Origin of the sequence: Paenibacillus wuxiensis (assembly GCF_040195695.1) — a bacterium.
GTDB lineage: Bacteria > Bacillota > Bacilli > Paenibacillales > Paenibacillaceae > Paenibacillus_B > Paenibacillus_B suaedae.
On the sequence record NZ_JBEFZI010000006.1, the window covers coordinates 57,672 to 115,342 of the forward strand.

At 46.3% G+C, this 57,671-nt stretch carries 56 protein-coding genes and 2 riboswitches (1 of these 58 only partly in view); of the genes, 18 read left to right on the forward strand and 38 right to left on the reverse strand.

Going from position 1 to position 57,671, the window contains the following annotated elements:
- Positions 1–77: the beginning of a class 1b ribonucleoside-diphosphate reductase subunit alpha gene (gene nrdE / locus ABN764_RS14385; protein ID WP_036590950.1), read on the reverse strand. The gene continues 2,020 nt to the left of window position 1, outside the view; 77 of the gene's 2,097 nt are visible here — the first part of the coding sequence; its start codon is at positions 75–77; the stop codon falls past the left edge of the window.
- On the reverse strand, positions 46–417 hold the full coding sequence (gene nrdI / locus ABN764_RS14390; protein WP_021253639.1) for a class Ib ribonucleoside-diphosphate reductase assembly flavoprotein NrdI: 372 nt from the start codon (positions 415–417) through the stop codon (positions 46–48). The genes nrdE and nrdI overlap by 32 nt, the downstream gene beginning before the upstream one ends.
- A gap of 617 nt (positions 418–1,034) precedes the next feature.
- Between nrdI and ABN764_RS14395 the strand changes: the two genes are divergently transcribed.
- Positions 1,035–1,316 (forward strand): hypothetical protein, encoded by a 282-nt coding sequence (locus ABN764_RS14395; RefSeq protein WP_021253640.1) that lies wholly within the window; start codon positions 1,035–1,037, stop codon positions 1,314–1,316.
- Positions 1,317–1,425: 109 nt separating this feature from the next.
- On the opposite strand, the gene ABN764_RS14400 is transcribed toward ABN764_RS14395, so the two are convergent.
- From ABN764_RS14400 to ABN764_RS14435, 8 genes are all read right to left on the reverse strand, one after another.
- Positions 1,426–2,190: an alpha/beta fold hydrolase gene (locus ABN764_RS14400; RefSeq protein WP_446672296.1), complete on the reverse strand. Its 765-nt coding sequence runs from the start codon at positions 2,188–2,190 to the stop codon at positions 1,426–1,428.
- A 528-nt stretch (positions 2,191–2,718) separates the two neighbouring features.
- Positions 2,719–3,453: an ABC transporter permease gene (locus ABN764_RS14405; protein WP_028531475.1), complete on the reverse strand. Its 735-nt coding sequence runs from the start codon at positions 3,451–3,453 to the stop codon at positions 2,719–2,721.
- On the reverse strand, positions 3,446–4,366 hold the full coding sequence (locus ABN764_RS14410; protein ID WP_065291139.1) for an ABC transporter ATP-binding protein: 921 nt from the start codon (positions 4,364–4,366) through the stop codon (positions 3,446–3,448). The genes ABN764_RS14405 and ABN764_RS14410 overlap by 8 nt, the downstream gene beginning before the upstream one ends.
- A gap of 76 nt (positions 4,367–4,442) precedes the next feature.
- On the reverse strand, positions 4,443–5,483 hold the full coding sequence (locus ABN764_RS14415; protein ID WP_446672297.1) for a sensor histidine kinase: 1,041 nt from the start codon (positions 5,481–5,483) through the stop codon (positions 4,443–4,445).
- Positions 5,473–6,195 carry a response regulator transcription factor gene (locus tag ABN764_RS14420; protein ID WP_090513732.1) on the reverse strand — a complete coding sequence of 241 codons (723 nt, stop codon included), beginning with the start codon at positions 6,193–6,195 and terminating at the stop codon, positions 5,473–5,475. The genes ABN764_RS14415 and ABN764_RS14420 overlap by 11 nt, the downstream gene beginning before the upstream one ends.
- Before the next feature lie 197 nt (positions 6,196–6,392).
- Positions 6,393–7,268, reverse strand: coding sequence for a metallophosphoesterase (locus ABN764_RS14425; RefSeq protein ID WP_174810409.1), 876 nt, complete (start codon positions 7,266–7,268; stop codon positions 6,393–6,395).
- A 182-nt stretch (positions 7,269–7,450) separates the two neighbouring features.
- Positions 7,451–8,851, reverse strand: a complete 1,401-nt coding sequence (locus ABN764_RS14430) for a sensor histidine kinase (RefSeq protein ID WP_446672298.1) — start codon at positions 8,849–8,851, stop codon at positions 7,451–7,453.
- Entirely contained in the window at positions 8,844–9,497 is a 654-nt protein-coding gene (locus ABN764_RS14435) for a response regulator transcription factor (RefSeq protein WP_446672299.1), read from the reverse strand. Before ABN764_RS14435 ends, ABN764_RS14430 begins: the two co-directional genes overlap by 8 nt.
- Positions 9,498–9,742: 245 nt before the next feature.
- Between ABN764_RS14435 and ABN764_RS14440 the strand changes: the two genes are divergently transcribed.
- The 4 genes from ABN764_RS14440 (at position 9,743) to ABN764_RS14455 (ending at position 14,616) form a co-directional block, all read left to right on the forward strand.
- Positions 9,743–11,164 carry an MFS transporter gene (locus ABN764_RS14440; protein WP_446672548.1) on the forward strand — a complete coding sequence of 474 codons (1,422 nt, stop codon included), beginning with the start codon at positions 9,743–9,745 and terminating at the stop codon, positions 11,162–11,164.
- 218 nt (positions 11,165–11,382) lie between these two features.
- Positions 11,383–11,496, forward strand: a riboswitch (TPP riboswitch).
- Between the two features lie 90 nt (positions 11,497–11,586).
- Entirely contained in the window at positions 11,587–12,183 is a 597-nt protein-coding gene (locus ABN764_RS14445) for an ECF transporter S component (RefSeq protein WP_174809482.1), read from the forward strand.
- Positions 12,184–12,247: 64 nt separating this feature from the next.
- A complete protein-coding gene (locus tag ABN764_RS14450) occupies positions 12,248–13,831 on the forward strand; it encodes an ABC transporter ATP-binding protein (protein ID WP_446672300.1) in 1,584 nt (527 codons plus the stop codon).
- Entirely contained in the window at positions 13,828–14,616 is a 789-nt protein-coding gene (locus ABN764_RS14455) for an energy-coupling factor transporter transmembrane component T family protein (protein WP_446672301.1), read from the forward strand. Before ABN764_RS14450 ends, ABN764_RS14455 begins: the two co-directional genes overlap by 4 nt.
- Before the next feature lie 266 nt (positions 14,617–14,882).
- Here ABN764_RS14455 and ABN764_RS14460 read toward each other — a convergent pair whose 3' ends face one another.
- Positions 14,883–15,818, reverse strand: a complete 936-nt coding sequence (locus ABN764_RS14460; RefSeq protein WP_446672302.1) for a DMT family transporter — start codon at positions 15,816–15,818, stop codon at positions 14,883–14,885.
- 180 nt (positions 15,819–15,998) lie between these two features.
- Here ABN764_RS14460 and ABN764_RS14465 point away from each other — a divergent pair, with 180 nt between their 5' ends.
- Positions 15,999–16,373 carry a VOC family protein gene (locus ABN764_RS14465; protein ID WP_142544600.1) on the forward strand — a complete coding sequence of 125 codons (375 nt, stop codon included), beginning with the start codon at positions 15,999–16,001 and terminating at the stop codon, positions 16,371–16,373.
- 43 nt (positions 16,374–16,416) lie between these two features.
- On the opposite strand, the gene ABN764_RS14470 is transcribed toward ABN764_RS14465, so the two are convergent.
- The 3 genes from ABN764_RS14470 to ABN764_RS14480 all read right to left on the reverse strand — a co-directional run bounded on the left by ABN764_RS14470 (position 16,417) and on the right by ABN764_RS14480 (position 18,576).
- Entirely contained in the window at positions 16,417–16,761 is a 345-nt protein-coding gene (locus ABN764_RS14470) for an ArsR/SmtB family transcription factor (protein WP_065291150.1), read from the reverse strand.
- 92 nt (positions 16,762–16,853) lie between these two features.
- Complete coding sequence (locus ABN764_RS14475) at positions 16,854–17,429, reverse strand: DUF1697 domain-containing protein (RefSeq protein ID WP_174809478.1); 576 nt, start codon at positions 17,427–17,429, stop codon at positions 16,854–16,856.
- Between the two features lie 76 nt (positions 17,430–17,505).
- Complete coding sequence (locus tag ABN764_RS14480; RefSeq protein WP_174809477.1) at positions 17,506–18,576, reverse strand: hypothetical protein; 1,071 nt, start codon at positions 18,574–18,576, stop codon at positions 17,506–17,508.
- A gap of 174 nt (positions 18,577–18,750) precedes the next feature.
- Here ABN764_RS14480 and ABN764_RS14485 point away from each other — a divergent pair, with 174 nt between their 5' ends.
- Entirely contained in the window at positions 18,751–19,440 is a 690-nt protein-coding gene (locus ABN764_RS14485) for a DUF421 domain-containing protein (protein WP_268624856.1), read from the forward strand.
- Positions 19,441–19,447: 7 nt separating this feature from the next.
- Here ABN764_RS14485 and ABN764_RS14490 read toward each other — a convergent pair whose 3' ends face one another.
- The 6 genes from ABN764_RS14490 to ABN764_RS14515 form a co-directional block, all read right to left on the reverse strand.
- A complete protein-coding gene (locus ABN764_RS14490) occupies positions 19,448–19,843 on the reverse strand; it encodes an antibiotic biosynthesis monooxygenase family protein (protein ID WP_446672303.1) in 396 nt (131 codons plus the stop codon).
- Entirely contained in the window at positions 19,786–20,295 is a 510-nt protein-coding gene (locus ABN764_RS14495; RefSeq protein ID WP_446672304.1) for a 6-phosphogluconate dehydrogenase, read from the reverse strand. Before ABN764_RS14495 ends, ABN764_RS14490 begins: the two co-directional genes overlap by 58 nt.
- Positions 20,296–20,511: 216 nt before the next feature.
- Positions 20,512–21,042: a GNAT family N-acetyltransferase gene (locus tag ABN764_RS14500; RefSeq protein ID WP_142544598.1), complete on the reverse strand. Its 531-nt coding sequence runs from the start codon at positions 21,040–21,042 to the stop codon at positions 20,512–20,514.
- A 166-nt stretch (positions 21,043–21,208) separates the two neighbouring features.
- A complete protein-coding gene (gene brnQ, locus ABN764_RS14505) occupies positions 21,209–22,561 on the reverse strand; it encodes a branched-chain amino acid transport system II carrier protein (protein WP_446672305.1) in 1,353 nt (450 codons plus the stop codon).
- Positions 22,562–22,666: 105 nt separating this feature from the next.
- Entirely contained in the window at positions 22,667–24,016 is a 1,350-nt protein-coding gene (locus tag ABN764_RS14510) for a TldD/PmbA family protein (protein WP_446672306.1), read from the reverse strand.
- Positions 24,017–24,019: 3 nt separating this feature from the next.
- Positions 24,020–25,408 carry a TldD/PmbA family protein gene (locus ABN764_RS14515; RefSeq protein WP_446672307.1) on the reverse strand — a complete coding sequence of 463 codons (1,389 nt, stop codon included), beginning with the start codon at positions 25,406–25,408 and terminating at the stop codon, positions 24,020–24,022.
- Positions 25,409–25,816: 408 nt separating this feature from the next.
- Here ABN764_RS14515 and ABN764_RS14520 point away from each other — a divergent pair, with 408 nt between their 5' ends.
- The 3 genes from ABN764_RS14520 to ABN764_RS14530 all read left to right on the forward strand — a co-directional run bounded on the left by ABN764_RS14520 (position 25,817) and on the right by ABN764_RS14530 (position 30,143).
- Positions 25,817–27,907, forward strand: coding sequence for a serine hydrolase domain-containing protein (locus ABN764_RS14520; protein ID WP_446672308.1), 2,091 nt, complete (start codon positions 25,817–25,819; stop codon positions 27,905–27,907).
- Between the two features lie 126 nt (positions 27,908–28,033).
- Positions 28,034–28,723 (forward strand): response regulator transcription factor, encoded by a 690-nt coding sequence (locus ABN764_RS14525; RefSeq protein WP_174810334.1) that lies wholly within the window; start codon positions 28,034–28,036, stop codon positions 28,721–28,723.
- 16 nt (positions 28,724–28,739) lie between these two features.
- A complete protein-coding gene (locus ABN764_RS14530; protein ID WP_268624848.1) occupies positions 28,740–30,143 on the forward strand; it encodes a sensor histidine kinase in 1,404 nt (467 codons plus the stop codon).
- Positions 30,144–30,204: 61 nt separating this feature from the next.
- On the opposite strand, the gene ABN764_RS14535 is transcribed toward ABN764_RS14530, so the two are convergent.
- The 7 genes from ABN764_RS14535 to aspA form a co-directional block, all read right to left on the reverse strand.
- Positions 30,205–30,696: a C40 family peptidase gene (locus tag ABN764_RS14535; RefSeq protein WP_036590961.1), complete on the reverse strand. Its 492-nt coding sequence runs from the start codon at positions 30,694–30,696 to the stop codon at positions 30,205–30,207.
- A 377-nt stretch (positions 30,697–31,073) separates the two neighbouring features.
- Positions 31,074–32,219: an AI-2E family transporter gene (locus ABN764_RS14540; protein ID WP_446672309.1), complete on the reverse strand. Its 1,146-nt coding sequence runs from the start codon at positions 32,217–32,219 to the stop codon at positions 31,074–31,076.
- A 3-nt stretch (positions 32,220–32,222) separates the two neighbouring features.
- Positions 32,223–32,801 carry a hypothetical protein gene (locus tag ABN764_RS14545; protein WP_268624847.1) on the reverse strand — a complete coding sequence of 193 codons (579 nt, stop codon included), beginning with the start codon at positions 32,799–32,801 and terminating at the stop codon, positions 32,223–32,225.
- 53 nt (positions 32,802–32,854) lie between these two features.
- Complete coding sequence (locus ABN764_RS14550; protein ID WP_174811313.1) at positions 32,855–33,112, reverse strand: hypothetical protein; 258 nt, start codon at positions 33,110–33,112, stop codon at positions 32,855–32,857.
- Complete coding sequence (locus ABN764_RS14555; RefSeq protein ID WP_446672310.1) at positions 33,052–36,240, reverse strand: bifunctional cytochrome P450/NADPH--P450 reductase; 3,189 nt, start codon at positions 36,238–36,240, stop codon at positions 33,052–33,054. Before ABN764_RS14555 ends, ABN764_RS14550 begins: the two co-directional genes overlap by 61 nt.
- A gap of 181 nt (positions 36,241–36,421) precedes the next feature.
- On the reverse strand, positions 36,422–36,640 hold the full coding sequence (locus ABN764_RS14560) for a cold-inducible protein YdjO-related protein (RefSeq protein ID WP_021253672.1): 219 nt from the start codon (positions 36,638–36,640) through the stop codon (positions 36,422–36,424).
- Between the two features lie 157 nt (positions 36,641–36,797).
- Positions 36,798–38,216, reverse strand: a complete 1,419-nt coding sequence (gene aspA, locus ABN764_RS14565; RefSeq protein ID WP_152521949.1) for an aspartate ammonia-lyase — start codon at positions 38,214–38,216, stop codon at positions 36,798–36,800.
- Positions 38,217–38,434: 218 nt separating this feature from the next.
- Between aspA and ABN764_RS14570 the strand changes: the two genes are divergently transcribed.
- On the forward strand, positions 38,435–39,079 hold the full coding sequence (locus ABN764_RS14570; protein ID WP_174810545.1) for a metal-dependent hydrolase: 645 nt from the start codon (positions 38,435–38,437) through the stop codon (positions 39,077–39,079).
- A gap of 162 nt (positions 39,080–39,241) precedes the next feature.
- Here ABN764_RS14570 and ABN764_RS14575 read toward each other — a convergent pair whose 3' ends face one another.
- A complete protein-coding gene (locus tag ABN764_RS14575) occupies positions 39,242–40,120 on the reverse strand; it encodes an AraC family transcriptional regulator (protein ID WP_021253675.1) in 879 nt (292 codons plus the stop codon).
- A gap of 211 nt (positions 40,121–40,331) precedes the next feature.
- On the opposite strand from ABN764_RS14575, the gene ABN764_RS14580 reads away from it, so the two are divergent.
- Positions 40,332–42,542 (forward strand): GH92 family glycosyl hydrolase, encoded by a 2,211-nt coding sequence (locus ABN764_RS14580; protein ID WP_446672311.1) that lies wholly within the window; start codon positions 40,332–40,334, stop codon positions 42,540–42,542.
- A 108-nt stretch (positions 42,543–42,650) separates the two neighbouring features.
- Here the strand turns inward: ABN764_RS14580 and ABN764_RS14585 are convergent, their stop codons facing one another.
- Positions 42,651–43,292 (reverse strand): DUF1232 domain-containing protein, encoded by a 642-nt coding sequence (locus ABN764_RS14585; protein WP_446672312.1) that lies wholly within the window; start codon positions 43,290–43,292, stop codon positions 42,651–42,653.
- 375 nt (positions 43,293–43,667) lie between these two features.
- Here ABN764_RS14585 and ABN764_RS14590 point away from each other — a divergent pair, with 375 nt between their 5' ends.
- A complete protein-coding gene (locus ABN764_RS14590) occupies positions 43,668–43,880 on the forward strand; it encodes a DUF3973 domain-containing protein (protein WP_021253678.1) in 213 nt (70 codons plus the stop codon).
- 77 nt (positions 43,881–43,957) lie between these two features.
- Complete coding sequence (gene ytaF / locus ABN764_RS14595) at positions 43,958–44,599, forward strand: sporulation membrane protein YtaF (protein WP_446672313.1); 642 nt, start codon at positions 43,958–43,960, stop codon at positions 44,597–44,599.
- A gap of 122 nt (positions 44,600–44,721) precedes the next feature.
- Here ytaF and ABN764_RS14600 read toward each other — a convergent pair whose 3' ends face one another.
- The gene (locus ABN764_RS14600; RefSeq protein WP_268624842.1) at positions 44,722–45,642 is read right to left on the reverse strand and encodes a DMT family transporter; all 921 of its coding nucleotides are present in this window, start codon (positions 45,640–45,642) and stop codon (positions 44,722–44,724) included.
- Between the two features lie 103 nt (positions 45,643–45,745).
- Positions 45,746–45,926, reverse strand: a riboswitch (FMN riboswitch).
- Between the two features lie 238 nt (positions 45,927–46,164).
- On the opposite strand from ABN764_RS14600, the gene ABN764_RS14605 reads away from it, so the two are divergent.
- From ABN764_RS14605 to ABN764_RS14620, 4 genes are all read left to right on the forward strand, one after another.
- Positions 46,165–47,346 (forward strand): GNAT family N-acetyltransferase, encoded by a 1,182-nt coding sequence (locus tag ABN764_RS14605; RefSeq protein WP_446672314.1) that lies wholly within the window; start codon positions 46,165–46,167, stop codon positions 47,344–47,346.
- A 153-nt stretch (positions 47,347–47,499) separates the two neighbouring features.
- Positions 47,500–47,811, forward strand: a complete 312-nt coding sequence (yxiS, locus tag ABN764_RS14610) for a protein YxiS (RefSeq protein ID WP_268632653.1) — start codon at positions 47,500–47,502, stop codon at positions 47,809–47,811.
- Between the two features lie 119 nt (positions 47,812–47,930).
- A complete protein-coding gene (gene pdaA / locus ABN764_RS14615; protein WP_072729926.1) occupies positions 47,931–48,713 on the forward strand; it encodes a delta-lactam-biosynthetic de-N-acetylase in 783 nt (260 codons plus the stop codon).
- Between the two features lie 180 nt (positions 48,714–48,893).
- Positions 48,894–49,823 (forward strand): DMT family transporter, encoded by a 930-nt coding sequence (locus tag ABN764_RS14620; protein ID WP_446672315.1) that lies wholly within the window; start codon positions 48,894–48,896, stop codon positions 49,821–49,823.
- Positions 49,824–49,939: 116 nt separating this feature from the next.
- On the opposite strand, the gene ABN764_RS14625 is transcribed toward ABN764_RS14620, so the two are convergent.
- The 8 genes from ABN764_RS14625 to ABN764_RS14660 form a co-directional block, all read right to left on the reverse strand.
- Complete coding sequence (locus ABN764_RS14625) at positions 49,940–51,016, reverse strand: lactonase family protein (RefSeq protein ID WP_446672316.1); 1,077 nt, start codon at positions 51,014–51,016, stop codon at positions 49,940–49,942.
- Positions 51,017–51,179: 163 nt separating this feature from the next.
- Complete coding sequence (gene gpmA, locus ABN764_RS14630; RefSeq protein WP_446672317.1) at positions 51,180–51,911, reverse strand: 2,3-diphosphoglycerate-dependent phosphoglycerate mutase; 732 nt, start codon at positions 51,909–51,911, stop codon at positions 51,180–51,182.
- 164 nt (positions 51,912–52,075) lie between these two features.
- On the reverse strand, positions 52,076–53,146 hold the full coding sequence (murG, locus tag ABN764_RS14635) for an undecaprenyldiphospho-muramoylpentapeptide beta-N-acetylglucosaminyltransferase (protein WP_446672318.1): 1,071 nt from the start codon (positions 53,144–53,146) through the stop codon (positions 52,076–52,078).
- A gap of 55 nt (positions 53,147–53,201) precedes the next feature.
- Positions 53,202–53,570, reverse strand: a complete 369-nt coding sequence (locus tag ABN764_RS14640; protein WP_446672319.1) for a glyoxalase superfamily protein — start codon at positions 53,568–53,570, stop codon at positions 53,202–53,204.
- Positions 53,571–53,889: 319 nt separating this feature from the next.
- Entirely contained in the window at positions 53,890–54,468 is a 579-nt protein-coding gene (locus ABN764_RS14645) for an SCO family protein (protein WP_268624835.1), read from the reverse strand.
- A 151-nt stretch (positions 54,469–54,619) separates the two neighbouring features.
- Positions 54,620–55,549, reverse strand: coding sequence for a TetR/AcrR family transcriptional regulator (locus ABN764_RS14650; protein WP_446672320.1), 930 nt, complete (start codon positions 55,547–55,549; stop codon positions 54,620–54,622).
- A 154-nt stretch (positions 55,550–55,703) separates the two neighbouring features.
- Positions 55,704–56,924 carry an MFS transporter gene (locus ABN764_RS14655; protein WP_446672321.1) on the reverse strand — a complete coding sequence of 407 codons (1,221 nt, stop codon included), beginning with the start codon at positions 56,922–56,924 and terminating at the stop codon, positions 55,704–55,706.
- 325 nt (positions 56,925–57,249) lie between these two features.
- Positions 57,250–57,660 carry a DMT family transporter gene (locus tag ABN764_RS14660; RefSeq protein ID WP_446672322.1) on the reverse strand — a complete coding sequence of 137 codons (411 nt, stop codon included), beginning with the start codon at positions 57,658–57,660 and terminating at the stop codon, positions 57,250–57,252.
- Positions 57,661–57,671: the final 11 nt, after the last annotated feature.

Genomic DNA, 57,671 nt, shown 5'->3' on the forward strand with positions numbered 1-57,671 from the left:
TTGCCAAATTGAAATTTACCGTCCTTCTGAACCATGATTTCATTGTTAAGCTGTATCCATTTTGGTATCAAAGTCATGGACCTCCCGAATAAAGTTGTCTACATCTCGTTTTGTCCCGCTGAGTTCAAACTTCATCAGTACGGGGACGGAGTATTCTCTGGAAATATGGTCAGCTGCAAGCCCATACCGAGTGCCCCAGTTCATGTTGCCGCTGGCCGCGACACCTTGGAGCAAATGACTGTGTTCTTCCAGAAACTCTTGCGTGGACTGTGGAACTTGTCCGAACCCGGTCGTGTACGTAATCAGGATAAAGGGTTCATTAAGCTTGGTGTCAGGGGTGACACGAACACACTCCAAATCCAATTTATCGACGAATCGTTTCACGTTACCCGTCTTCGAATCGTAAGCGATAAGCACGTGATCCCTCCGTTGTTCGACTAGTTTGCAAATGGAACGAACAAAAAATGCTCATTCAAAAACAAGGATCAAAACGATCGACACGATGCGTACCCTAATTTCGTGTATGCTGTCGCTTTAATCTCTCAATCTCTGAATAGGCATGTTCTTAGAATCTGGCGCGATGCGCCGCTCGATTCCAATTGCTGTCACAATATATAGTGTATGTATCGCATTCAACTAACTATATATAGTTCGCTATAGAATCATATACAATTTTAAGAGAAATGGCAAGGTCCATTTTATGACGCTTTCTCTATCAAATTTCATGTCGACTATTGGCACAAAACATTACTATCGTACCACACCTCAGACGAATATTGGAGATCATTTATTTTGGAATTGTAGAGAAATACATGATAAAAAAATTCGATAATTCCCCTTTTCAGCGACGGGATGGCGATCTCCCCAATCTCAACTTTTTTATTTAACCAAGACACAGGAGTCAAATCAGCACATTTTTTGATTACCACATACATCAATCCAAACATCCGATATGAACAAGCATACGATAGCTAGAAAAGATTACTAGGAATGATTTTTTCAGTTCATTTTGAGTAGACGGAGGGAAACATCCGATGAGCAAATCTAAAGCGCTACGAACATCGAGATCATCTGATGTGGTAAATCAGGTGTATTCAAACCGGGTACTGCGATCTGAGTTTGATCGGAATTGGAGAACGGAAATATCAAGAAGTGGTTATGTCATTTACATTGCAACTGCAAACCGGGCTAAAGTTGAGGTAATACTGTCAGGCGGGATAAACAAGCGATTGGTGTTTCCGAGAGGCGGAAGAGTGATCGTCGGTGGTGGCGGAACATCGCATTATAGCAAACCACATCGCACGATCACGATCTAATGATGATTTGTTAGCTAGACCCGATACTAATACAGAAATAGCGGCAGTACAAGACACCGGAATCGTGTCTAACTGCCGCTGATTCGTGAAATGTCACGGAATTTGTAGCTTACGATTTATCCGCTGCTTCCAAAAAAGATAGAATGTGCGAGGCCATTTCTTGAGGATGCGTCAATGGGAGCATGTGGTCTGCACCCTCTATTTCGACGAAAGCAATACGTGGTATCCGCTTGAACTCCTCCGCGATCATGCGCATATCGTCCCACTCCACTGTCCCGTACATAAACAAGGTAGGAACCGCGATTTCCTCCAACTGTTCGATCGCAGGTGGCTGAGGCCATATCACCTCAAAGCTGCGCCACTCTGTGAAGACACGCGTAAAGTATTGGGTGTGCATATCAATAAAGAGATCACGCTGACCGCTAGCCATCACCGTACGATAAATAGGCCCCTGCAATGAAAACTGTATCATCTTGCTCACATCCGGAGCGAGTGAATTCAATTGCTGAATCCAGCCCCGATACGTCTCTGAGAAGATGAAACCTGTCAAGGATGGAGCAACAGCGATCAGTCGAGCGACTCTATCTGGGGAGGATAATGTAAAGTTAGTAGCCAATTCTCCGCCTATAGAATGCCCAACTAGGGTCACCTGTTCCAGCTTCAGGTCGTCTAGCAGTTGACGTAAATCTTCGACAAGGTTGAGCGGTACTTGCGGTGCGGGCGATCGCCCCGTACCACGAGCATCAAAGGTAACGACCTCGTGAGTTCTTGCGAGAAGTGGTACTAGCTCCCCCCATGCCCTTGAATCGACGCCTCCGCTGTGAATCAGCACAATCGGCTCGCCTGTTCCATAAATCGAGTAGCTCAGATCCATTCATGCTCCCTCCCATGTGGCTTTCTATTGATTGTTTCACCTCATATATTAGATATGGATCAATATTCAGATCAATGATATTTTAATTTTTTCCTTTCACAGAAGCACTGCGATTCCATCCTATTCGATCATCGCCAATATCTAGATGGAGAACCGAACCGACCTGATATGGTTCTTTTCCTGACTCAATGGAATTTCCCCGACAACACTTACTTATTTCCCGGGCTCACACTCTCATTTCCCGGGCAACCGCGCGGTTTCGAGCCATTGTGACAGTGAGGTTCAACATAATTACAGAAAAACAGAGTCTGCTCCATGCCGAACATCACTCCTTTTTGTCTCTTCAAGCAGCAATGTGCATAACCATGCAAAGGATGATCCGCTACGGAAATAAGAAATTTCATTTTTGCGATGCCAACCTATTCCCCATCTCATTCATATTGATTGTACATCCATCACCTATAGAGAATATAAAAAAGACCGACCATGAGGCCGATCTGCATCATTTAACTTCCTATATACTTCACTTCATTTAATATCCATTCTGTTGAAATACAGAACGCTTGCCACTAAGCCGAATAGCGAAGTGATACCAACCGCAATAAACGAGTATAGCGGTGGATAATCCGCTACATAACTTTGGGTCACAATTACATGCGCAGCTGACCAAGGGAACAGCGCCTTGTAATCGGAACTGATCACGGTAACATTCCCTAACGTGATCACCGCTGTGAACATGATGGTCGGCACATAATTTTTGAATAAGAAGGTTACCCAAATCGTCGGTGTGGACAACAGAAACATAAGGACAGCACCTAGTACATAGTCACCCAATGAAGACACCAGTACCGCGGCACTTACCCCGTCTGATTTGATAAAAAATCCGAATCCCAATGTAAGCACCCAGGCTACCATCGTCAATAAAAGTATCCATATGAACAGCATGAGCATTTTGCTCGCGATTAGAGCACCTTTTGAAACCGGGATTGTAAGCAGGTTCTTGAGCGTATCCTCCACAAATTCTCGATTGAATAAATATGCAGTAATAACTCCGTACAACAGCACTCCAAGCAGCAGCATCACATTCAGATTCGTGTTATAAAAGGAAATTTCGAATGGGATTACTTCCTCTGGATCACGCTTCATCTGACTCAAATAGGCAATGAACATCATAATCGGTGCGGCTGACGCCCCAATTATACTCACGAGAAACATCTTCGATCGTTTCAGCTTCAATAATTCGGTATAGAGCAAATTAACCAATTGTACCACCGCCAATCCGCTTTACGAAATAATCTTCAAGCGTGTCCTCGTGGAGTGTCATTTTGAACACATCAATATCGTTCTGAACGAACATCTTATTCAGCTTGTTCTGTTCTCCAATCCGTGAATATACACGTATCAATCCGTCACCATGGATTTCATAATCATGGACGCCCGCTTGCGACTCAAGCAGCATCGCTGCCTTATTGTCATTGGACACACGGAACTCGATATATCTGCGATTTCGTTTATGCAGCTCTCCAATTGAAATTTCCTCAAGCAGCTTCCCCTCATGGATAATTCCAAGCTGGTCGGCAAGCTGTTCAACCTCAGATAAAATATGACTGGATATAAGCACAGTAATGTTTCGTTCTACCGCTAATGACTTAATGAGCTTTCGCATCTCCTTAATGCCAATCGGATCAAGGCCATTCGTTGGCTCATCAAGAATAAGCAGCTCTGGATGATGCAGGATCGCTCTGGCAATACCGAGACGCTGCTTCATCCCCATCGAATATTGACCTACCAGCTTCTTCGTCTCTTCCTGCAGCCCCACAGTTTCTAGTGCTTCCTCCAACGCATTTCGTTTGTATACGCCCATCAGCTTCGCATTAATGAGCAAATTTTCATATGCCGTTAAATTCTCATAGAATCCGGGATGCTCCACCATCGAGCCGATTCTGGATAGGATTTCTCTAGGCTTAGCGTTCAATCGCTGCCCGAATAGCTCAATTTCCCCTTCTGTAGGCTTAATTAATCCGAGCAGCATGCGGATAGTCGTTGTTTTGCCTGCGCCATTGCGACCGAGAAAGCCGTATATTTCGCCCTGCTTCACATGCATGTTCAGATCATGAACAGCAATCTGTTCCCCATACTGCTTCGTGAGCCGGGTCGTACGTATGATCGTGCTCATGCAGCACCTCCTGAGTATGTAAGTCTACCTATTATCGTATGGAAATGATTTTAAATGCTGCTTAATGAGTTCTTAACTATCTCTTAATTGGTGGCAATGTCTTTCGAATTGGAATATTGACGATAAAGGCAGTTCGGACATGCGGCTCGCTGAGCACGGAGATGTGGCCGCCAAGCTTATCGACAAACGCCTTCGTAATTGCTAGTCCTAGCCCGCTACCGCCATGCAGCAAACTCCGTGATCGTTCGGAGCGGTAAGTGCGCTCGAATATCTTCGATAACTCGTCCGCTGGAATGCCCGGCCCTCTATCCCATATCGTTATGGCAATGCTCGACTCATTCCGCTCTAGCTCCACCCCTAACAGCTGACCTTCCTTGCCGTACTGTATCGCGTTTTTGATTAGGTTGTTCAAAATTCGTATGTACCCATAGCGATCCATTGCAACCATGCAGGACTCCTCAGGAATCTGAACCGCTAGATCCATACCGTTCTTCTTCAGCTCCGGCAGAAATGAAATCAACGCTTCCCTCAGCAGCTCTGCAGCATCTAACGACTCCCATCTCATCTCGACTTCATCGGCATCCAGCTTCGCCATCTGGAAGATATGATCAATCAATTCCTTAAGCGCTTGCGCCTTCGCTGAAATAATCGCAACACACTCATCCCTCTCTTGCTCTGAAGAGATATGTTCATCCTGCAATGCATCGACATAACCGATAATCGAAGTAAGCGGTGTTCGTATATCATGCGAGATATTAGCGAGAAGCCTCTTGCGTGCAGCATCGGATCGAATTGCATTCACTTGAAGCTTCTCCATCTGCTCAATTAATTCATTAATCGAATAGAGCATCTCATCATACGCCTCAGAGTCATTCGCCAGCAGTCTTGTATTGACATTGCCGCGAACAGCACGCTTCACAGCGGCAGCATGATTCCTCAACTCTGCAAGAAACCGAACACGATTGTAGAGCAGCAGCGCAGCAACGGTGAACAGTACAGCAAACAGCCCCCACCTGTATATACCTAGAGGCTGTATTGTCATACTATCGATGACGAACCATATAGTTAATCCCATTAATAAAACAACAAGCATTAGACTGTTTTTGTCATGCCTCATCTCGTTCACCTGCAAACTTATAGCCAATCCCCCATACCGTCTGAATTAGCTTCGGATCAGAGGGGTCTGTTTCAATTTTCAACCGAAGCTTACGGATATGAACCATAACTGTATTATCGTCCTCAATATATTCTGATCCCCACACCTGTCTAAAAATTTGCGTCTTCGTAAATACCTGCTCAGGATGAGAAGCGAACAATCTCAACAACTCAAATTCCTTGGCGGTCAGACTTATTTCTTGCCCCTCGCGGATAACCATATATTTTCTAGTATCAATTATTAATCCCTTAAATCGCATGGTTGCAGAACTTTCTTCTGCAAGACTGCTGGCTTCACTGCCTAAGATCATGAATCTTCTCAGCAATGCCTTGCTCCTTGCAACCAGTTCATGTATGCTGAAGGGCTTCGTCATATAATCATCAGCCCCGATACTCAGACCTACAATCTTGTCCATCTCTTCGTCCTTAGCCGTCAGCATCAAAATGGGCACATTGCTTCTCTCCCGAATACGACGGCACACCTCTACTCCATCTATGTAAGGCATCATTAAGTCGAGAATGATAAGATTATATTTATGCTGCTCGAACAATCGCAGCGCTTCTTCACCGTGAGCTGCTGTATCTACCGTGTATAATTCCCGCTCTAAGTACTTCTTCAATAAATCTCGAATCTCTCGCTCGTCGTCGGCGACAAGCACGCGAATAGGCTGCATCGTTCCGTTCTCCCCTTATATCTATCATAGATTCCCCATATCTGATTCGCATTCTACATACTTGCAAATGTAAGTGTAACGAATCTAGCAGCCAATTGCACGTGTTTGCCAATTTCCATACGCTCGTGTCCCTTCATCGGGATGCAAATGGATAAACTAGTGCCCTATCTGTTCTCCAAGCATTGCTGTGAGAGTTCTCACGAACGCATCAATGTATGAACCGTAATTTCAGGCTTGCTTAGGAAACGGACAGGCAGTTCTGTCGTCCCGATGCCTCGATTGACATAGAGTTTCATTGGCTTGTTCAGGGTAGTTGTTCCCTCGATTTTATACATCCCCTCAACATACTTCTTCGCTAATGGCGGCGTGTATATCGTGCCGTACCACGGCAATTGAACTTGGCCCCCGTGACTGTGTCCAGATAATTGCAAGTCGATCGGATAATCAACGACTTGATCGGCAACATCCGGCTCATGCACGACGAGCAAATTGAAGTTGTCAGGTTCTAAGTCTTTCAGCGTTTCATGTATATTGGGCGTACCTAACAGGAAATCATCAAGCCCGCTAATGGTGATATATTCATCATGATTCGGGAGATGGATTTGCTTCGTATCGTTAACGAGCACAGTAAAGCCAGCTTTCTCCATATAAGACTGATAAACTCGGCTTCCGCCCCCACCTCGATCGTGATTGCCGAATACGGCATACTTGCCTAATGTTGCTTGCAGCTGTCCTAGTATTCGCTGGGAACGGTCTCTCCGATTTCCATACGCATTGAAATTGTCAACCATATCTCCCGTAAACACAATAATATCTGGATGTTCTTGATTAATCCGATCAACAAGTTCAAGCAGCTGAACCTCATTAAAATGATCCCCCAAATGAACATCGGAAAAATGTACAATCTTCATTCCATGAAAGCTAGGAGGGATATACCGATTTAGGATCGTCTGCCTCGTCACACTCAAGCTGTTCGGTTCCAGCTTCATGCCATAAAATAATGCTCCTGCAAGCAGAAACAATACAATCAGATACACACGAATCGCATGCTTGCTCCATTTCTTGTTCTTCATAAATTCACCTCAACCCAATCATAGGAGACCAATGTTACGCCAATATGACAAAATGAAAACAGACATCAAGAAGCCTATCTGCGTGGACATGAGCATCTAGATAGCAAGAGCATGAAATTTATTGCCTACATACAAAAAACTGCCTTCAGCAGTAAATTGAAAATACCACTTGAAAGGCAGTCTTACATCTGCTCCCCCTGCTTGCATAGAGGAAGCGCAATATGAAATTCGATATCTCCAGTATGCAGTCGCACGCCATAAGCCGCCTTGTGCTTCTGCAGGATCCCCTTCACAATAGCCAGACCAAGCCCTGTACCACTAAGCTGCTTGTTCCGCGAGCTCTCAGCAACGAAGAACGGCTCCCACAATTGTTTCAGCTGCTCTTCAGTCATGGAGAACGTACATCCATTCCGAATGAACAGCACTAATGCATCATCCTTGTTCGTAAGATCAATCTGAATTTTCCGATTCGTCGTGTATTTCATTGCGTTCGATACGAGATTGTTCAGCACCATTTCAAGCTTGACCCTATCAGCCTGAACGCAACAGCTTACCGCATTCTGATCATTTAAGGTAAACTCAATCGAATGCTGCTGCAGAGGTAGCTCATATTTCGCAATGACTTGTTCAAGAAGATTAACGACATGAACATTTTCGATGTTCAGCTCTTCCGTCTGCAAGCGAGACCATTCCAACAGCTTCGTAACGAGCTCGGACATATCATCCGTTTGCGACTGTATGACATCCATGTAGGTGCCGTCATCCAGACCATCCTTCACCCCTGTGGAATATGCCTTGATCACGGCAAGCGGTGTCTTCAGTTCATGTGAGATGTCACGAATAAGGACACGCAAGTTCCGGTTCTTCTCCTCCAGCTCCAGATGCGCTTGCTTCAGCTTATCACTCATCGTATTAATGCTGTGTGCAAGCTCCTCAATCTCATCTCCTGTTCGGATGTCCACTGTCCGGTATCGTCGTTCGGCGATATCCTCCGCCGTATTCTTAAGCTGCTCAATAGGCTTCACCGTTCGCTTGGAGAACCAAGCAGTGAGCAGGAGGGCTAGAGTGAGCGCACCTACCGCAATAATCGAATTGAACTGATTGACGATACGTATCGTCTCGCCTGAATTGGCCACCGATTCGCCTACAGCGAGAATTATTCCTTCTTTCATGACAAACGTAACGATAACGCTCGACTTCAACTTCTCCTGCTGATACGACTTCGTAACTATCCCGCCGCGCATTAGCTGTGCAAGGCTCTCTTCCGTAAGCCAGAATTTGCTCATCGCAATCCGCTCCCGCGTAAATTGTTCGCGCAGTGTCCAGTTTAAGCGGTCAATGTCATGGTCGTAGGGGGTATGAACGATTGTGAAGTGGTAATCATCCGCCACCCGCTGAACTTCTTCAAGGAGCTGCTTCGACTCTATGCTGCGCAACCTCTCCACCGCTTCCGTCAACGCAGCACGCTTCTGATGGACAAAATAATTTGGCATAAAGAACGTATTCACACAATACGAGAGTCCGAACACTACGACAAGAATAAGTGCAATTTGCACAAACAGCTTGCGACTAAGCTTATTCATGGCTATTCGGATGCTCGAAGCTGTAGCCCATACCACGGTGCGTCCGTATCCACTCCTCGCCGATCTTCTCCCGCAAGCGGCGTATATGCGTATCTACCGTACGTTCCTCGCCGAAGTAATCATAGCCCCATACATGATCAAGCAGCGCTTTGCGCGTTAAGACCTGCCCCTTATTCAGAATAAAAAACTTCATCAATTGAAATTCCTTCTTCGTAACTCGCAGATCAATTCCACGCTTGCTAATCTTCTGTCCTTCCATATCTACCTGGATATTTCCGAATAGATATTGTGCCTGCATGTTCAGCAGCTTCTTCGCCCTCGCCAGCAAAACCCGAGGATCGAACGGCTTCCGCATATACTCATCCGCTCCAGAATCAAGAGCTGTCAGCTCATCTTCATGCTCTCCCTTGGCCGTTAGCATGAGCACCTTTAACTTCGAATTCGATTTGATTTCTCGACACAACTCAATCCCGCTCATCTGCGGCATCATCCAATCGAGCACTGCCAAGTCCAGCGGCTGGTTGTAATAGATCTCAAGCGCTTGATGCCCGTTCACTGCCGTAAAAGTTCGAAAGCCCTCTTTATCAAAATAAGCCGCTAAAATTTTCAACATATGCGGCTCATCGTCTGCAATAAGTACATTCATTTACTTTGTATCTCCTTATTCTTACCCTTGTCTGTCTTGCATTGAGTGCAGTCTATATTATTGCATTTTTAATTGAATAAGGAAAATCCCACTGCTATACTGGAAGCAACAATAATTGGGAGGCGTTAAGATGAAGTGCGTAACATCAATTGGGGCAGGTAATAATCGGGGATAACGCATAACACCCCTGTAAACTGCGCAATTCCCCTTTAGCAAGAGAAAGGGGATTCCTATTCGTGGAACAAATGAACAATGACAACCGCATCGAGGCGGCAGAACAAGAACAACCCGTGTATGCCTTTTCCAATGTGAAGAAATCGATCGCGTGGTTAAGCTTTTTAGCATTTTTCAGTGTGTTGAATGAGACGGTGTTCAACGTATCCTTGCCCGACATCGCACACGATTTTAGTATCACTCCGGCCATTGCGAATTGGATCAACACATGCTTCATGATTACCTTCGCGCTCGGTTCCATCATTTATGGCACCCTGTCATCCCAATACGGCATTAAGAAGCCGCTGCTCATCGGTGTGCTCATCTATGGTAGTGGCTCGTTGCTCGGTTTCTTCGCCCATGACTACTTGTCAGTTGTATTGGCAGCCAGATTGATACAAGGTGCCGGGGCTTCGGCTGTGCCCGGACTCATCATGGTTATGGTCACTCGCTACGTTGGAGAACAGCATCGAGGCAAGGCGTTTGGCATGATTGGTTCTATGGTAGCGCTTGGTGAAGGGATTGGCCCAGCTGTAGGCGGTGTACTGGCAGATTATGTGCATTGGTCCTACCTGTTTGTCATTCCGGTAATGACAATAGTCAGTCTCCCCTTCTTCTTGACCGCACTGCCGCAGGAGCCTTCTCGCAATGGGAGAACAGATATCATCGGCATTGCCTTCTTGTCAACAGGCATTATTCTATTTACCTTGTTTACTACGACATATGTCTGGTTCTATCTGGTCTGCAGTATGATTCTCGTTCTTGGGTTTGCTTTGCATATCCGCCGTATTCGCGAACCGTTTATTGCTCCGTCCCTGTTCGCTAATCGCCCATATGTACTTGGCACGCTTGCTGGTTCCATTTTGCTAGGAACGGTAGCTGGATTTATTTCCATGGTTCCTTACTTCATGCGGGATGTACATCAACTTTCGACCGCTGTTATCGGCAGCGCGATCATTTTCCCAGGGACACTCAGCGTTATTCTGTTCGGCATACTCGGTGGAACTCTCGTTGATAAGAGAGGAACTTCATTTGTATTTGTCGCTGGAATAGGTCTCGTCACATTCAGTTTCGTCACGCTCCTTGCGTGGGGGAATGATTCTCCATGGCTGATGACGTTCGCCCTCGTGCTCGTGTTCGGAGGGTTGTCATTCATTAAGACGGTTATCTCTGCATCCGTTGCAGAATCACTAGCACCTGACCAAGCAGGAGAAGGAATGAGCATGCTCAGTTTTGCATGCTTTATGGCTGAAGGCATCGGCATCGCTGTAGTCGGCGGTCTGCTTACACATAGTTGGCTGTTGACTTCACTGACACCTACCGTTGCCGTTGCCAATGAAGCTTCATTTCCCTTATACAGTGGCCTGATTATGCTGCTCATAGCAGTCCTTGCTTGCGGAGGGATCGTATACAGCTTGTCATTGAGACGACATTCTACATCTTCACACGATTAACAATTCATGAGGATCAGGACTTATTCCTGATCCTCATTTTGTTCTATTCTCTCTTCAAATCTCCTAAACACGCTCCTTATCTCCTTATTCCCCTCTTCTATGTTGTCTAGCGAACGATTACAACCATTGACTTCTTTCCCTATCCTATTTTTATGTTTTTTGTAAACATTTCGTTGTCAACCTATCATGAATATTGTATGATATGAGCAATTGCATAGTCATACAAATTCGGGGGCTTGAGGAATCAGGCTGAGATTGTAGATGAGTATACCGCTACTGACCGTGAATCTGATCTGGATAATGCCAGCGTAGAGAATCTGTATTTGTCGTGTGATCATGCTCTGCTGTGATCTAGGACTCTTCTACCGTCTGGTTGCCAGACGGTTTTTTTGTATGCTAGCTATACAACAAAGGAGAGGGTTATGTTGCCAGAACAACAGAGAAGCAACAAATTAAAGTTTACGGATATTCTCATTACCGTGATGATCGGGGTCGTATTTGGTGTGATCTTCAAAATGTGGGAGAGCGTCTACAGTCTCGCAAAGCCGTTGTTCCCACAAGCAGGACAATTAACATATGGCATGTGGTTTATGGCTGGCCCATTCGCGTACCTAGTCATTCGCAAGCCCGGCGTCTGCTTCCTTGCAAGTCTTGCTGCCGCTAATTTATCGGCTATTCTTGGCTCTGCTTGGGGACTAGAGACGATTGTGTATGGCTGTGTACAAGGTCTGGCGGCAGAATTGGCATTCGCCTTGACTGGATACCGCAAGCACAGCATCGTCATCGCAGGCATCGCTGGCATTCTGTCCGCAGTCGGCTCATTCATTATCGATCTCGGTTACGGATATGCAGATTACGAGACATGGGTGCTCGTCTTGAAGTACGGACTTCGTGTCATTAGTGCGTTCATCTTCGCTGGCGTATTTGCCGGCTTGCTCGTTCGTGCATTGGAAGCGACAGGGGTAACCAAATCCATACGTCCTGTGTCCAAAGAAGATTACGCGGTACTTAATCAATAGCACGCATAATATGAATAGATAGAATTTGTGCGTACGCCACATATTCGGAATAAGGTGGTTACACATGCAACAGGAATCTCATGCGAATTCATCTGCATTTGTTGACCGCTTGCGCCTAACATTTCCAGGAGAGGATTCCTTGCTGTTCAAGGACCTCTCCTTCCACATTTCTACCGGTGAGAAGGTACTGCTCCTCGGGCCAAGCGGTTGCGGCAAATCAACACTGCTGCAAGTATTAAGCGGAATTATGCCCCACTCTATCGAAGTGCCGATGAAATACGATCAGATTAAGCTTCCTTCAAGCTGGGGCTTCGTATTCCAAGATCCGGACAGCCAGTTCTGCATGCCATATGTAGATGAAGAGCTCGCCTTTGTACTGGAAAATCTCTCGATCCCCTATGATCAAATGCCAGCATACATGACAGGCATACTTGAAAGAGTGGGATTGCAGTTCCACAATCTGCATACAGAAATCCATACGCTATCCCAAGGCATGAAGCAGCGGCTCGCGCTTGCGTCCGTCCTGCTGCTAGAACCAGAGGTGTTGTTCCTCGATGAGCCTACAGCACTTCTTGATCCAGAAGGAACAAAGCAAGTCTGGGACACCGTGAAACAAGCTGCCGATTCCTCCACTATTCTAATCGTGGAGCACAAAATTGAGCATGTTATCGACATTATCAATCGTGTGGTGCTTTTCGACAGCACTGGACAAATCATTGCGGACGACGAGCCGAAAAATGTATTTCTACATCATAAAGATAAGCTCATTGAGTATGGCATTTGGTATCCAGGTGTATGGCAGGACTACATTCATTCAGAAGCCTACCAAGCCATATCGCAGCAACGAACGGCGAACGGATATCAACAATCTCATTGCAAGCAGAACGGTGGGCTTACCTACGCGTGTCTTCAAGCCGTGCAGCCACTGCTCTCTTTGCGTGATTTTAGCGGATACTATGAAGAAATTCGTCGCATATCCGTCCCGAGCGTAGATATTTATCCAGGGGAATGGATTACGATTATCGGAGAGAACGGCGCTGGCAAGAGCACACTATTGTTGTCTCTTATGCAAATTCTGCGTACTACAGGCATGTATCTTATTGAGGGTCAAGAGCTGCCAGCACAGGCTCGCAAGCGATGGTTCCCACGATTCAGAAATACGGGAAAGCAGCCTCCAGCCGAACTCGCCTTCGTATTTCAGAATCCTGAGATGCAGTTTCTAACGGATTCGATCTATGACGAGCTTGCTTATGAGCCTAGGCAGAACAACTGGGATGAATCAGACATTGCACATAGAGTGGAACAGGTCTTGGAATCATTCGATCTGAATATCGGACAGGATCGGCATCCGTATCATTTGTCACTTGGTCAGAAACGCAGATTAAGTGTCGCCACAGCGATGATGCGTAAGCGTCCGATCCTGCTCCTGGATGAGCCAACCTTCGGGCAAGACGCTAAAAATACATTTGCTATATTGGAAAAGTTGAACCGGCTTCGGACAGAAGGAACCGCCATAGTCATGGTGACACATGACATGAATATCGTGGATCGTTTTGCAGATCGGATATGGCATGTTGAGAAAGGACATCTGATCGAAGTAGAAGCTTCCCCACGTGGACAGACAATGCGGGAGGTGCAGATGAAATGAAACTGCTCGCTCCCAAATCTGAAACGTGGCTCAATCAGGTTAACCCTGCGCTCAAGCTTCTCGTCTTTCTCGCTTTGCTCATCGTTGCGCTGCTAACCCGAGAGCTTGATTTTGCATGTTATCAGCTAACTTTCTACACACTGCTGTTGTTTCTATGCAGCGGCCACTCTACGAAGAAGCTGCTATTCGTGACAACACCGTTCCTTCTCCTGTTCGTCTCGACAGCATCCACGATGATCTTGTTCGGTAAGGGGGAGCATGAATGGTGGTCATGGGGAATAATCCGAATCACAGAGGAGAGCTTCCTCCGCGGACTTGTCATCGGAGTGAAGACACTTTGCTTCGGCATGCTCGGCATTACATTCGCCTTCACGACGAAGCCAATATTGCTGTTCTATGCGCTGATGCAGCAATTCCGGCTTCCGCCGCAATATGCTTATAGCTTCATCGCCTCCTTGCGGCTGCTCCCTGCGATCTGGGAGGATTACCGAGTTCGTACGCATGCCCTGCAAATCCGCGGCGTTAAATACAGCAAGGGATTTAAAGGGATATATGAGCGTCTACGCATGTACGCCCTGCCACTGCTCGCACAGAGCATTCGCCGTGCACAGCGAGTCGCTGTTGCAATGGAGGCGAAGCGGTTCCAGATGGGCCAATCACGTACCTACTATTATATTACACGCTGCCATTGGCGCGATGTATGGTTCACTCTGCTCATGGTTGGACTAATCACGCTCGCCTATATGGCCGCACTGCACTTCCCAATCATCGGATCATCCATCTAAATTTCTTCAGTTCCGGTAAGATAGAATTCAATATGATCATCAAAGAAACTCTCCCTGATCCAACTAGGAGAGTTTCTTCCCTTTCCTTCCCTATCCAAGAGAGATGATTCGCCAAATAGTCATATTGATCTATCCAACCTGGCTGATCGCATCCTTCTGACCGCTGCGTTACTTATTCAATATCTATCTTTTCGCACCACGGGCAGCTCCCAACGTGCTGTGTTTCGCTGTATGACGGCGGTCGGTCGACCACGTATCATCTTCTATCACTTCACCGATTGACCGATGATTGATGTTCTAGCTCTTCCTCTCGGCTGAATGGTTGCCAAGCATACACCTGCCAGCACGAAGACAAGACCCACAGCAATCGACCACGTCATGCTGTCGCCGTACAGCCATACGGACAATAGTGAGGTTACGATTGGCGTCAAGTTCAAGTATATGCTCGCCTTGCTCGCACCGATCTGCTGCACGCCAAGGTTGAAAATAATATAACCGATAAGCGTTCCGCATACGACCATATACGCCATCTCCGTCCAACCTTGCAGAGACATATCGGGAACTTTACCCCAACCCCCTTCAAATAGCGAACTGACTCCCAGAAACAGAGAACCTAACAAGGTCATTACTGTAGTCGTGAACAAGGGAGAGACATCATGCACTACCTTTTTCCCAACAAGACTATATATGACCCCGCACATTAATGCTACCAGAAACAATAAATCTCCTTCGTTGAAGGACAAGCTAGCTAATCGGTGCCATGAGCCCTTCGTAATTACGATAACCACACCGATGAAGGACAGCACAAGGCTAATCCCAAACTTGCCGCTCCATCGTTCCTTGAAGAATAACATCGCACCAAGCGATACGAACAGCGGCATCGTCGCAATAATGAGTGAACCGTTAATTGCAGACGTATAATGCAGCGCCATAAAGAACAACGCATTGTATCCGAATATTCCCGTAAGCGATACAATGAGAAGCCCCTTCCAATTATCCCTCCATGCACGGATATTCCACTCTGATCGCATCGTGAGCAGCACCGCTAAGATCATCCCTGCCAATGCAAATCGAATCGTTGCGGCTACGAGTGGAGGAATCTCGGTAATGACATGAGCTGCTGTAGAAAATGATCCACCCCAAAATAACGGCACGAGCAGCATAAGCACATAAATGCTTCGGTTAGACTTTTGATTACTCATGATAATCGTTCACCCTTTAATTATATAATATGTTTAAACATTTAAACATACTTAGCAAAAAAATAAGCACTTCTTGCACAGAAACACTTTACCCATTGGATTTTACATCTTGATCCTATATAATAGGATTAGGAATTTGAAACTGTGTTCCACAGAATGGAACAGCAAAGGAGGTTACTCATGTCCCACATCTTTCATGGTCTTGACCATATCCAGTTAGCCGCCCCCGTCGAATGTGAATCCGTAGCCCGGAAATTCTATCACGAATTATTGGGCTGGACGGAGATTCCGAAGCCCGAAGCTCTTCAGCAGCGTGGAGGTGTATGGTTTCAATGCGGAAGTCACCAAGTCCATATCGGCGTGCAGCAAGACTTCGTTCCTGCGACAAAAGCTCATCCCGCCTTCGTTGTTACCAATCTTGAATCCCTACAGTCCCATCTCCTGCAGCATCATATTGAAGTGGCCGACGACTCTGCCCGGATAGAAGAAGGTGTAATTCGCTTCTATGTAAACGATCCATTTGGAAATCGACTTGAATTCATGGAGTATCTGTAACACGATACGCAATCTTCTATCCGAACCAATCTGCCTTCATTGGTTATACTCCTGCTTCAATGGACAGCATCAACTCTTTAATCGTCGTCATAAATCCCCCTGCACGCAAGGAATACAGCTTCTCATTCGCTTGCTTGTCGAACGTGATGAGCCCGGCTTGTCTTAAGATTTTCAGATGGTGCGAGACGGCCGGTCTCGATATCTCCATATGTTCGGTGATTTGGTTCACATTCAGAGCGCTATGTTCAAGCAGGAGTATAATGATCTGCTGCCGATTCGTGTCTCCGAGCGCTTGAAAAATGGGGGTCGCCTGCTGGAACTTCTCCAGCACCTGCTCTTTGTTACTGCTGCAATCATATTGTCCGTGCTCAGTCGTGATGATTCTCACCTCGTATGTTTATATGTTTAAACATTACATATTATGATGTGAAAACACCCATTATGTCAATAGAGTAAGTCTCCATCGGACGAACCAATAGATTAATCATTTCCATTACCATTCTCACGCTTCAGGAAATCATCAAGTTCACCCGCAAGCGCCGTAAGTTTCGTCATGGTATTCCAATTCCGTGTCGTTACATTCGATCCTAGCTTCTGAAAATTATTTGCCAGCTTCGAATCTAAGACCCTCTGGCGATACAAACAATATATCTCACGGCCTTGTATCTGGAATTCATCAACTTCTTGCATACCCTTAGACAATATACTGGCGGTGTCAGGCGAAGGCTCGTCCTTGCACATTGTAATCTGAATCCCCTCTCCTTCCTTCAGCACAGCTGCATCATACGGACATTCAGCTACAATAGCCTTCATTTCCTGAGCCGTCCGCAGCATGACGTTCGGCTTGAAGCCAAATGCATTCCCTATTTCCTCCTGAATTCGTGCTTCTAGCCATTCCCTTGCTTCTGATGAAGCAAATACAACATTGCCGCTCTGCAGCAGCGTTCGTACATGGGTAAGTCCCATATTTTCAAGAAGAAGCTTCAAATCTGCCATTTTTATCTTGTTTTTGCCACCTACGTTAACTCCACGCAGTAACCCGACATACATTTGCATCGAAACGACCACATCCCTTAGTTCCAATCTTCAGTTCTTCATTTCCGTGACTACTTCATACCACTACTCTAAACCACTACTTCAAATAAATGCCGAGCGGTAAATTGGATTCCCCTGCCGTCATCAATTTGCATTGAAAGGTACGAACACCAACAGGAGCCACAACCTTCGCGATCAAGCATACATTCGTGTTGTCCATCATGAGCGGTACACCGATTACTTTTCCATCAACGAATATAGCCCCTGCAAATGCTCCCCCTCGAGGATTTACATAAATGCTAACAACTGCTTCTTCCTCCGTATCATTATGCAGCGGAATATCCAACAAGTAAATAGCACCGAATTGACCGGTATTATCAACCGCACCTTCCCGTAATTCGCTTGCACTTGCGGCAAACAAAAAGTCAGAAGCCATTTCTCCATTCATCTTCTTTCGGGCACACACACGGTATACACGCTCTGTCCCTATAACATAGGCAGGCATCCTAGCATGAACCTCGGCATAAGGCCAGCTTCCTCTAGGATGAGTGCCGTACGGAGTCAGCGGATCTGAATGAATGAGTCTTATATCGGCAGTGACGTCCCGACTTGCGACTGTACGGATCGCATACTCCATCTCCCCTGCCCCTGAATCCCGTTCTATCGTGAACTCATAGATAAACCCTGCAAAATAGTTGGTATCCAGCCTTACCGACTCAATCATTGCTGTGCTAGTCACATCTGCGTGTTGGTCTACGGAAGTATAATGATCCAGCGTTCCGCTTAAACAAGACTTTGCAAGACATTGTCCTACTTGAATCATCTGATCTGACACCGGCTGAATATGAATATCCCTGCGGATATGCTGAATGGCTATCCGGATAGATGTGGACAGGTTTTGTACAGTCACCCCCAGCTGCAGCGGCTGTCCTGTTTCATTGCGATGCCATCCGAATAGGCGATGCGTGACAGATTCCTCATCGGTGCGCACAATATCATGCCATAAGGTACACGCTGTCCCTGGGAATGAGGACTCATTTAATATTTCAGGATTATCGCTAACCATGAGTCGGCGTTGATCACTGGCGAACGCACTTTCTACATCAACAAATACAGAAGTAGGTACATTTATTATATCAACGGTCAAATCTTCTTGTTGACAAGCCATTATGTATATCCCCCTCATCTATAGCAGCTTCAGCAACCCTATATCCTATGTAGATGGATGATCACTTAGCCTTTTGCTGCAAAGAACGTACTCTATGTATCCGTAGTCAGGACTTATATTCGAATAATATCAAAGAGGGTGGGACAAACTCCAATTACAAAGGAGCGTGCATCCGTGGACATCATAGCTCGTACTATATTTGCATTCATCTCTTTGCTTGCATTTAGCCGATTGCTAGGCAAAAAACAAATGAGCCACATTACTTTATTCAACTACATCACTGGAATCACATTCGGTTCTATCGCTGCGGATATCGCAATTGAGACTCATATTTCCATTTTTGACGGAATCATAAGTTTAACAGTATGGAGCCTGCTAACAATAGGGATCGGTAAGCTGTCCTTAAAGTTCCCACGTATTCGCGTACTCTTAGACGGTGAACCTACCATTGTCATAAAAAAAGGAAAGATTCTCGAAAAAGCAATGGCGTCCATGCATCTCAACATGGATGATATTAGCATGCTGCTTCGCGAAAAGGATGTCTTCTCTATTCAAGATGTTGATTATGCAATTCTGGAACCGCATGGACGAATGAGTGTGCTCAAAAAAGCCGAAAAAGAGTCCCCTACGAAAGAGGACCTGAAAGTGTACGTGCAGCCTACATTGTATATGCCTACCGAGATTATCGTTGATGGCTCCATCGTCTATAAAAATCTCCTTGACCTTAACCTGACGAAGGAATGGTTAAGCCAAGCGCTGCGTAAAGCAGGATGCTCTCCCGAGCAAATCGAGGAAATCTTCTATGCGGAGATACAACGTGACGGCACGCTGTATATAGACAAAAGAGTAGACAACATGAAATGATAACACACTACTTCAAGTGAACCGGGATTTGTACATAATGCTCCACCTGTGGAGGTGACTCATAAAAAGCTTCCAGCAGCGCATTCCATTGTTCATATTGCACGGTATGACGAAAACCAACCGCATGCTCTTTCAAAGAGTGCCACTGTACAATTACTATGTATCGATCGGCTGCCTCTACACATTTATGCAATTCATGTGTGATATACCCTCTTGCAGCTTCTAATATCGAAGATGCATGACGGAAGGCGCTTTCGAAATCATTGCGCATACCAGCCTTAATGGATAATGTTGCAACTTCTCGAATCATTTCAGCGCCTCCCTTCCCTGGCATAACATCTGTCGTTAGATCCACGTAATGAAGTACGTTTGCTTCACGGGAACGCCATTGCGTTCCGCCCATTCCAGAAGCTCCTCATTTCCACGCTGTTCTCCCTTCGTGAAGGAAAAACAACATTTCAACGGAATTATATGCTTCGATTTTAATTGTATACCGATTGCAGGGGAATTGACGCCTTTTATCTTAATGGATTCGATCTCATTTGCATGATACACATTGCCATGCAAGCGAATCGTGTCTGAAGTTGGATGTATTTCGACTGTCCGCTTAACCCATGTCGCGTATGCTCCCGCGATCAATGACATTATGACAATGCCAATAACCGCCATCTGCATGAAGAACAATACAGGAAATGTCCGCTCTGTCATGGCCGCAATTTGCAGCATTCCGGCACTGAATAACAGAGAGCCACCCAATATCGCTTTTGTTCGCGTAGGAACCTTCACCTGATAATTCATTTCATCCGCCCCATTCTGATATGCATGATAGGTTGTATGAAGTTTCTTTGTTGTCATTCCTTATTATACCATTAACGTTAACGGAATTGACACATATTTTTCACATTAAAGACACATTTATATTCAGGGTCGGTAATTCTACCTTACGAACACATTTATTAGAGCGAATCGAAAACACATGCTTCAACACAAAGGCACTATTTCAGCGCAACAAAAAAAAAAGCCTGCCTTATGAGAAGGAGGCTTCACCTAGCCGTTATGTATCCCTTGCAACTAACGCGAGAACTTATAATACCAAATAATCGCTCTTTCCTTGGCAGTTGCAAAATTCGCATACATCATATTGTCTACTGCGCCAATGACAAAGCCATACTTGGCATATAAGCGACACGCTTGAATGTTCACATCCTGCGTCTCAAGCATAAGACCCGCACAGTTATTTTGCATCGCCCATTCCACAGCCGTCTTCAATAATGCAGTTCCAATTCCCTTGTGCCTCCAAGCTGCTGCAACTTGAATATGTTCAATGAGCGCAAATCCATTCCAGTTTGAACAAATTTTCATTTGTCCGACGCAGCTGTCCTCCCCGTAATAGAAGAACACTGCCTTATCTTTGTCCTCTATATAACGGTTATCAAATTCTTCCTCTTCATATTGCTTGAAATACGGCTCATCAAATCGTTCTTCTGTATAAGACCATGTATCATTTTTATAGGTGGGAACAATCCGACCAATCACAGTAAATCCGTCGTCGTTTGGCTTATTGTAATCATCCCTATTCGAATGTGTCATTTTCACGATCATCGTATCTTGATCCCCTTTCTTACATACTGCCTAAGCAAATGCTCGACAACATATCCTGATTCTATTCGCTCCCCGTTCGTGTATTCCTTCTGCTAATTCATACAGCGAGATGAAAAAAAAGCTTAATCTCCTAACTAAGGAAATTAAGCTTATACTCACTCTACTATTATTCAATTGCTTCCGTTGCTTCCGATGGCTGACTATCCTGTGATTCCTTGCGAGCAAATGCCCACAAATAGCCGATAAGTGCCCCCGCAATAGCAGGAACGACCCAGCCAAGTCCAGCCATATACCACGGGAGATGGCTGTACAGTCTCTCCACCGCCCCCATTTCAAAATTCGCCTGATTCAAGCCATCCACAGTGCTGATTAATGCAGTTGCGAGCAAGCTGCCAATATATACGGCTGAATGTCCATGGAACATGCGATGAAGCAACGCCAAAATGATAAGAACAATGGTAAGTGGGTAAATGGCGGACACGATTGGCGCTGAAAATGAAATAATCTGATCAAGCCCCAAATTGGTTACGGCTACACTTACGACACATAAGATTCCAATCCACTTGTTATACGAAATCCGCGGCATAATGGAATGGAAGTACTCTCCACACGCTGCCAACAGGCCGACCGAAGTCGTTAAGCAAGCAAGAAGGAATACAATCCCTAGCAGTACGGTGCCCCATTTGCCAAATAAGAATAGCACGATTGCAGTCAATATTTGACCGCCATTCGCAGCCCCTTCGATTACAGAATGGCTCGTGGATCCAAGGTACCCGATCATCATGTAAATGATGGCGAGACATACACCTGCGATCAGCCCAGCCTTAATCGTGATGGCAGACAGCTTCTGTGTGTTCGTAACGCCACGCTTGCGTATTGCCGATACGACGACACTACCAAGCAATAGAGCAGACAAGGCATCCATCGTTGAGTAACCATCTATACCACCCTTAAAAGCAGCATATTGTACATACCCTTCTGCAGGCACACCATAGTCCCCGAGCGGATGGAATAAACTCTGAATGAAGACGATAATAATCATCACCAACAATATCGGTGTCAGTATTTTGCCGATGCGCTCGAATAGCTTCGATGGATTCAAGCACAACCAATAGCTGATGACAAAATAAATCACGGAATACGTCAATAATGACCAGCCGCTTGTTCGAAGCGGCTCTGGCAGGAGTGGGACTGTTCCCATCTCAAACGCTACGCTGCCGGCACGCGGAATGACGAGAAACGGCCCTAGCGCTAAATACGTAATAAGCGTAAACACAAACCCAAATCCTGGGTGGACGCGATTTGTAAGCGACTGCAAATCACCAGATTTAGCGATTGCTGCAACACCTAGAATCGGCAGTCCTACTGAGGTAATTAAGAACCCTACCATCGCCTGCCATACACTTGAACCTGCCGCATATCCCACCGCAGGTGGGAATATGAGATTACCTGCACCAAAGAATAAAGCAAATAACATTAACCCAAACACAAACGTTTCTTTTTTTGATAGTTCAGTCATGCTGCATCTCCTGCTGTTATCTACCGACCTTATTATAACAATTCATTATAGAAAGCGGGCTTCTTCCCTGTCAAATCCAATTCCTGTGTTGCATTTGCTTCAGATTTATGCTCCTGAGATCGTCAAGCCCTTTACCTTCAATGATGGCGCATTACATCTGCCTGTGAATCGGATATCACTGCCTACAACCTCTATCTGCTTCAACATCTCGAACAAGTTGCCGGATACCGTGATTTGATTGACAGGACGTACGACTCTCCCCTGCTCGATAAGGAAGCCGGTGCAGGATAACGAGAATTCGCCGGATACGGCATTCGTCCCCGCGTGCAGACCTTGGAGTTGTACAATCATTACACCTCTCTCCATGCCTGCAATCATGTCCTCTAGCGCCGTCGAACCTGGAAGTACATACATATTGTGAGGCGCAATACCGATTTTACCGCGGTACCCGCCCTTAGAGGCATGACCTGTCGAGACCAAACCTGCCTTGCTTGCCGTCTTCCCATTATGCAAATAAGTGAGCAGCTTTCCTTCCTTAATCACTTCCGTACATGTGCAGGCATACCCCTCTGCATCGAACGAGCAAGCACCCAGAACGCCATTCATGAGCGGGTCATCCACAAGGGTGACATTACTTCCCGCTATCTGCTCGCCGATCTTATCCTTCAAGCCTGAGAAGCCCTTATTTACCGCCTCTGCTGAGAAGATGGACGTATAGGAACCTAGCAGCTTGCTGGCTGCATCATGGCGGAAGATGACTGGATATTGATCAGACAATATGGTATCCGTCCCCAGCTTCGACACCGCTTCCTCAACTGCCTTGTGAGCAATAGCCTCGAAGTCGATATCCTCGAAGCGTTCCATGGAGTAATCGAACCAATCGCCTGTCGTCGTCTGGCCAGATTGTGTCGCCACAACGGATAGGCTGCCAACTGCAGTGCTGTATGATGCGCTACAATTCAAACCCTCTGTATTAGCGATCATGACCTCATTCTCAGTGAGCGTAACAGAAGAGCTTCTCACTAAGGTAATCCGTTCATCGGATGCTAGCGCGATTCGCTCCATGTCCATCGCTGCATCAATGAGAAGCTGTGGTGCCGTAAGCAGCAGCTCCGCTTCATGGGTTTTGACCTGCTGATAAGTGGGTGCTCCAGGGAACAACTGGTCTATTTCGCTGCTTTCGAGTGCATACGCATTACTTCTTGCTTCTTCAATCAGAAATGCAATGACATCCGTTTCTAATCTTTCCGAATAGGCATAGCCCATTTTGCCGTTGAATTCGCCGCGAAATGAGACGCCGCCCGTCTCCTTAATTGTAAATGCGTCGATATCTCCCTTAGAGACACGCACAGAAGTTGAACGAGTCTGTTCATAATAGACTTCCATCTTCACGCAGCCTTGTTTACGCCCTTCTTCAAATAGATGCTGTTGAAATGCTGCAATCTCCAATGTCATCGTTTATTCCCCCTTTCTTCCGCCGACCGTCATGCTGGATACACGAAGCATTGGCTGACCGCAATTGACGGGAATACTGCCGCTCAATGAGCCGCACATGCCTTGACCGTGATCTAGATTGTTGCCTACCATATCAATTTTCTGGAGAACATCGATTCCCTTGCCGATGAGCGTTGCACCTTTGACCGGTTCTTCGATCTTTCCGTTGCGCACGATGTAGCCTTCATTGACCGCAAAATTGAATTCACCTGTCGCTGTATTCACGGAGCCTCCGCCCATTGTCTTGGCATACAGTCCATACTCTGTATTGGCAATAATCTCTTCCGGTGTGGAATGACCTGCTGCAATGTACGTGTTATTCATGCGGGAGGTCGGTGCAAATTGATAGGATTGCCGGCGGCCAGATCCCGTTGACGGCATTCCCATCTTGCGGCTGCCCAGCTTATCAATCAGATAGCCCTTCAGCACCCCATTCTCGATGAGCACATTACGCTGTGTTGCCGATCCTTCATCGTCGATATTCAGTGAGCCCCATGCGTTCGGAATCGTCCCGTCATCAATGGCAGTTACAAGTGGAGACGCCACTTGCTCACCGAGCTTGTCGGCGAACACAGAAGCCTTCTTCGCAACAGCTGTCGCCTCAAGTCCATGCCCGCATGCCTCATGGAATAGGACACCGCCAAAGGCATTATCGATAATGACCGGCAGCTTGCCGCTCGGCGCATAGCCGGCGCCTACCATTGTAGTCGCGATGCGGGATGCTTCTCTTGCGTACCAATCAATATCCATCGACTCGATTAACTCCAGACCCGCGTGAGCACCAGGAGCGACGTATCCTCCCTGCTTGACGCCCCCCGCTTCAGCAATTGAGCTGAAGCTCATTCTCGTGTAGGTTCTGCGATCTTCCACCAGCAGTCCTTCGGAATTGGCAATGCAAATATCTTGTACCCAGTTATTCAGTGCTATCGAGGTTTGCGTAATCGCCGGGCTGTATGCCATGGATGATGCATGCGCACGTCTCATCCATTCTATCTTGCGTCCCTTTCCCACTTCATTCGGTGGAATAAGAACCGGATGATGATCAGCGATGCTCGCTCGACGCAAATCAATTACAATATCTCTGGTTTGACCGCGGATCGCTTGTGCAGCTGAAGCAGCTACCTTGATCAGATTATCTGCGGTGCAATCATTCGTATATGCATATACCGCGAACACCCCGTTGAATATGCGTATCCCGACGCCATAATCTCGACCGCCAAGTGCATGTTCTACGATCCCACCAATCATCCCCAAGCTAGACGTCGTCCGATCTTCCATAAATACCTCAGCAAAATCCCCGCCAGTTGCTAAAGCGGCGGTAAGCACATTCTCAATTAACGACGGATGAAGCATAAACTGTGCCCTCCTTGTAAGCTAGATTTCTTAGTTGCATATGTATGTATGTCGAAGCAGAGGATATCCCTAACGAACCATTTTCGCAACATCTTCGATGACGTATAGCTTATTAATTCGTGTAGCTCGAAAGGTAACTCGATGAATGCCTCTCTTCTATATGTAAATGATTATACTATGATTTCTATCATAACCAACTCAAACCAACAAAAAAAGAATGGTTAACCCACATTAACTCCATCTAATTCCTTCATGCAAGTAAGAAAATTTTCAGCATGAGTCTCATATTTTTAAAAGCAGCGCAAATAGATGCTCAGCAATTGAAGTACCGTGCAAGAATGACACAGTCTCATATGTACTCGCAAGTTCAGTCTCCATTAATCCTTATCCATATTGGAGGAGAGAAACATGCAACCACATTCTTCAGAAAGAACATCTGCCAGCCCTAATCCGAATCATCGTCGTGCTCGGAAGCTAATGATAATACTCTCACTTGCCGTGGCACTCACAACTGTCGCTCCTGCGTATGCGGCTGATTCGAGTACAGAATCTTCCCCGTCCGCAAGCACAGTAGTACGGAACACACAAGCCTCGTCCCCATCAATCGTGACTAACGGACCTTCCGATCCTAAGGAGATTGAAGCATTTGCTGACAAGTTATTTTCCTCACCTTCATTGAAGAAGCTTCCGGGAGCTGTCTTTATCGTCGTCAAGGATGGGCAAGTCTTATTAAGCAAAGGGTATGGCTATGCAGATATAGAAACCAAAAAGTCCATGGATCCCGATCATACGATTCTAAGATTTGCTTCCATAACGAAGCCCTTCGCATCATTGGCCCTGCTTCAGCTCGCCGAGCAGGGTAAGATTGATCTGAAGAAAGACATCAGCGCGTACATGGGGGATGTCGCCATTCCTCGAAAAGTCGAAGGGTCATTAACAGCTGAGCATCTCATGACGCACACGACTGGTTTCGACTACCCTGAAGCTCCGGACGACATGGCAGTCAAGACGAATGCTGAGTATATTCGCAAGTATATGCCAACGGTTGTACGCAAGCCAGGCACTGTATACAGCTATGACAATTTCGCCTTTCGCCTTCAAGGCTATCTCGTTGAGCGCATAACTGGAGCTCCTTTCCATGAATATGGCATGCAGCATATTTTGCAGCCTCTTGGAATGACGAACAGCAGCTTCGTGATGACGCCTGATGCTAAGAAGGATCTAGCGACAAGCTATAAGAAGACAGGTGAAGTTCTTCCTTATTACGAGGTATCTCCCGCAGACGGCCCCGACGGGAGCCTTGTATCAACCGGTGCGGATATGGCTAAATTTATGATCGCGCTTTTAAATGGCGGTACGTACAAGGGGCAGCGAATCTTACAGCCTGAAACCGTACGCGAGATGGTAAAAATCCGTGTATCCGCTCATCCGAAAATTCCGAATACGACATACGGCTTCGAATCCTTGTTTCAAGAAGCCTATCATGGTGAAACCGTCATAAGCAAGGGTGGAAATCTTCCAGGGTTCGGCTCTTGGTTAAGTCTCTTGCCAGAACAAAATGTCGGCTTTTTGGTCGCATACAATTCCAACGAAGACTCTAGTGTAGATTATCGCAACACGGTATTTCGTTCCTTTATGAATCACTATTATCCGGACAAACGGCCTGCCCAACCGAAAACAGAGCCCTCGCAAGAGGTGAAAAGCAAGCTAGTTGGCCACTACCGTAATCTTCGGATGGGCATCCAGGTCGTTCAAATTGCTGAGCAATCTGACAAAAAATTATCCCTTATCGATCCATTCTACGGAACCCATCCATTGACTCAGATCGAACCATGGCTGTTCCGTACGGATCATGGAAAGTTAGTTGGCTTCAAACAGGAAGACAATGGGGAAATTTCCTACATGGATAACAGCAACGTAGCATGGTTCGAGAAGCTCACTGTTCCTAAAGTCCTCTATTCAGATATCGACAAGAATCATCCGTATTATGGATACATTCAAGATATCATGATGAGGAGTGGAGTATCCGAACATCAAGGACAGTTCCGTCCCTCCTCTACCATTACGAGGGCTGAATTCGTCTCCATGCTCATGCAGTGCTTGCGCATGCAGCCTTCGTTGAACGCAGCCTCCTTCACCGATATGAAAGGCCACTGGGCTGCCAAAGACGTTCAAACGGCGTATGAGTTGGGGCTTATCACCGGAGCATCAGGTGAGCTCTTCCGACCTGATCAACCCATTCAACGGCAAGAAGCGGCAATGATTGCGTGGCGAATCGCCCAAGTGTTCGGATCTCCAGTGCAAGAAGCGAAACTGGTTGGCGATACTGACGTCTGGGCATTAGACGGTGTCAAGTATGCTGCCGCTATGCACAAATACGGCCCCGAAATTAAAGCTAACGCAGACGGCACTCTGAATTATGAATCCAAACGCAGCATGCTCAAGCAAGAAGCAACTGCCTTGATCAGCACATTGCTTGCTCAGCCGATTCCGCGCTAACCACAAGATAGCTCTCGTCGAATCTCTACGTTGCGACGAGAGCTATTTCCTTTTCCAGCAGTCTAGAATGCATTCCCAACCCCAAGGTCATACTATAGGAAAACTTTGTGTAAACGTGGTGAACACATGTCAGCCCACTCCATATTACTAGTCGAAGATGAACAAAGTGTATCTCAATTCATCCAGCTTGAACTTGAGCATGAAGGGTACGAGGTACTTGTCGCTGTAGACGGGGAACAAGCATTAGAATTCTTTCAACAAGGCGAGTGGAGCCTCATCCTGCTAGACTGGATGCTGCCCAAGCTGAACGGCCTTGAAGTATGCCGGAGAATTCGGCGCGCCAGTGATGTCCCAATTATCCTCTTATCTGCTCGTGATTATGTTGGAGATATCATTGCTGGTCTCGATACAGGTGCAGATGATTATATTACGAAGCCGTTCGAGATTGAGGAACTGCTTGCCCGCATACGCACCGCTTTACGACGCCCCAACCATGCCGCTAATCCGGAAGAGAAGGAAGTATACCAGCTCGCCGATCTCATCTTGGATGTGAAGAAAAGAGTCGTAACCCGTGCTGGGGATCGAATCGAATTAACGCAGCGTGAGTTCGAATTACTTCAATACCTAATGGAACATCTCGGTGAAGTGATTGGCCGTGAACAGCTATTGTCCTCTGTGTGGGGATATGACTTTGTTGGTGAGACGAATGTCGTCGATGTCTATATCCGATATTTGCGCAACAAGCTGGATCGCGGCTATCAGCATAAGTTAATCCAGACCGTTCGCGGTGTCGGATATGTGCTGCGTGAACCATAAGGAATCAGAAATGATCATGTTCAAGTCACTTATCCAGCAGCTTAAGCAATCTGCCAACACGCTAATGTTCCGCTTTACGATCTGGTATGTTCTTAGCCTATTAGCTGTCATTCTGTTAATCGGGATCAGTATTATGGGAGCAGTCACCCATCTGTTGCTCCAAGACTCCAAGGAGGAGCTGTTCGCCGTCGAACGCAAGCTAAGAGAAAGCATTCAGGATGGCTTTCTGGAGTGGCAATCCCTTCTCGATGAACTGCTATACCCCGATCACGCGAACTATGATGTTCAAATTGTGTCCTCTGATGGACGCATATTAGCACAAACTCGCAACTGGGACGAGGCTTTCCTCGCCGAACAGAAAAATCGATTCCGATGGTTTGATACCGTGCAGTGGAACACCGATTATGGACTGTTCATCAGAGATGAAGTCATATGGAATCAAACCAATGGGCAGGTCGGTCGAATCTATATTCATGTTCAGCTCCACTCCATTGAACGCATCTTGCTCATTATCACTAAAGTACTCGTCATTACTGCACTTGCCAGCTCAACAGCAGGATCGCTGCTTATTTATCAAATAACAAGGAGGAACCTCTCCCCCCTGTTCAGCATAATGAATTCAATTGTTCAAATGAAGAATTCACCGAATTTAAGGCAGAGGGTTCATGTCCCGAAAACGCCGGTGGAGCTAACGAAATTGGCGGAACGCTTCAATCAGTTGTTAGATGAGCATGAAGAATTGATTGAACGGGAGATGAACTTTATTACAAATGCTTCACACGAGCTCCGCACTCCGCTGACCGCGTTTCGTGGTCATGTGAAGCTGCTGAAGCGCTGGGGGAATCAAAATGCTGAGGTTCTGCAAAAATCACTGGATTCGCTAGACCTAGAGAGCCAGCGCATGCAGCGGCTTATTGTTCAGCTACTGACGTTAGCCCGTTCAGGCAAAAGCCCCTCACCGAAGGAACAAGTGAATCTTACCGACATTGTCCGAGAAGCAATCAAGCAGCTATGGAAATCCGATTCCAAAATTTCCTTGCGTTTGCATCTGAATAAGGCTGCTTATGTACATGGGGATAAGGAACAATTGCGCCAGGTTGCGATTATTCTCATTGAAAATGCCATAAGGTATACCAATGACCTGGGCTGGATCGAAGTTGCCGTCTATCAAGAGAAAGAAAATGCATGCCTTCGAGTATCGGATTCCGGAATTGGCATACCTGAAGAAGAATTAGATAAAATTTTCAATCGATTTTATCGAGTCGATAAAGCTCGATCTCGCGTAACGGGAGGCACGGGCTTAGGACTATCCATTGCGAAGGAGCTCGTTGGGCAGCATCATGGCACCATTCGAGTTGAGAGCACGGTCGGACAAGGCAGTACATTTGAAGTGTGCATACCATACTTACACAATGCCTGAGAACATACAACAAGCCCAAAGCAGTAAATCTGATTACTGCTCTGGGCTTGTCCATTATAAACTATTTAATTACACGACGAACTTTTGTCAAGCGGGACTCCCACTTGCTCAAGTTGTCAATTCTTACTCCGCCCTTGCCATAAGTGTGCAAGATTTTTCCATTGCCCATATAGATTCCTACATGATGAACCGGAGAGTAGAAGAACAGGAGATCACCCTTCTTCATATTCTTTTTGCTAACTGCAACCCCAACCTTGGATTGCTGCTTCGATGTGCGTGGAAGCTTGATTCCGTGTTTGCCATATACATATTGTGTGAACGAAGAGCAGTCGAATGCTTTCGTGCTTCCCGACTTGGCACCGAATTTATATTTAACACCTAAGTATTTTTTCCCTGTTGCTATAATTTTGTCTGCCTTGGAGCTTTGCGATGTAGAAGCCGCGCTAGCTGTTTGAACAGGCATTACTGCACCTGCTGACAGTGCAAAGGACAATGTTAATGTTACGCATACAAATATTTTTCCAAACTTCTTTTTATTCAACAATATTCTCATCTCCTAGAAAAATGGATAGTGCTGATGTGCTCACCAGCGACGTTACATACCATAACACATAATTTTTATCCATTATTTTCTAGATAAGAGCTGAAACATTGCTGTTGTTTACTTTTTTGTAATCTATTAGAGCGACATTATAAATTTCTCATCTCTCTCTTCTTGACAAATAGGTCGTCGTGATCATTCCTCCTTTGGCAGTATAAAAAATAAATAGATTCGATACTAGATCATCAAAATTTTGCGATGCAGCAACTGCCGTTATCTCAGGATGCAGATAAGCGATGAACACATGAAACAGCGCCATCTCATCGCATACAAACGTTGAAATGGCGCTGCATATGAATATTATCAATTGCCCAAGCTGCAGAGTCAACTTACATCGTAAGATGATCGTCATAGAGATTAGAGCGGCGCTTGAACCAGTCAAATAAATGCGTAACAACAACCTTGAGCACTGCATACCCAGGCACAGCCAGAATAATGCCCACTACACCGAACAGGTTGCCGGCTGTCAGGATGACGAAAATGATCGTAATCGGATGAATGCGGAGTGTCTTCCCCATAATTTGTGGCGAAATGAACTTCCCTTCCACCAATTGGACAATCGTCCAGACGATGATCATTTTCAGCAGCATCATCGGTGAAGTGACAAGCGCCACGATCATCGCGGGTGTGATTGCAATTGCAGGGCCCAAATACGGTACAATACTCGTACAAGCTGCAATTACTGCTAGAATTAGTGAATATTCAAGCCCAATGATTAAATAGCCCGCATACAGTAAGATGCCGATGCAGAAGCTTACAATAATCTGACCCCGTATGTAGGAACTGATTTGATTATTCATCTCGGACATCACTTGATGGGATTGCTTGCGCATCGTAGTCGGCAAAAATGTAAGGATATAATCAGGCAGCCGCCGGCCATCCTTCAGTAAATAGAAAAGAACGAATGGAACGATGACAAGGCCGAGAATCGTTTCGGTGACTGCACCTAGAAATCCACCGATTCCATTGAAGGTGTTGTTTAAGAGCGAGGTAGCCCGCTCGGACAAGGAGCTTACGAAGTTGCTAGAATTAATATCGATGCTCTGCTGGATACGGTTGAAGAACTCACTGCCGATCATGTCGCGGAACAACGTCTCAATCTGGGTGCTGAACCCTGGAAAGTTGGCAATCAAGTCCATAACCTGCTTCTTAATGACAGGAATAACAGCAAGAACGACGACCGTAATAATGCCGATAATGAGAATATAGAGAATGAGAATGGATATGAATCGTTTGACTCTCCATTGTTCCAGAAGATCAACGATCGGATTCAGCAAGTAATAGAGCACACCTGCTAAAAGCACTGGAAACAGTACTGTCTTAATGAAAATAATGAATGGAGAAAAGATAAATGAGATTTTCGTGAAAAGTAACACGTTCAAACTAACTAACAACACAATCAACAAAAACGAGATCAATCTATGATTCAAGATGAACGTTAACATTCGGCCTGGCCTTGTTGATCGTTTCTCCATGCATTAGCTCCCCTCAGTGTTGGATGTAATCTTAATCACGAATTGCCCCTTCCCATGCGGAATGATTGTTAAATTCCAATCAAATGCTTGCGCAACCCATCGTACTTGTACATACAGTTGGCCGTCTCGGATGATTGGTCCGCGGTATGACTCCTTCAACACTCTACAGACATCCGAGTTTGGAGCACAATCCTGACCTGGTTGATAAACATGGGTGTAATCTTCGTACTCCTCCTTGCCATTCGGATGTGTGCTGACCCAATATCCACGATAGTCATTCCCCCAAACTTCGACTGTCTTGGTCTTCTGCGGCATAGCGTATACATGATAATCATATAATCCCGGTTGAAAAGCATAGGACATGTCGAGCCCCATAGAACCCGTTATTGTGGATAGTGGAACCAGGATCATCCCATGCTCATTCAATATCTCATTTTGTGGTACCGTTGCATTTCCTAGCTGAACTGCATATTTTGATTTCGCAGCAGCAGCGGTATCATCAATATTGACACTCCATCCCAGCAAGGCAAAAACAAGCAGCACACCAGCAAGAAACTTTCTTTTTATGTGATGTACAGTCAACTCCATTCCTCCTTTTTTCGCTTCTCAATTTCAATTGCACACCTACCCACATATTACCACAAATAATTAATCAGTTGAGAAAGACATTTTGAAGCATTTTCTGCATTAAAAAAGCAATGACATGCAACGACAACATCGTCGTTTTCTCTGTCATTGCTAGTTGTTTCTTTCCTCTGCGCAAATTCCCAACCATCCGATGAAATGGTGTATATCCAGACGACCATAGATGGTGCAGCCTTATGTTCTAATGCTACAAACCAGACCACACATCCTTTGCGAATTTCCCTTCCGCTTGCAAACGTTCCAGCCAATGCTTCGCCTCCTCCTCATGAACACGATGCACGTCCTGAAAAGCTTGCCGCACAGCAGCTTCCACATCAGGCGCCATTTTGCTTCCATCTCCGCAGATATATAAGTGGGCTCCCTTATCCAGTAACTCTACGATTTTTTCCGCATGCTGAGCTATAATGTGCTGGACATACGTTTTAGCCTCGCCTTCTTTACGCGAGAAGGCGGTATGCACGGTCACAATTCCATCCTGCACGAATCTCTCCAGTTCCTCACGATATAAGTAATCTGCTTCATTCCGGCAGCCGTAATAGAGGATCGCTTGTCCAAGCGATTTCCCTTCTTGCTGCAGCGCCTGTCTAGCCTGCAAAAAGCCGCGGAAAGGTGCGACCCCGGTTCCAGGTCCAACCATGATGATCGGCGTTGCAGGATCGGCAGGGGGCTGGAATTTGGATTCAGGTGTCCGTACGAACATCAGAATCGAGTCGCCCGCTTTACGCGAAGCCAAATAATTGGAAGCAACTCCACGATATTCTCCCATGCCGCTCCAAGCCGGGCCGAGGACGACCCCGACCGTGATGCTCGCCTGCTTCTCCTGAATGCGAGGTGAACTGGAAATGGAATAGTATCGAGCCTTAAGCGGAGGCAGCAGTTCTAAAAAACGCTCGAACGGCATCTCGCAAGCTTCGTATTTCTCAAGCAAATCAAGCATGGAAACCCGTTTGCGCAGCACTTCAGCTACATACTTATCCTCGTCTAAAAGCGATTCCAACTCACGTCTATGAGGCGGGCAAGCTGTATAAGACGCCAATTCACGGAGTTGAGCCCGGGTCGCAGCTTCCTGCAATTCTACACTATGACTAAATAAATCGGACAGGCTGACCGGTTGGCCAGTAGGCAGATGAGCCGCGCTGCGTCCGCTTGCATTAACAATCAAATGATCGCTGCCGTTCAGCGCGAATCTTTGCAGCACGCGATTAACCTGAGAAGTGTGATTGCGCGGCAGCACTCCCAAATGATCGCCTTCCTCATAGATGACTCCATCGGGGAGGGCGATCTCGATATGACGGGTACTGCGCCCGCTTCCTTCCTGCTGCAGCTCGCGATTGCTTACAACCTCGGCATGGACCGCTTCATACGAATTGGCCAGCCTGCTGCCTGCATAGTCCTTTACGAATTCCACGGTAAGCGTGCTGCGAACGGCTTCGGATTGCTTGCTCAGCTGTAATCCTAGCGCATTCATCATATCTGGCCACAGTTTGGAACGCCAGCTCTCGACATTCAGCTCAAAGTCGCCGCTCGCATCCCCTTCGCCCCGAATCATCAGCCGTTCAGCACCCTTTTTCTGCATCTGCTCGTCAACGAATCGCGGTACATCTTGATAGGTGCTGGCCCAATTATGATCCCCACATCCAAATACGGAATAACGGACACCTTCCAGCTCGCCATCGTCAATCTGCTCGAGCCACTCCACGAATGCCTGTGCATTGCTTGGCGGCCTGCCGTTGTAGGAAGAGGTTACAATGAGGAGGGCCCCCGTCTTCGGGAGCTTGCCTACATAGTCGTTTAGTGGAGCGACCTCACTGCGGAATCCCTGGTAGCGTCCCTCATCCGCCAGCTCGCGGGCAATGCCCTCGGCCGTTCCGAGATTGGAGCCGTATAGGACGAGCAGCGGAGTGTCGTGCGCTTCGGCCAATGGAGCTTGTTGTTGAGCACTTTCATGCGATTCTGATTCGCCACCCAGCCCTCCTTTTGCAGACAAAGTCCCTGCCCCCAGTTGCTTCCGCAGCCGAATGCGAATCCGAAAATCATCAGGCTTCAGCGTCAGTGCTTCCTTCACCTTCAGCTGATAGTTGGTATGATCGATGATCTCAAAATGCTTGAGCACCATCCCCAAAACGAGCGCAGCCTCTTGCAGCGCGAACTGCTGCCCGATACACGCGCGTTGGCCATTGCCAAACGGCTTGTAGGCGTGGTGAGGAATTTGGCTCGGGTCTTCAAAGCGTTCGGGTCGGAATTGCTCTGCATCCTCACCCCATACAGCACGGTCTCGATGAAGCCTCGGTACAAGCACATTCACACTCTCGCCCTTTGCAAGCGGGTATTTGCCAGCCAGCAGTGTTTCCTCCTTCGCAAATAGTGAGAAAGCCGGGGCGGTCGGCCATAAGCGAAGTGATTCATTAAGTATCATCCGTATGTATGGCAATTGTCTCACTTGTGCATACGTCGGAACGGGATCTGTCAACACACGATCCACTTCCTTGTAAGCCTTCTGCAAGCATTCGGGATGCTTCAGTAAGTAATAGAGTGCGAACGACAGCAGGCCGCTTGTCGTCTCGTGACCCGCGATTAGAAACGTAATAATCTGGTATCGGATATTCTCGTCATCTAATGACTCCCCGGTTGCTGGATCTTTTCCGTTCAGCATATGGCTCAACAAATCCTGACCAGCTTCATCCGGCTGCTCCTTCCGCTCCGCAATGATTTTGTCTACGAGCGAGTACATAAATTGGATGTCATGCCGATACTGCCGCTTCGTGACTACCATGAGCTTATCTTGAATATTGAGGCGCTGAAGCTGATGCATTGCTTCGCTTAACGCACGAACCATGCTTGTAATAAACGGGTGGGGCTGATCGCGATAGAAGCTGTTAAATCGATAATTGAATCCACAGAGACCAATCGTATCGAGTGTCAAACGGGTCATGTCTTCAGGCACATCGATACTTTCATCCGGATTCAGCCTCGACCATTTTTGGATAAGCTGCACCGCAATATCAACCATCATCTCATGGTAACCGCGCATAGCCGACTGGCTAAAGCTCGGCAGCAATATATTGTGCGCCTTCTGCCAGTTCGGCTCTTCTGTTTCACTTGTGAACAGTCCGTCGCCGGTAAATGCCCGCACACTGCGCAAGGGCGCCCATACGTTTTTATCGAAGCGCGATTCGTCGCACGCATCCTTTACCAACTCATGACCAGAGATAAAAATTTCGCTTCTCCCCGGCAAATCAATACGAAATATAGGGCCATACTCCTCAGCCAACTGTACCATGGATTGAACTGGAGCTTCTAAGTTCAGCTGCGGCAAATTCCCCAGCAGACCAAATGTCTTCGGCTGAGGAATATGGGGTGAATTTGATTCTGACATTGCGGTATCTACTCCTTACTAATAGACATATCAAAGCGTATATCCTTTCAGTCTATTATTTGCAATACCGCATCACTTCATCCCGCATAGAAAAAGAGCCGCTGCAAAACAATAACGGTTCCCCGAAATTATCTTCACAGAGGCTCTTTTACCTAGAGGCTATAAGTGCAGCTTCGCTTACTTACCACAGCTCTTCTTTCTTTTTCTTAGGCTGACGCTTTATTTTATTCTGAACAGCAGGCAAATGCTTCATGCTTCGAATCATCGGTCCTTTGCAGAGTGGACAAGATTGCTCACCAGAAGCAAACTCGTCTCTTACCCATGCTTTGCATTCCGGATTTCTGCATTTCAGAATTTTTGTGATAATCAATTTCGGTTTGTCGTCTTGACTCGTTGTCACTTTCCAGTACATCCCTTTCCAATCAGCATTCATTTACCATTAGGCCGATAAAATATATCATTACTTAGCGTCACCTGTCAAAGCAAAATGTATGCTGATCCGACTATAGAAAAGAGACATCTCACGTGAGATGTCTCTAACATTCTTCAATATACAATTATTCCCGCTCGAACAAGGCAGCACCAGCAATTCCTGGCTTCGTCATTTCATGTGCATCCAGAATCGTATCCAGTTCTTCTTCCGTCAATACATTGTAGAGCAGGCACAATTCTCGAACGGATTTGCCGTTCTCCGTTGCTTCCCGTGCAATACGGGCTGACACTTCATAACCAAGGTGAGGGCTCAGCGCAGTGATAATGCCGACACTGTTTTCCACTAACTCGCGGCAGTGGTCTTCGTTTGCTTCAATTCCTTCAAGACAGTGCGTCCGGAATACGGTGAACACATTTTGCATCATGCTCAGCGATTGCAGTAGATTGAATACAAGTACTGGCTCCATGACGTTCAATTCAAGCTGACCCGCTTCCGAGGCAAGACAGATCGTGTGATCATTGCCAATCACTTGGAAAGCTACTTGATTGACAATTTCGCACATAACCGGATTCACCTTGCCCGGCATGATCGATGAACCTGGCTGGCGTGCCGGCAGTCGAATTTCACCAAAGCCAGCGCGTGGACCTGAAGCAAGCAAACGCAGGTCATTGGCCATCTTAGACATATTCATCATGCATACTTTGAGCGCAGCAGATACTTCTGTATACGCATCCGTATTCTGCGTCGCATCAACAAGATGCTCTGCATGCACAAGCGGCAATTGACTGATCTCAGCAAGCAGCTCAACAACACGCTGAATGTATCGCGGATCTGCATTCAAGCCGGTTCCTACAGCCGTTGCGCCCATATTCACTTCATATAAATGCTGCTTCGATTGCTCAATCCGGTGCATATCTCTCGCAAGAACACGACTGTATGCTTCGAAGGACTGTCCCAAGCGAATCGGAACCGCATCCTGAAGATGTGTGCGCCCCATCTTAATGACATGATCGAATTGCTTCGCCTTGCTGCAGAATGCGCTGTGAAGCTCCTTCATAACAATGAGCAGCTTATCTACGAGCGTTAAGACAGAAATATGAATTGCAGTAGGAAATGCATCGTTCGTCGATTGCGAACGATTGACGTGATTATTCGGGCTTAGGCTTGCATAGTCGCCCTTCGCTTTGCCAAGCAATTCAAGCGCTCGGTTCGCAATGACTTCGTTGGCATTCATATTCATCGACGTGCCTGCCCCGCCTTGAATCGGGTCAACGATGAATTGATCATGCCACTGACCGCCAATAATCTCATCAGCGGCTTGTACGATCGCATTGCAAGTGTCTGTTTGAAGCTGCTTCACCTCCATGTTGGCAAGAGCGGCAGCCTTCTTGACGATAGCCAAGCCACGAATCAATTCCTTGTTCATCCGCGTGCCCGATATTGGAAAATTCTCTACGGCGCGAAGTGTTTGAATGCCATAGTAGGCTTCGGCTGGTACTTCTTTTTCCCCTAAAAAGTCTTTTTCGATACGAGTCGGGTTCATAATCATTGGATTCCCTTTCCTTCTCTCATGAGTAGTAGGTTCATGTATAAGACAGAAAAAGTAACGCTCGCTTTGATTGTAATACTGTTTCACTAAATGTTCAATTTCTCATTTGGAAAATCATAATATTTAATTTTTTTATTATTAGCTATATAATAGATTTGCAAACATATGTTTGTATGTATGTGTACCATGTGCTCGAATAGAAAGGAGATTGTATGAAAGGTTCAACACACCTTAGTATCGGTGTGGCTATCGGAGCCGCAGCTGCGGCGCATTACCCGTTCTCCATCCAGAATGCGTCCATCTACCTCGCAGTTGCTGCGCTATCTGCGCTGAGCGCGGATCTTGATGGCCCAAGCATACTAAGCAGACGAATTGGCAAAGCTGCCAAACGGGTACATACTCTATTGATGTGGCTTGGCGTATGCTGTGCTGCCGGTGCCATCTATCAATATGGAGCGAGTGGTTCGTTAAGCCAAGAGGCCATCGTTCTTACAATTGTCGTGCTTCTGCTCGGATTTGTAGCGAAAGAAGGATTAATTCGCAACATCATGGTCAGCTGTGTCGGTGGAAGCATGCTCATAGGCGGCATCCTGCTCGGCTGGAGCTGGCTCATTGGGCTGGGCGTCTTCGTTGTCTGGGTACCATGGCTGAATCATCGGGGATTATCACATACCATCTGGGCAGCTCTATTATGGGGAGCTATTGGCTGGGGATTGGAACAGCACTTGGAGCTTGAAGGAATTGCGCTCGTATCCTTACTTGGCTACGGTTCCCATCTCATTGCAGATACCTTAACCCCTCGTGGTGTGAAGTGGTTTTATCCACTATATAAGCGGTCGATTAAGCTGCGGCTGTAATGGCGCTGGCTCTTGATACGGCCAACCCGTACCGTGATCAGGACAATGATGTGATGTCTCATGCAACTATGTTAATAGACATCCATAACCTTTATCATTAACTAGGCAAGGAGCCTCTAAGCGATTGTACAATAGTACTTATCGCAGTTGAGGCTCCTTTTCTCATGATTTTAGTAATGCAATATGATTTTGTTGTCGGTACTTCGTTGGACTCGTCTCCATTCGATTCTGGAATACCCGATTGAAGGTCGGATATGAACGAAACCCTGCCTCAAATCCTATTTCCGTTATCTTCATATCCGTACTGATTAACAAGTTGCATGCATGTGCCACTCGTATCCGCTCTAAGAAGGAGTAGTAGTTCTCTCCGACCATTTGCTTGAAGGCCGTGCTAATATAGGACGAACTGTAATTATACTTTTGCGCTAAGGACTCAAGCGTAATCTCTTCTTTGAAATTTTGGTATACATAGTAGACAACCTCCCACATTCCCCTTCGCAAATGATCCTCGCCAGTATGGGCACCCTCATGAAGGTGGGAGATACGATATCGGTCGAACCATACGAATAGCTCGGTAAGCTTCGCAAGATAGATCATACGGCTCCAAGGCTTATGCTCCTGCATTTCCTCAAACATGTCTTGAAGCAGCAGATGAATGCGCTCAGCGGTACTTGGATCCAGATGGTATGTCGTATTGCTGTCACCCTCTGCCCCTTTGAGCAAGCTGTGAAGAGCAAGCAGAGATTCTCCAGCCCCAAAGAAGGCCTTCAGCCCAATTGCCCCAACATACAGTTTCAGCTCCTCACCTTCCCGTATATCCAACTCGTGAACCTGATGTGGGAATACAAGGGTGAAGGTTCCTGGAGTGAGCTCCTTCTCTACCCCATTGATTAGCTCCTTGCCTGAACCCTCTATGACGTATGTAAACTCAATAAAATGATGCACATGTGCGGGAACTGATGCTTCAAGATGATGGATCTTCAATGTGAACGGAAAGTCTCCGTATATCTCCTCATCCCCCTGTAAATTGTATGGATACATCCGCTCACCACCTCTTATCTCTTCGATTGTTTGTCATGATTATTCTATCATAAAAATTGAGAGTTTTTTTAAATTAATGATAGGAGATAAAAATGATTATGTCATATAATACATTGTGTAAGTCATATTTGATATAACATTTCATAAGTTGTGTCTGATGGGAGTATCCATTGCTCCTCCAGCGCAACTGTCTACAAAGGAGCGAACACCGATGAGCTTGCTATCTCACGTAAACCCACTACACGGTACGGATTCGATATATCCTTATTCCAACGGGAACACATTGCCGCTTATTTCCATGCCATTTGCGATGAATGCATGGAGTCCACAGACAACTGAAGCTGGTGGCGGCTGGTTCTTCAACCCGAATCACAATCGATTTGAAGGCATTCGTCTTACCCACCAGCCGAGCCCTTGGATTGGAGATTACGGACATATGACATTTATGCCGCAATCCGGACCATTGAAAGCTTGGGCACCTGAGCGTTCCTCCTCTTTCCGCAGACAGGACATGATCGTGCGTCCTGACTATTTCAAGGTTCGGATGCTGCGCTATCAGGCTACATTGGAATTGACGCCAACGACGCGCTGCGCAAGCATGCGTCTGACCTTTGACCGTCCTGAGCAGTCTCGTCTTATCCTGTCTCCATTCCCTGGTGAATCTTCGATGAAGATTGATCCGAAGAACGGTACACTGACAGGCTACACGACGGCTAAGGCTGGAGGAACCCCTGACAATTATCGCATGTACTTCGTTGTGAAGTTCGACTGTGCAATCGATGCAGATGAAAGCGGATTGACGAACCATGAATCCAAGCCGGTTGCTGGCTTGTCTGGTACAGATGAGCGCCTTGGTGCTTATGTAGGACTGAACGTGCCAGCCAACCGTGTTGTTCACGTTCAGGTAAGTACTTCTTTCATCAGTGAAGAGCAGGCCTTCATCAACCTGAATCGCGAAATCGGCGAGCGCAGCTTCGATGAAGTACAGAAGCTGGCTGCAGATGTATGGGAGAAGCAGCTTGGTGTCATTCAGGTCGAGAGTGATGACAAGGACAAGCTGGATACGTTCTATACTTGTCTGTATCGGACTTCCCTGTTCCCACATCAAATCCATGAATTTGATGCGAATGATAAGCAAATCCACTTCAGCCCGTACAATGGAAAGATTGAAGATGGTCCGCTCTTCGCAGATATTGGATTCTGGGATACGTACCGTACGTCGTTCCCGCTGTACAACCTGCTCTATCCGTCCTTCATGAATGAAATGATGCAGGGCTGGGTGAATGCTTACAAGGAAGGCGGCTGGATGCCAAAATGGGCTTCTCCAGGTGAGCGCAGCATGATGCCTGGTACGTTGATCGACGTCAGCTTCGCAGATTCCGTAGCCAAAGGCGTTACTGGTTTTGATGTTGCCACTGCCTTCGAAGGTTTGTTGAAGCATGCGATGACTGTAGCGGATGATCATCGTGTAGGACGCAAAGGAATGCAGGAGTACTTGAAGCATGGCTTCTTGCCTGCTGACATCCATACCCATGAGAGTGTCTGCAATACACTGGATTATGTGTACGGTGACTTCTGTATTGCACAGATTGCGAAGCATCTGGGACGCGATGCGGAGTATGCGCAATTGATGGAACGTGCCCGCAACTACAAGCACCTGTATGATCCAACAATCGGTTTCATGCGCGGTAAACTCGAAGACGGAAGCTGGCTGGAGCCATTCGACGCCACAGAATGGGGCGGTCCTTATACCGAAGGTGGAGCATGGCAGAGCAGCTGGGCTGTGCAGCATGACCTTCTTGGATTGGCAGATCTGATTGGCGGACGTGAGAAGTTGAAGGAGCGACTGGATGCCTTGTTCGCAGCAGATCCAGAATTCAAAGTGGGATCCTATGGCTTCGAAATTCATGAAATGTCGGAGATGGCTGCAATTGACTTCGGTCAGTTCGCGATCAGCAACCAGCCTAGCTTCCATATTCCATATGTGTATACTGCGCTTGGATACCCAACCTTGACTCAATATTGGGTGCGCAAGACGATGGACGAACTGTTCAGTGCGCAGCCTGACGGCCTGCCTGGCGATGAGGATAACGGCAGCTTGGCAGCTTGGTATGTATTCGGTGCAATGGGCATCTTCCCTCTTACACCGGGGGTACCGCAATACGTACTGGGAACACCAATGTTCAAGAAGATGACGGTCAACTTGGACAACGGCAAGCAGATTGTCATTGAGGCGCCGAACAACTCTTCGGAGACGAAATATGTCGCAGGTGTGCAAGTAAATGGCGAGCACGTATCCAATCTGTATATTGATCACGGGCAGCTGACGAATGGGGCTTCGTTGTCCTTCACGATGTCAGAAGAACCACAGCAACAGCAATATGAAGATGCGACCCTGCCATATGCAATGTCAAGAGCATAAGGATGTCATATCGTCTCGAACGTGATTAAGCTCGTTGCGTAGACATTAACGAACAAGAATGAAACAAGACTAAGGGGTGCTCCGGTCAACATCCGACCTGGAACACCCCTATTTCTCTACAATGCGCTCTGCAGCCTGAAGGGCCGTCAGTCTCTCCATCGCCAGCTGCACTGCCATCACATCATCAATATATCCGATTGGGAACAGATAGTCTGGAATAATGTCTGCCGATAAAATGAAATACAGCAGTGCGCTTCCTAATACGGCACGTTCTTCTACTGTTGCTTGTTCGCTGCAATATTGGGTGTACGTATCATTCAATTGATCGATAAATGGTCCCCAACCGCTTACCTCCTTCACCTTGGCATGGAAATTGTCGCGAATCATTCGATCTCCTTCATTGGTTTGCGCGTATTGCTCGTATTTATCCAGTTCTAGACGTACATGCTCCTTCGTGAATGGATAATCAAGCAGCTGTATGGACTTGAGTATGAATTGAAGGCTATCCTCCTGTAATTCATCTCCAATCGGTACCACTGGTACCGTGCTCAATTTGCCGAACTCGACGCCAACCGCCTCCATGAGCTGTTCAACGGGAATTGATAAATGCTTGGAAAATGAAGTTATATGGTGTATCTTAGCGGGCTGCTTGCCGTTGATAATTCGAGAAATCGTAGCGGTATCCATTCCAGTCCGCTCCCCCAATTTGCGCATGGAGAGCGAATGCTCCTTCATCGATTTTTTCAACATGTCACCGAGTGGGTTGTTCTGTTCGATGGCTATCACCCCTTGTCGCAGTCATATTCTACTGCCCATTCTCGCTCTGTTTATGACATGTATATGCACAAGTTCGCCTAGCCTACCCCATAAATTTGACATCAACGTATGACCAAGTTTGAACGAGGAAGGCCACAGATGTAGACAGATAAGCATTCATTGCAACCACCTCAACACATCTCCCATCAGCATGCGGTTGATTCTTATCACAGGCCAATCAGCTTGCTGTTGATTTTTTTTCAACATTTCGGCGATTCCGGTTCACAACTCTCAACATCGTGACATATGATACCTCAACAGTGCTGCAAGCGGCACCGGATTATACCCACAATAAGGAGTTGAACAGCTATGTATTACTGCCTGCAATGTTCCAAAGTCCATCAAGAGGATGGCACATCGGTAGTATTTCGGAATGTGTTCTATGTAGATGAGATGAGCAAACGCAAATTCCAGCTTGGAGATTGTCATTCGAACCCCCCCCTGCCTTATTCAGCAGGAAGTGAGCATCAGCTAGTGTTCGTGCCTCCGAGGGAAACTGTGCTGCAGATGCTTCACGATTGACAGGACGGCAAATGACATTCAATAAACAACCATTTATAACTTCGAATCAAGGGAATTAACCAAGGGAGAGATTCATCATGCAATGGATTATGATTATAGGATTAGCAGTCGCTTCGAGTATAGATAATTTAGGGGTGGGAATATCGTACGGAATACGAAAAATACGAATTGGAGTGCTTTCGAATCTATTCATTTCGCTCATCTGCTTCATTTTCAGTATGGCCGGTCTCATGTTCGGTCAATGGATATCGCAGGTTCTTCCTGGTATACTGCCTACCTTGCTTGCCGCATTCATCCTGCTTATTGTCGGCATCCGCATTGTTCTACTGACCTCTCACCATGGCAACTCGACGGAGACCGCTGCAGTAGAAGCAAGCAGTGAAGCTAATTCAAGCTCTTCACTAGAGCGAATGCTGCAGAGACCAGAGGAAGCGGATAAGGATAAATCGGGAACGATTAACTTATGGGAAGCAGCTGTGCTTGGCGTTGCACTGTCTGCCAATGCGCTTACAAATGGCCTAAGTGCTGGACTTATCGGGTTATCACCGCTCGCCATATCCCTAACCGCAGCGATCGGCAGTTTTGTCACATTGTGGCTGGGTGCCTTGCTTGGGCAGAAGATGGCCAACATTCGCATAGGACGCTATACAGTAGGACAATTCAGCACGGTGCTAAGTGGAGCTATCATCATTCTTGTCGCTATCAATTCTTTCTTCTAACCTAACTAACATAAGAGACCCTGTCTGCTATGCGTTCAAGGCATAGCAGACAGGGTCTCTTATCATTTATGGAAGACGATTGACAGCAACTTCATTAAGAATCATTGCACTGCCACCGCCGATTAATTTTGTCTTGATACCATATACAACGCAATCCAAATGAGAACGAAGCCTGAAATTTGCGCTGCAGTGACCGCCTGATGGAACACGAACCAATTCATCATCATCCCTACCAATGGGAATGACAACTCAGCCAGAGTCGCATATGAGGCCTTGGTAGTCGATAGACCGCGATAATACAGCAAGAGACTAATCAATCCTGGAAGAAGAGCCTGCAAGAAGATGTAGAACGACAGTGTCCCCCATTCTGATGCGGCGAAATTCCAGCTTGGTGACTCCCATGATGTCAGCACGATGAGCAGAGGGAGTGCCATCAAAAATCGCAGCGATGTGACCGTCTCATATTCCATTTTGTCGAGAAGCAACCGTCCCATAACTGTGGAACCGCCCCATAGGAATGCTGCTCCAAGTGCCAATAGACTGCTGAAGCCAATGACTTCATTGTAATGCCCAATTGGCAAAGACCATCCAAAAGTCAATAAATACGTACCGATAATAGCAAGAATAAGCAGTAGCGAGAAGCGACGCGGGAGCGTCTCCTTCAACAACAGCCGCGCTAATATAATTGCAAAGACTGGTTGCAGCTTCTGCAGCAGCAGTACGCCATTCGCATCACCATGTGCAAATGCTTCGGTAAACATAATGGTCGCTATTACTGAGCCGCCCCATGACAGGAACAGCAATGCCAGTACATGCTTCCATGTGCAGTTGCGCAGCTCTTTCCGGTGCATCCATAACACCGGGATCGCGTACAAGGCGAGCATCAGATGCTCAATCAATACAATTTGCGTCGAAGTCATAGACTCCATGACCCATACCCGGAACAGTGGGCCAATTCCCCACAGTGCCGCCCCCATCGCAACGAACCATACTCCTCTTGCAGAGCTGCTCATGCGTGTGTCGGCCTGGATACGATGTTCCATATTCAATAACCTCCAAGGTTGTTGAATATAGGATCTAGACATGCAGAAGAGAAAAATTCGCATTAGACCTGTTGTTGTATGCAGTTGTACCAAACAACGTGTGCGAGATCTTCTTCCATCCGGACTATACCGTCGGCCTTGGCTTCTCACCAAATCAGTCGCTGTTCTTCCGTTCGATGCTTACATGTTACAAGTAACCGAGTAAGCGAACAACGAGTCGCGGGCTCGGGCGCAGCTGCACCCATACCGCCGGTCAGGAATTTCACCCTGCCCTGAAGATCCATATTCAATCCACATAGTAGCATGCTGTTGCTTCCTTGACATGCCCTGACTTCATTATATCTAGATTTTCAGATTGAGCAATATGACATTTCGCATTTTCATGAAAGTTTTCACCATTTGCATATATTACCATCCCGACTTTTCAATCGAACCTTCTTCATTCAATCGTTGCATCCCTGTCTATTTCATCTACAATAGATCATATACAGCGGCACAATCATTTATTGAGGGGGATTGTCAATGTCAATTATTCGTTTGAACAAGGAACAGTTTTCTGAAGCCATATCGCTATCCGAGTATGCTTTCCAGTACAGCGTTGAACCTGAAGACTATGAAGAATATCTGCATAAATTGGGGAAACATGAGATTTTTGGTGTGTACGATGAAGGCAAGCTCGCTGCGAAGCTTCATATCCTTCCTTTTCACATCTATATCGGCCAGAATAAGCTGAAGATGGGTGGAATCGGTGGGGTTGCCACCTATCCTGAATTTCGACGCAAAGGATATGCCAAGCAATTGCTGCACCACTCACTGCGCGTGATGCAGGCCGCTGGAACTTCTATATCCATGCTCTATCCTTTCTCCATCCCCTTCTATCGCAAAGCAGGCTGGGAAGTATTCAGCGACCGCATGACTTGCCAATTTACCCGTCATGATCTAATTCCATTGAATCCTGAACTGGCAGGCATTGTTCGCCGCTTTACCAAGGATACGCATTCTACTGATATTGAAGCGGTATATGACGCATGGTCATCACAGCATTCAGGTATGGTCGTTCGCGATCACGAATGGTGGCTTGCTCACTATCATAATCGCACCGCGGCGGTGTACTATAGTGAGCATTCGCAGCCTCAAGGGTATATGTTGTATGAGATAAAAAATAATGCTATGCATGTACATGAATTCATGTGCGTTACAAGGGATTCTAGACAGGGGCTATGGAATTATATTTGTCAGCATGATTCTATGGTAGAGCAAGTAAATATGCGTCTTTGTGAGAATGAGCGCCTGTTTTTCGCCTTGAGCCTTCCACGAATTGTTCGTACCATACAACCTTTTGTCATGGCACGAATTGTAGATATTACATTATTTCTACAGCAATATACGTTTGCACCTGTACCTGCACATCCTCCTCTCTCTATATACATAAGTGACGACCAGGCTCCATGGAATAATGTAGTCATTCATTTTGAGAACGGGCAAGCTGCTATTCACTCTCAAGATGAGAAGCAGGTTCGTACCACTGTCAACATGACCAACACCCTGTCCATGAACATTAGAGCACTCACAACGATGCTGCTAGGTTATCAGCGACCATGCGAATTATTCGATAACGGATTTATTGCAGGTTCCATCAACAGTGTTGATACTCTAGAGCAGCTCGTTCCGCGACTTCATCCATATATATCAGACGCTTTCTAAGCTAAGCGAAGTAAGTATGAGCATTCATCTCCAATTGGCATTACAGTCCGATCATTGCAACGTCTCTCCCTCTCAATTAAGCAATAGGATTGAGAATCACAATTCATCTTCGTTATAATAAGCTGTATGAATCTATGTAAGGGAGTTTTTGCAATGACGCGTAGTGCAGTAGAACAACAAATTATCGACAATTATGAGCGTGATGAGCAAATGATGATTCTTATCTTTGCACAATGGTGTGTGAACCATAATCTTGATCCAGCCGAGCTCTATCATCGCGCATACCCGAAGCAGGGCGACAACTATCGATTGCAGCAGGCAATTGATCTTACGGTTCCGAAGGAGGAGGCCGGACCAATTCCTGACGACACTTTGTTCGCCGTGCTGTCTATGTACAACAACGAAGATCTTGCCTTCGTCGTGTCGGAAGAGTTGGAGAAGATGAAGCAGGCTCACAACAAATAAGGATTACTTGTATTCTCATTAGGAATGCATGGGTATCAGTGCGTATAAGTTTACTGCAAATATGGAATAGTAAGCCATGATTGATCGATTCTAACCTACATCAAGGAGTATATTTGCATATGAAACGCATTCTGATTGCCACTGCTCTCCTCTGCTTGCTTGCCGCAAGCATTCAGCCAGCCGCATACGCCGAACAGGGTCCAGCATTTCACTTTGGATTCAAAAAGAGTGTAAACGGCAAGCTTCCTTCGATTGACGAGGAAGGCTTCAAACCGACGATTGAGAAGCACGGAGCTATTTTTCTCGGAGATACAAACAAAAAAATGATTTACTTAACCTTTGATAACGGATACGAAAATGGATACACGGCTCAAATTCTGGATACGTTGAAGGCGAAGAAGGTTCCAGCCATCTTTTTCGTTACCGGACATTATGTGAATACACAGCCAGATTTACTGAAGCGGATGATTAATGAAGGACATCTGATCGGGAACCACTCGTGGAGTCATCCGGATATGACTACCATATCGGATGAGCAGATTCGAACCGAATTGGATAAGGTCAAACAGGCAGTATCAGCTGTCACGGGCAAGCAGGATATGCCTTATCTGCGACCACCACGTGGTATCTTTAATGACCGGACTCTAGCCATCACGAAGAATATGGGGTACACGAATGTATTCTGGTCCGTGGCTTACTTGGATTGGGATGTCAATGCCCAACGGGGAACGAGCTATGCATATGATAAGGTTGTAAAGCAGCTTCATCCTGGAGCGGTCATTCTGCTCCACTCCATATCGAAGGATAATGCTGGGGCCCTTGGCGCCATTATTGATGGTGCACGTCAACAAGGATATGAATTTGCAAGCCTCGATCAACTCAACGTACAGCAATCCAAATAGTAACAATCATTACTTGTTCAACGCAAGCTGATGAGCGCAATTAAGGGCTGGGGACGGTCATACGTCCCACAGTCCTTTTTTAGGTTGATAATCATGATTTTTATTTCAAGTTGGGAGCAGTTGGTGTATACTAGCACATTGTGATTACCATTCATTCATATACCGAGGTGTCTTCTGCTCATGTCATCAAGAAAATCATCGCATCTGTATGCCCTGCTCATCGTAGGTATGATCGCAATCTCTTTCTCGGCCATTTTTGTAAAATGGTCAACTGCCCCCGCCGCTGTCATTGGCATGTATCGTCTCCTGATAACGAATATTGTGCTTCTGCCATGGGCGTGGACCTATCGATCCGAATGGAGCTCTGTCCAGCGCAATGATTGGCTGCGTCTGTTCCTGTCAGGCTTCTTCCTCGGTTTGCACTTTCTCCTCTGGATGGAGTCGCTGCGCTATACGACTGTAGCGAGCTCGACCGTTCTGCTTGCCTTGGAACCCATACTTGTAATGGCCGGATCATTCTGGATTTTCAAACAGCGAACGACGAGAAATTCATTAATTGGTGTCGGGATTGCTTTATGCGGCATGCTGCTCATTGGCTGGGGTGATATGGCCATTTCCGGGAGAGCGTTATATGGAGACATTTTATCTATCCTTGGTACGATTTCGGTCGTCATACACATGCTGCTAGGTCAGGATTTGCGACAGCGCGTCTCGTCTTACGTCTATAACTTTACCGTTTTTCTCGTAGCTGGTCTGGCGTTGGCTGTTTACAACCTTTCCGCAGGCTACTCCTTTATTGGATATGAAGCTAGAGAATGGCTCTTATTCGCATTAATGGCTGTCATCCCAACCGTGCTTGGACATATGCTGTTCAACTGGTTGTTGAAGTACACCAGCGCCACATCGATTTCGATGAGCGTGCTCGGCGAGCCTGTAGGTGCTACCGTTCTCGCGTGGCTTCTATTGGGAGAATCATTAACGACTACCCAATTTATTGCCTGTGTGCTTCTCATTGCGGGGGTATGGATATTCCTCATGAGTGAACGACGGGCGAACCACTCCACTCCAGCTGCAGCAATGGACCCGAACACGACTCGTTCGGTCTCCTAATCAACTACATCCCATTCAATCGTATCATTCAACTGTTAACGACAAAAAAGCCGATGCTCGCTGATGCGAATATCGGCTTCTTCCAACCATACTGGTCTATCTGAACGCTAGAGAAATTACTTTTTGACGTACACCGGCTTCACACATACCGGCTTAGACACCTCAACGGACTGCCCTGTACTCGTGAGCTTGCCAGTCGAATTATCTACACGGAATACGACAATATTGTTCGCATCTCGATTAGCAGCCAGCAAATACGCTCCTCCAGGTGTCAATGCAAAGTGACGGGGATGACCTCCCTCTGTTGAAACAAATTGTACAGTCGTCAATTTGCCAGTGTCAGGCTGTACTTCGTATACAACGATACTGTCGTGTCCACGATTGGATCCATACAAGTACTTTCCATCTTCTGAAATGGCGATCTCTGCACAGTAGCTCTCGCCATCGAAGTCCACAGGAAGTGTCGACACCGTCTCAATCGCATGGAGCTCACCATTGCTCGCGTCGTATGAGAACACACTCACCGTTGAATTCAATTCATTGATGACGTAGACGAATTGACCATTCGGGTGGAATGTCAAATGACGCGGCCCAGATCCTGCTGGAACCTCATATTCACCGTGCGGAACAAGCACGTGGCGCTCCTTATCTATGGAATAGCACTTCACCCGGTCAATCCCCAAGTCAGACACATAGATATACTTCTCATCTGGACTGAAAAATGCAGAATGCGGATGCGGCTGGTTCTGATTCGGATGCGGGCCATGGCCGTGATGCTGCTGTACATCAAGCTGGCTTCCTACTTGTCCATCTTCTAGGAGCTCTACCAATCCAATGCGGCCGCCATGATAGCTGGCAACAATCAGGTAACGGCTCTGAGAGTCTCGTTGAATATGGCATGTCGGAGCATCAAGTGAGAAGGCGCGGTTCAATTGCGTCAGCTTGCCTGAAGCTGTATCTATTGCGAAGCTAACTACCTCCGCAGTCTTCGAACCATCTTCAATGACACATTCTCCAATGGAATAGAGCTTCTGATGATCAACATCGACATTGATGAACGTTGGATTTTTCAACCCTGCTGCTTCATCCAGCTTCGTCAATTGACCAGTATTCTCATCCATCGAGTATACATAAAGTCCAGAAGAATCTGCTTCAGCATACGATCCAACAAACACTAACATATTTTGTTCCATATATGTAACTCCCCTCGGTGTTGTCCTTAAGTAATATAGGAAATGTTATTGTGTCTCTACTTTACACTTGGTACAGCGGAATATCAACATTAGAGGCTCAATCAACACAATCAAATAGAGAGAGCCGCACAATATGACAGCTCTCCCTCTCGTTTTGAATAACTTATATGTGCTCAGGTATAATGCCTGCTGGGATTTTCCCATCTGACCCTAAGTAATACCGATGTGTTGGTGTCAGCTTCTCATCAAGCTCGTACACAAGCGGTGTCCCTGTTGGTATGTTCAAATCTGCAATTCCATCGGCAGGGATGTTGTCCAGATATTTCACAAGGGCCCGCAGTGTATTGCCATGAGCAGCAATGATGACCCGCTCCCCTGCTTGAATTGCCGGAGCAATGGTCTCATGCCAATAAGCAAGCACTCGCTTCTCCGTATCTTCCAAGTTCTCTGTTAGCGGGAATTGACCCGGCTGCAAGGAAGCATATTTCCGATCTGCTGCTTCATAGCGTGAATCAATCGGCTCCAAAGCAGGTGGTCGTACATCCACTGATCGCCGCCACAGATGAACCTGCTCTTCCCCATACTTATCTGCTGTCTCTGCCTTATTTAATCCTTGCAGCGCCCCATAATGACGTTCATTCAGCTTCCATGTATGGTGGATAGGAATCCACATCTGATCCATCTCATGCAGTGCGATCCAAAGGGTTCGAATGGCCCGCTTCAGCACAGAAGTATAAGCGGTGTCAAAGACGAATCCATGCTGTCGCAATATCTCACCCGCCTGTCTCGCTTCAATAAGACCTTGTTCAGACAGGTCGACGTCCGTCCAACCTGTAAATCTATTTTCCAAATTCCATACGCTTTGTCCATGTCGAATCAGCACAAGTTTAGCCATAAGTTGCCCCTTTCTGTGAGCGAGCCACGTTCACGCCATGTTAGACAATCATATTTGATCATGTCCTTCTATTCTTTTTTTAACCAAAATGAAAGGAGATGAAACAATTGCGAAAACTAATGAAAACAACATGTAATCCATACACAATTATTCCCTACTCCTGGCTACCGCTCGGCCACAGTGTGGATTACGTCTAACAGCTGTTCGATCGCATCGTCTTGACGATACTGCTCCATCTTCTCCCGCATCACTTCTTTATTGGCATAAGCGCTATGAATGGCTTCGATAAATGCAGACCCTTCCATTTCTTCTTCAAGCAGAACATGGCAATAACCGGCGGATTGAAAGGAGCGAGCATTCTGTATTTGATCTCCTCTGCTCGCCTTCTTAGACAACGGGATCAGCAGCATAGGAATCTGCAGCTTCAAATATTCAAATATCGCATTGGAACCTGCTCTTGAAATGACCAGATCAGCAGCTGCAAGCGCATCGCCAAGCTCTTCCTTCATATATTCGTTTTGTTGATAGCCGCGATACGTAATGGAAGGATCGATATTCCCTTTTCCACATAAATGTATAATCTGATATTGTTGCAGTAACTTCGGCAGACTGCTCCGAATTCGCTCATTCAATCGTTTAGAACCTTGACTTCCGCCCATGAAGATGAGTACTGGCTTCGTACGCGTAAAGCCGCATGCATTCAACCCTCTGGATCGACTGCCCAGCAGCAGCTCGGAACGAACAACTGCTCCCACATAGATAGACTTGCGCTGCTTCACATGTTCTATCGTCTCCGGAAACGTAACACATACCTTCGTGGCAAAGGGCAAGGCCATCCGATTCGCCAATCCTGGGGTAAGGTCTGATTCATGAATGATAACCGGTACACGATTCAGCCAAGCACCAATGACAACAGGGAACGATACAAATCCCCCCTTAGAGAAGACCACCTCAGGCTGATATGTACGGATATATTGATACGCCTGCCATGTCCCCTTCAATACACGGAATGGATCCTTTACATTGTTCCAGTCCCAATATCGGCGCAGCTTGCCCGTTGCAATCTTACAGTATTCTACCCCATCTAAGCCAACAATCAGTTCGGCCTCGATTCCATGCCGGGAACCAATGTATCGTACTTCCCATCCTCTGTTGATAAACTTAGGGATGAGAGCAAGGTTCACAGCCACATGTCCTGTCGTTCCTCCACCAGTAAAAAGGATGCGTCTTGTCACATTCAGGCACCTCGCCATCTATCTGTAAATGAACCGATCCGCACGATACGTTCCTTTAACAACTTGCCTGCTCATAAAAAATGATTCGGTTGCCAGATGGATCAGTGACACACACTTCATGTTCATCCGGATCAAGTCCAGGTTTCGCGTATTTATACTGCTTGCCGCACATCTCAGCGTGCAGCTGCCGTATATGGCTAACTTCAATTCGTACTGCCGAGCCAGGACAGCAATCCCCATGATGCTCTGATAAATGAAGTATGCAATTGCCGCGCGCAACCTGCATGTACAATGGGAAATTATCTCCGTATCGATGCTCCCACTCTATTCGGAACCCTAAGAAATCTACGTAAAATTCACGCGCTTTATCCTCATCGAATATTCGCAATATCGGTATAGCTGGTCGAAACGAAATAACCTCCATGCAAACTCCCCCTATTCGACTCAGAATATCACTTTGATGTATTATCGAAATAATACCACAATTTGGTTACATACACACACTACTCCCGCTTCATTCGTTGCTATCCCATCCCCCTTTATTCGTCTTCTTGACTGACTCTTGACTGCTAACTCCTTCAACAAAAAAACGGCACAAGAGCAGTAGCTCCTGTGCCGTTATCATTGCTTTTCATGAATAAATCAGCCTATTAATTGCGATTGTTCCATACGCATTCATTTCTAATGGGATTTCAGTTCATGATCAAGCTGACCTCAGCATGCACTCTACCTCCGTCAAGATTTCACTCTAGCAGTGACTTAACATCCTCGACAATCTTATCTTCTGGCGGTTCTAATCCATTGTAGCGAGTGAGCACGGTCCCCTCTTGATCAACGAGGAAGACTGAGGTGGTATGGATCACCTGATCATCGCCTTCCACCTTCTGCACTTGTGATTTGAACATCTCAAGACTGTATTTTTCAATCGCTGCCTGACTGTAACCCGTGACAAAGCGCCAATGAGTTGTATCAGCCTTATATTTACCAAGGAACTCCTTAATCTTTGCCGGCGTATCAATAGAAGGGTCGACACTGAATGATAGTATATGTACGTCTTCAATTCCCTTTTCTTTTAGCTTCTGTTGAATTTCTGTCAGGTTGAAGGTCATAGGTGGACATACCGTAGTGCAGCTTGTAAACGCAAAGTTAACGAGCCATATCTTCCCTTTCATTTGCTCGGTACGAAAAGGCTGTCCGTCTTGATCAATCGCCTCAAATGCAGTAACCTTCCAGTCGTAATCATTCGGCTTCGGCTTGCCGCCACAAGCGACTAGAACGATCATAATCATAGTGATTACACTACTTACAAGTATCTTCTTCATACCGACCTCCACATTACGATACCACATCGTTTTTACTCTTATTGTATCGTAATTGCAAGTCTATTTTTACCATCTACGCCCCTATTAAGCCACGATATTGTGACATTTTCATACATACATCGTAGTGAGCAAAAAATACTCTCTCCGCGTATTAGCGAAGAGTGCTTGGTGCCGTTCCAGACAACGCTTCAATTGATTTGCATAGACGCTCATACAAGGAAGTCCGAGGTGCAATCTCTTTCAAATTTGACAGCATTCCGAGCAAGATCACCTTACGGGGACGTACTTGCAGCAGTTCTTCTTCCAGCACTTGAATAGAATCCAGAACATCTTGCTTATTCCAGCTTTTCTTCTCCTTCGAATCCATGTCCATACTCTCTACAGCCTCTCTCAGCTGCTTCACAAGAACAAGCGGATGCAATTGCTTTGGCTTCAAATGCTCCTCATCGAATCCGACCATGCTTCCATTCAGTATTGGCTCCGGTCCATGCTTCAACATCCCCTCGGCTACATAATCCATGATCGTAACAATGTACCTACTGAGGCTGTCCAGCTCGATGGGGAAATTGTCGAATAGCTTCATATACATATAGGTAAAAATCAGACTGCTAAGCAACGTTGCGCTGTCAAGCATATAAGGGCTGAATTGCTCCCCATAGATATCTTGCAAGGATTCCATCAGCGTCTCTATATTAAACTTATTCATTTGCTGCATGTGTTCACGAAGCTCTTTGCTTTCGGTATGCTTCGTATTATCCCGTATCTGCATCTTGATAAACTCAGGATGTTCGTTCCAGATGTGAATATAAACCCCGATTTTGCTTATTAACCGTTCACGAAGATTAGGCTGTTTCTCGCGCTCCAACATCAGCAAGCGATCCTTCAATAATTTGGATTGATACATGAAGATGTTCAGCAGCAGCTCATCCTTGGAACTATAATATTGATACACACTTCCTTTTGACATTTTACAGAAGGAAGCGACTTCCTGCATCGTCGTCTGTACGTATCCCTTGGATGCAAACAATTTCATAGCCGATAATAGAATCTGCTTCTTCTTCTCTGGCATATGCTCTTCCATTCGCTGTCCTCCACACTTGGTTCCTAACAAGTTCTTAATATGACTATTGAGTTCTCAATATCATAACAAAAAGTGGTCATTACCTGCAACCACATGGGATTGGACATATGAAGATAAACTTATCCTCTACTCATATTGAGCCAAGATACACCGATTATTGAACCATTTCTCCTCGCTGTGCTGCACTGGTGTAAGATGCATCCCGCTTCCAGCCAATAAGCATGCCCGCACTTGCGAGCAACACAATGGCGCCAAATGCATAAGGGATCTGAACATGAACATCAAACAGGATTCCAGCAATCGCTGGCCCAATAATATTGCCAAGACTCATATAAGCATTGTTCATTCCTGCAACGAACCCTTGCTCATTCCCTGCCATCTTCGACAATAACGTATTGATTGCAGGCCGTACGATGGATGTTGCCACGAAGAATAACATCGTAACAAAGAAAATAAGAAAATAATTCGAGACGAACAACAACAAAATCATACTGATGGCAGATAATCCAAACATCGTGAGCAGAATCTTCTTCTCACCGAATGTTCGCAACAGGCGCTCAATTAGGATAGCTTGACAGATGACTCCGATTATAGCACCTAGTGTAATCATTAAGGAAATATCCTTCGGCGTAAATCCATATTTCACATCAACATACAAACCAAATATCGCTTCAAAATTCTGCAATCCGAACGTTAATGCGAACACCAGCACAAGCAGCATGAAATACGGCGCCTTCGCAGAAGCGGCCATCTGTCGGAGCAAATTTTCCTTCTTCTTCGTGTTGCTTCTCGCTGCCATCCGTTCCTCGACAGACAGGGATTCAGGCAGGAACAACAAAGAGACTACCGTAGACAATCCAGCAAGTGCTGCTGCTGCGTAAAAAGGAACTCGAATTCCGTATTCCGCCAACATGCCTCCGATACCAGGCCCTATAACAACGCCGAGCGTCATGGAAGCCATCAGCATGCCGAGCCCCTTCCCTCGCTTCTCTTCTGTTGTAATGTCCGCTACATAGGCCATCATCGGAGGTGTCATTAACGCTGCTGACATACCGCCTAGCAGTCGTGATACATACAACATCCACATGTGTTCAGCCATACCGAACAGTAGCTGTGAAACGGTAAATAATCCAATTCCCGTTACGATTAGCAGCTTTCTGCCGTATTTGTCTGACAACTCGCCAGCAATCGGCGAGAACAGAAATTGCGTTAATCCAAACGCCGCCACCAAATACCCCATCGCTTGCCCCGTAGCCCCAAACGCTGTCACATATTTCGGCATAATCGGAATAATAAGCCCCATACCAACCATAGCAATGAACATGTTAACCATAAGGATAACAAGCGAACCTGAGCCTTTCTTTTTTGTTGACAATGCTCTCCACCCCCAAGAACCAATAAGTTTTATTTTTGACTTTATAGTCAAAATCCATAGTACTCTACTCGACTCCGGAATGTCAAACTCCATTTCCAATCCCTGTGCTCCCCATAATTCTGTTGTCATCTACAAAAAAAGCCCTCAGACGAGGTAACTCGCCGAGGGCTGCCGCATGACAGTGAAAGAATATAGATATAATGGGACCAGACATGTTGAATTTTTTCACCTTTCCTACCAAACGCCTTAAGGAAGTTATACAGGCAGAAGGTGTTTCCTGGCCATGTGCAGAACTATTGTCTGGTTCGCCGCTAAATATATTCCCTTAGATAGTGGTTGATGCGTCCTCTACAGTCACCGGAGAAGCCGCTGTATCAATGGACTGCGGCGTCACCTCGGCTGGACGGCTTTCGTGACTGCCTCCTTGCAAATTCAAACCAATTACGCCGAGAATAATAAGCAAGATCGATACAACCTTAATCCAAGACATTGACTCTGAGAAGAAATAATATCCGATAACGGCAATGGCTGCAGTACCAACACCTGACCATATCGCATAAGCGACACTGACATTAATCTGCTTCAGTGAGAAATTCAAGCTCGTAAACGCAAGCAAATAACAAACAATCATGAGAATGGAAGGAACCGGTCTTGTGAAACCGTTCGACATCTTCATTGAGATGGTTCCGATAATCTCCAATGTAATCGCACCGATTAAGTAAAGCCAACTCATCATAATTGCATCAC

What these genes read in the sequence shown, in the direction of transcription:
- ABN764_RS14530 (WP_268624848.1), top strand. Translation starts at nt 28,740, where the DNA reads ATGTTCAAGTCACTTATCCAGCAGCTTAAGCAATCTGCCAACACGCTA.
- ABN764_RS14590 (WP_021253678.1), top strand. Translation starts at nt 43,668, where the DNA reads ATGTATTACTGCCTGCAATGTTCCAAAGTCCATCAAGAGGATGGCACA.
- ABN764_RS14540 (WP_446672309.1), bottom strand. Translation starts at nt 32,219, where the DNA reads ATGGAGAAACGATCAACAAGGCCAGGCCGAATGTTAACGTTCATCTTG.
- ABN764_RS14645 (WP_268624835.1), bottom strand. Translation starts at nt 54,468, where the DNA reads ATGAAGAAGATACTTGTAAGTAGTGTAATCACTATGATTATGATCGTT.
- aspA (WP_152521949.1), bottom strand. Translation starts at nt 38,216, where the DNA reads ATGAACCCGACTCGTATCGAAAAAGACTTTTTAGGGGAAAAAGAAGTA.
- ABN764_RS14500 (WP_142544598.1), bottom strand. Translation starts at nt 21,042, where the DNA reads ATGATCGTGAAAATGACACATTCGAATAGGGATGATTACAATAAGCCA.
- ABN764_RS14430 (WP_446672298.1), bottom strand. Translation starts at nt 8,851, where the DNA reads ATGAATAAGCTTAGTCGCAAGCTGTTTGTGCAAATTGCACTTATTCTT.
- ABN764_RS14435 (WP_446672299.1), bottom strand. Translation starts at nt 9,497, where the DNA reads ATGAATGTACTTATTGCAGACGATGAGCCGCATATGTTGAAAATTTTA.
- ABN764_RS14520 (WP_446672308.1), top strand. Translation starts at nt 25,817, where the DNA reads ATGCAACCACATTCTTCAGAAAGAACATCTGCCAGCCCTAATCCGAAT.
- ABN764_RS14420 (WP_090513732.1), bottom strand. Translation starts at nt 6,195, where the DNA reads ATGCAGCCTATTCGCGTGCTTGTCGCCGACGACGAGCGAGAGATTCGA.
- ABN764_RS14585 (WP_446672312.1), bottom strand. Translation starts at nt 43,292, where the DNA reads ATGTTGAAAAAATCGATGAAGGAGCATTCGCTCTCCATGCGCAAATTG.
- ABN764_RS14465 (WP_142544600.1), top strand. Translation starts at nt 15,999, where the DNA reads ATGTCCCACATCTTTCATGGTCTTGACCATATCCAGTTAGCCGCCCCC.
- ABN764_RS14445 (WP_174809482.1), top strand. Translation starts at nt 11,587, where the DNA reads ATGTTGCCAGAACAACAGAGAAGCAACAAATTAAAGTTTACGGATATT.
- ABN764_RS14480 (WP_174809477.1), bottom strand. Translation starts at nt 18,576, where the DNA reads ATGGCTTGTCAACAAGAAGATTTGACCGTTGATATAATAAATGTACCT.
- ABN764_RS14410 (WP_065291139.1), bottom strand. Translation starts at nt 4,366, where the DNA reads ATGAGCACGATCATACGTACGACCCGGCTCACGAAGCAGTATGGGGAA.
- ABN764_RS14625 (WP_446672316.1), bottom strand. Translation starts at nt 51,016, where the DNA reads ATGGAACAAAATATGTTAGTGTTTGTTGGATCGTATGCTGAAGCAGAT.
- pdaA (WP_072729926.1), top strand. Translation starts at nt 47,931, where the DNA reads ATGAAACGCATTCTGATTGCCACTGCTCTCCTCTGCTTGCTTGCCGCA.
- ABN764_RS14475 (WP_174809478.1), bottom strand. Translation starts at nt 17,429, where the DNA reads ATGCAAATGTATGTCGGGTTACTGCGTGGAGTTAACGTAGGTGGCAAA.
- ABN764_RS14395 (WP_021253640.1), top strand. Translation starts at nt 1,035, where the DNA reads ATGAGCAAATCTAAAGCGCTACGAACATCGAGATCATCTGATGTGGTA.
- ABN764_RS14450 (WP_446672300.1), top strand. Translation starts at nt 12,248, where the DNA reads ATGCAACAGGAATCTCATGCGAATTCATCTGCATTTGTTGACCGCTTG.
- ABN764_RS14640 (WP_446672319.1), bottom strand. Translation starts at nt 53,570, where the DNA reads ATGGAGGTTATTTCGTTTCGACCAGCTATACCGATATTGCGAATATTC.
- yxiS (WP_268632653.1), top strand. Translation starts at nt 47,500, where the DNA reads ATGACGCGTAGTGCAGTAGAACAACAAATTATCGACAATTATGAGCGT.
- ABN764_RS14515 (WP_446672307.1), bottom strand. Translation starts at nt 25,408, where the DNA reads ATGCTTCATCCGTCGTTAATTGAGAATGTGCTTACCGCCGCTTTAGCA.
- ABN764_RS14555 (WP_446672310.1), bottom strand. Translation starts at nt 36,240, where the DNA reads ATGTCAGAATCAAATTCACCCCATATTCCTCAGCCGAAGACATTTGGT.
- ABN764_RS14495 (WP_446672304.1), bottom strand. Translation starts at nt 20,295, where the DNA reads ATGACAACAAAGAAACTTCATACAACCTATCATGCATATCAGAATGGG.
- gpmA (WP_446672317.1), bottom strand. Translation starts at nt 51,911, where the DNA reads ATGGCTAAACTTGTGCTGATTCGACATGGACAAAGCGTATGGAATTTG.
- ABN764_RS14440 (WP_446672548.1), top strand. Translation starts at nt 9,743, where the DNA reads ATGAACAATGACAACCGCATCGAGGCGGCAGAACAAGAACAACCCGTG.
- ABN764_RS14510 (WP_446672306.1), bottom strand. Translation starts at nt 24,016, where the DNA reads ATGACATTGGAGATTGCAGCATTTCAACAGCATCTATTTGAAGAAGGG.
- ABN764_RS14460 (WP_446672302.1), bottom strand. Translation starts at nt 15,818, where the DNA reads ATGAGTAATCAAAAGTCTAACCGAAGCATTTATGTGCTTATGCTGCTC.
- ABN764_RS14580 (WP_446672311.1), top strand. Translation starts at nt 40,332, where the DNA reads ATGAGCTTGCTATCTCACGTAAACCCACTACACGGTACGGATTCGATA.
- ABN764_RS14605 (WP_446672314.1), top strand. Translation starts at nt 46,165, where the DNA reads ATGTCAATTATTCGTTTGAACAAGGAACAGTTTTCTGAAGCCATATCG.
- ABN764_RS14425 (WP_174810409.1), bottom strand. Translation starts at nt 7,268, where the DNA reads ATGAAGAACAAGAAATGGAGCAAGCATGCGATTCGTGTGTATCTGATT.
- ytaF (WP_446672313.1), top strand. Translation starts at nt 43,958, where the DNA reads ATGCAATGGATTATGATTATAGGATTAGCAGTCGCTTCGAGTATAGAT.
- ABN764_RS14575 (WP_021253675.1), bottom strand. Translation starts at nt 40,120, where the DNA reads ATGTATCCATACAATTTACAGGGGGATGAGGAGATATACGGAGACTTT.
- ABN764_RS14660 (WP_446672322.1), bottom strand. Translation starts at nt 57,660, where the DNA reads ATGATGAGTTGGCTTTACTTAATCGGTGCGATTACATTGGAGATTATC.
- ABN764_RS14620 (WP_446672315.1), top strand. Translation starts at nt 48,894, where the DNA reads ATGTCATCAAGAAAATCATCGCATCTGTATGCCCTGCTCATCGTAGGT.
- brnQ (WP_446672305.1), bottom strand. Translation starts at nt 22,561, where the DNA reads ATGACTGAACTATCAAAAAAAGAAACGTTTGTGTTTGGGTTAATGTTA.
- ABN764_RS14650 (WP_446672320.1), bottom strand. Translation starts at nt 55,549, where the DNA reads ATGGAAGAGCATATGCCAGAGAAGAAGAAGCAGATTCTATTATCGGCT.
- ABN764_RS14570 (WP_174810545.1), top strand. Translation starts at nt 38,435, where the DNA reads ATGAAAGGTTCAACACACCTTAGTATCGGTGTGGCTATCGGAGCCGCA.
- ABN764_RS14490 (WP_446672303.1), bottom strand. Translation starts at nt 19,843, where the DNA reads ATGGGCGGAACGCAATGGCGTTCCCGTGAAGCAAACGTACTTCATTAC.
- ABN764_RS14525 (WP_174810334.1), top strand. Translation starts at nt 28,034, where the DNA reads ATGTCAGCCCACTCCATATTACTAGTCGAAGATGAACAAAGTGTATCT.
- ABN764_RS14415 (WP_446672297.1), bottom strand. Translation starts at nt 5,483, where the DNA reads ATGAGGCATGACAAAAACAGTCTAATGCTTGTTGTTTTATTAATGGGA.
- ABN764_RS14535 (WP_036590961.1), bottom strand. Translation starts at nt 30,696, where the DNA reads ATGAGAATATTGTTGAATAAAAAGAAGTTTGGAAAAATATTTGTATGC.
- ABN764_RS14455 (WP_446672301.1), top strand. Translation starts at nt 13,828, where the DNA reads ATGAAACTGCTCGCTCCCAAATCTGAAACGTGGCTCAATCAGGTTAAC.
- ABN764_RS14400 (WP_446672296.1), bottom strand. Translation starts at nt 2,190, where the DNA reads ATGGATCTGAGCTACTCGATTTATGGAACAGGCGAGCCGATTGTGCTG.
- ABN764_RS14600 (WP_268624842.1), bottom strand. Translation starts at nt 45,642, where the DNA reads ATGGAACATCGTATCCAGGCCGACACACGCATGAGCAGCTCTGCAAGA.